The organism is Streptomyces sp. NPDC025651 (assembly GCF_055558735.1).
This window is the reverse complement of sequence record NZ_JBVHLZ010000003.1, coordinates 408,710-463,952: the sequence shown is the minus strand read 5'-3', so window position 1 is coordinate 463,952 and position 55,243 is coordinate 408,710. Positions and strand designations below refer to the sequence as shown.

Genomic DNA, 55,243 nt, shown 5'->3' with positions numbered 1-55,243 from the left:
ATCGTCATCGACCAGTCGGCCATCGGCATCTCCCCCCGCTCGACGCCGGCCACGTACACCGACGTATGGGACCGCATCCGTACACAGTTCGCCCAGCACTTCAAGGTCGACCCCGGGCTCTTCAGCTTCAACTCCGCCGGCGGCTGCCCCGAATGCAAAGGCCGCGGCACCATCACCATGGACCTCGCCTTCATGGACCCGGTCACCACCGTCTGTGAACTGTGCGACGGCACCCGGTACCGCGCCGAGGTCCTCGACTACAAAATCGCGGGCAAGAACGTCGTCGACCTCCTCGCCATGACCGTCGAGGAAGCCCCCGGCCACTTCACCGACCCCGCCGTCCTCAACCGCCTCGCACCCCTGGAGGAGGTGGGCCTGGGCTACCTCACCCTCGGCCGCCCCCTCACCGAGCTCTCCGGCGGCGAACGCCAGCGCATCAAGCTCGCCAACCGCCTGCACGAGAAGAGCCGCGTCTACGTCTTCGACGAACCCTCCACCGGCCTGCACATGGCCGACCTCGACCACCTGCTCGCCCTCCTGGACCGCCTCGTCGACGACGGCAACACCGTGATCGTCGTGGAGCACGACCTCGACGTCATCAAGCACACCGACTGGATCATCGACATCGGCCCCGACGCGGGCAAACACGGCGGCGAGATCGTCTTCACCGGAACCCCGACAGAGATGGCCCGCTCCGGGCGCTCCCACACCGCGGAACACCTGCGGGCCTCGCTGCCGAAGAACAGCAAAGCACTGCGCGACTGACGCCGCCTCAGGACGCCGACGACCGCTGGAGCCTTGGCCCTCCAACGTCCCAGCTCCCCAGGCCGCTCAGCAGCGCGTCCCGTGCCGTCGCCTCTTCCGGGATTTCCGGGATCGGTTCCAGGGTCTCGGTGCTGGGATGGGCGAGCAGTACGGAGATGTCGACCTGCCGCAGCTTCGGCGGCCCGGCCACCGCAGACTGGCACAGGAGAATGCGCCGTCCTTCGATCTCCGCGACGGTGAACTGCTCACCGTCGAAGGCGATCGGCAGCCCCGGCCGCAGTGTCGTCGTCCACTGGCTCATCCGCGCCTCCGCAGAATGCATTCTCCTGACAGCGGCCCGGCTGTGAGATCCGTGGTCAGCCGCCCCGCCCACAACAGCGCCGTCAGTGCAGGACGGGCTTCTTCTGGCTCGCGGTCTCCGGCCAGTCCCCGTTCAGTGAGCCCCAACTCCTCACCGTCGATGACCTCCTGCCAGGCCGTTCGACGTCGGCGACCGGCACGACACCGGGGTGGCGATAGGCGGCCAGGAACCGGACGTTCTCCAGCAGCTCCGGATCGGCTCCCGACCAGATCTCGTATTCCCAACCGTGGCGCTCGATCAGCTGCCCCGGCCAGGCCAGTGCCTGCGCAACCTCGGGGTCCACCAGGCGCGAGGCCGGCTTGACGTTGACGACGCGCACCGTCCCCGAGTCCGTCACCAGGAGGAAGTCCGGAACGTGGCTGCGAGCCTTGCCGTCGACCCGCGCCACCATGCGTAAGGGCTGGGCGTAGATGCCGCGTACCGACGGATCGAAGTCGGCGAGCAGCAGGCGGGCCAACTCCAGACGGCTCTCGTGGACGACCTGGCCGCCCGTCGTCGCCGAGGCGTAGTCGCCCGAGTAGTGCGCCATGCCGTGCACCGAGCGGACCCTGCGCCACGGGGCCGACTCTTCGAAGTCCTTCAAACGCAGGAGGTCGAAGAGGGCTTCGCGAGTCAACCCGTCGGTGTACCGAATCGACGCCGTAGGGATGTTGTGCTTGCTCCGGCTCTTTCTCGGGTGCTGTACGGCCGTACTGGAGCGGCGCGAAGAGGACGCATCACCCAAAACGGGAGATCGTCAACAGTCAACACTGACCGCTACCACTGCTCATGATCACGCGGAAATGCTCGATCGGTGCTCATGATCACGCGGAATTGCTCACGAAACCGCGGAACCTAGAGTTGTGCATGTGCTGCAATGCGGCGCGCAGTGCACGGCCGTGACGGAAGGCGAAATCGCGGGACGGGCCGCGCAGTTCGCGGTAGGCGGCTCCGCCTGCCGTCATCTGGGAGGAATGCTGCCGGTAGAAGTAGGTGACGTGCGGCAGTAGTTCGCCCGCCGCGAGGTTGGTCACGCCGTTGACCATCAAGAAGTCCTCACCGGCAGGCAGCCCACCATGCCCGCCAGCAGCCAGGACAAGGCCGGTGCGGGCCAGGAGCATGGTCTGGCCGAGCGGGATCTGTGCGTCGGGGCTGGTCCAGTACCCCGTCACGTCGCCGGGCTGGTGCACACCGGGCGGGGTGGGGGAGTGCCAGATCGTGGTGGTGCCGTCGGGGTGCAGGTCCGCGCTCCAGCCCGCGACCCAGCCCAGTCCGGTCTCAGTGATCCGCTGGTGGCGGACGGCGAGGCTGTCGTCGCTGAGCAGATCGTTGTCGCTGTAGCAGACGAAGGGTGTACGGACGGTGCGCAGGCCCAGATTGCGTGCGGCGGCGGCGCCGACCGGCCGCGACAGGTCGACCACGCGGACCCGGGGATCGGCGGCGACGGGCTCCGGCAGGAGGGCTCGGTCGGCGCCGTCCAGGACGAGGGCGGCCTCCCATGGCACGGTTTGCCGGGTCAGGCTGGCGTGCATTTCGGTCAGATAGCCCAGGCGTTCGGACCGCAGCTGGGTGGCGATGACGACGGTGATCTCGGGGCGGGCATGCGGGAACAGGCGGTTCTCCAGTGGCAAGGGGGCGAGGTCAGCTGTGGGCGGCAGGCGTGGTGGCCGCGGGGGGGGGCGTCGGGGAGGCGGAAGTCTGTGTGGTGCGCGGTGGCAGGGTGGCCGGCACCGGCTGTCCGGGACGCCACAGGTAGGGGTGGTCGCTGAAGCGGGCCCGCGGGTCGGTCGCCCAGGCGATGATCGGCCCGCGGTCGGCCACGGATCGGGCGATGACTTCGACCCCTGCGGGATGCGGAACGTAACCCCAGTCAAGGGAGCTGGAGTTGGACTCGGTTACGGCTATGCGCTGGGGCGGGGAGCCGTCGGTGGTGACGGGGCCGTCCATCTCGCGGCTGGGCCACTGCTCACCACCGGTCAGCTGGGTGAGCAGCGACGGGGGCGAGCCGTCGAGGAGGTCGGTGCCCAGCTCCTCCCCAGGCGATGGCCACTTGGTCGACGAGATGAGCACTCATGGCCTTGAGATCGCGGGCGAAGCGGTACCGGTAGGCGGCCAGGAGCAGCGGGAGACGGGTGCTGGGGTAGCTGTCGAAGTGGACGTATATGCCGGAGTAGCCGGTCTCGGTGGGGCGAGCGATGAAGGAACTGGTCGACAAGAAGCCTCAGGGGGATGCGGGCCACCGGTCCGAGGCCGGACCGGTGGCCGGGGCGGGCGGCTGCGCTACACGCGGGGCAGGGCCGCGGAGTAATCGACGCCGCCAGCACCATGAACGAGGCATCCGCATGAGAATCTCCGCAGGCCAGCGAACCGAGAACGAGAACCGCATCCGGGCCGCCATGGACCGCCTCCTCCGAGGCGAGTGCCGCCCGGCGGCAAGTGCGACATCAAGACCCTCGCCCACGAAGCCGCCGTCGACCGCACCGCCTTCTACGGCACCCGCCCCTACGCACACCTCCGCGTCGAGTTCGAGCGACGCCTGCAGACTCTTCAGCAGACCGGCGACATTCCCGACCCTCGCGAGGCTCAGATCGCCCGACTCAAGACGGCGAACGCGAAGCTCAAAGAGCGTCTGGCCAGCTCGGAACAAATGATCGACGAGCTCACGGGCTTCCGCACCCAGGCCCTCGCACAGCTTGCCGCACAACACGAGGAGATCCTCCGGCTCCGAGAGGCCGCCTCCGGGACCACTCGGGTCAGCCCACCTTCTCGCGCCACGAACCACCGTGATCGGGAGCTGCGGTTGAGGCGGACTCGGGCCTCTGCCCGAGTCCGTGACCGGTCAAGTGGCAAGGATCCATACAGAAAGAACGACCCCGCTTACAGCGACCGCCGAGTGCAGCGCAACCCACAGGGCATACATCCGGGTCTTCGCCAGCAGCGGGAAGCGAAGGCGCTGGGCACGCCTCGCCGCCCGCACCCCGTCCTCAATTTCCAGCTCCGGGTGAAGCGCATCGATCTTCTGACGCAGCCACCTGGCTTGCCGCATATGAAATGCACATCGTTCATGGGACTTCAGACTCGCCAGGGCTCCATAGATCCCGAGTGCCACCATCGGCACGGTCACCGCGAGCATGGGTGGGCGGAGACCCTTTTGCGCGAGGAATCCCAGTCCAGCCGAGACGATGACGATGACGATGTTCGTCAACGTCGCTCTCTGATTCTCGACCTGGCGGTCAGATTCCCGATGTTCCTGCCAGAACGCCAGAAGCACATCGATCTTGTCAGCCATCGCTCCCCCGTCCGTCGGTGCTGCATGCCCCAGTTCCAACCGAGATCATCCAGCCCGGCTGGGCTGCATCGTCTCCACATGGCCCTGACACCAATCCGAGATGGCGTGACCTCCGCCACATCGTGCGGGGAGGAATGCAACACATACGACGAACTCGGTCGCGCAGGCAACCGTGTCGACACGCCTGCTGAATCGCTACATGGAGTCACCCGCACACGGCTTCTGCGGACACAAGGCATTCGTACGTCACGCACAACATCGAGGACGGCGCCGACCCGCAGTTCATTCAGCAGCAGTTCGGTCATCGCTTCGCCTCAACCACGGCGATTTATAAGGGAGTCAGCGGTGACTTCATGAACACGATGATGCGCAGGGTCCTGGACCAGGCGCTGGAAGCGAACCGGTGAGGGGATGGCTGTGAAGGCGAAACTGGACTACCGCTGGCACCTGCGCGAAGTGATGGCCACCCGGGGCATGTTCTCCACCGCCGATCTGCGGCCGTTGCTGGCTGAGCGAGGGATTGAGCTGTCTCCGTCGCAGACCTACCGCCTGGTGGTGGAGCGGCCTGAGCGGTCGAGTCCGAGGACCTTGATGGCGCTGCTGGACATCCTCGGCTGCTCGATGGAGGAACTCATCGAGCCGGTCGCTACCCCGTCCCGGCGGCGCAAGGCCGCGGGCGAAGCCGGCGCGGCCGAGGCTGGTGTCGGCGGGTTCCGGCCCAGGCGGGCCCGCATCGTGCGGGAGTAGAGGGCCAGCGGATGAAGGTCGACGCCGCTATGCCGGTAGGCGTCGGCTTCGCCCAAGCGCACGGCGTATACCTCGACGAGGACGACGTCCACAGCGTGTCGGAGGAGATGGGCTACGACTTCGACATCGTGGTCGAGGAGAGCGAGCCGCCGGCCACGGACGAGTCCGGCAGGGAGCTGCAGGCCCCGGGTGACAAGCGTGCTCCGCAGGGCGGCTTGACGGAGCTTTCGGTCACCGGGGACTCCGCTGCCACCGGCGCGGGGAGCGCCGCCGCCGGCCCGGCCACCGGGCAGCCCGACGCAGACGACGGTTCCACCGGACAGGACGACTCGGATACCACCTTGACCGAGACCGGCAGCGACGCCGACTCGGGCGCCACGTTGGCCGCGACCGGCAGCACCGCCGGCTCCGGCTGGATGCTCGGGGCTGGCGGTGCCTCGATCGCCCTGGGCGCGGCGCTGGCCGCCGCCCACAGCCGTCGCTGTCACACCGCTTGAGCGACGGCCGACGTGGGCGGGCCACCGGGAGGAAACGGCTCGCGGCCGGAGCCTCCCGGCGGCGGACCTTGGACGGCCCTGGCCCTCGGATGGCCGACGCACCGTGCCTGAGGGCGGCATTGGTTGCTGGTACGGGGGGTTGGGGGGCCCAGCACGGGACCGGCTCGTACTACCGCCGAGCAGGACACGGAAGGCCGGATCGTGGAGCAGGAATCTTGGATGAAGGATTGAGTGAATGTTCGACCGGTGGGGTGTGTGGGATGTGCTTCCGGACAGCGGGCGGCGGCGATGGTTGCTGGAACCGTTCGAGGGGGTGGGTCCGCTGCGTTTCGGGATGCGGCCAGAGGAGGTCACCGCAGCGCTGGGTGCCCTCGTACGGAACCCCCAGCGCCACACGCGTGCGGCTCTCTCGCGAGATCGGTACAGCACGGTCAAGGAGAGTGCTGGGGGCTGGGGCTGACGTTCTACTACGGCCGGGAGGAGCAGCTGCGCGGGATATCGGTCGACGCCCTGAAGGGCCCTCAGGTCTATGCGGACGGCGTCGCGCTGGTCGGCCGGACGCCCTCGGAGCTCGAGCAGTGGATTGTCGACCGTGCCGGGATCCACGAGCCCTCCTGATCGACCAACTGTCGGCCTACGAGCGCAATGCCGCGGTGCGGCTGGCCATCAACCCCGGCTTCCCCATGGCCCATCGCGCAGGTCAGCTGCTCAGCGCCCGCGATGAGCAGGGCCGACCCGTGCTGTTCCTTACCGAGCCGGACGAGGACGAGGCGGAACAGCTCGGCCCCCTCCCGCCCGACGTCGCCATCGCCCTGACCTGGCACGAGCCGACCGAGGCACCCCCGCGCCGCCGGCGCCGCGCCCGCCCCAACGGCGAACACTGAACCAACCCCGAGCCCATGGAGGCGCCCCTGCACCCGCACCATCCCGCCGATGCCCCCGCCCCTCCTCGCCCGACCCGGTGTACTGGGTCACCCCACGCCACCTCGCCGGCGACGATGACGCCCTCGCCGAGCGGATCGACGACACCCTCACCGGCCTGGGGTGGCGCATGTGGCCGACCTCCCGCGACACCCTGCTGTACGTGAGCCCCGACGAGCTGCGCGGCGCCGAATGGATCCTGGCCAGCAGCCCGTTCACGCTCGGCGGCCTGCGGGCGGCCCTGCAGATCTCCGCCCACCCGGATGCCACCAGTGCCCTCGTACAGTGGAGCGCCTACTTCACCACCGGCGTGCCACCCGAGGTCCTCCACGACTTCCTCGTCGCGCTGGACGCGAGCGCGCTGCCCGCTGTCGGCTTGGCGGAGCCCGAGGCGGTGCTCATGGCATTGGGGGCACAGGGCTGGGTCCGTGACATGGAGCTGGCAGGCATGGGCCGAGCCGACGTTCGGCGCCCCCTACCTGTGGTGCGCGTCCTTCAGCCCGAGTGTCCCCAACGAGCTGGTCGCCATCTTCGCGGCCTCGCTCGCATCCCCAGTGCCGGTGGCACGTCACAGGTTGCCGCACAGCGCGGAGCAGCGCCTCACCATCGTCCACCGAGACTGACCCAGTTCCGGCCGGTGCCCCGCCGTATCGGCCCGTACGGGACGCGCGCCCGCCTAGGACGGCCGACCGATCTAGGGCCTGTCCGACGGGTCGTTCATCGGGCTGTGACTGGGCGTTGCTCGCCCGCGAGAGCGATCGGAGGTCTCTGGTCTGGCGCAATGCCGGTGGGCTACGTTGATCAGAAACAGGTCGTACCCAACCAACGAAGAGGTAACCGTCATGGCCGCTGCACCAGAAGAGCTTGCCGTCGGGCCGGGTGAGGCCCCCTGGTCCCCGGCAGAGGTCGCAGAAGTGCACAACATGCTACTGGCGGAGACCGTGCAGCTGCGGAACGAGATACAAGCCACCGAGGACGCTGCTGAGGACTCGGCCGACGCCCGCGAGAGGCTGCAGAAGACCGAGGAGGCGCTGACGCGACTCGAACAGGGCACTTACGGGCTCTGCCATAACTGCGGCCGGGCCATCGGTAAGGCCCGCATGCAGGCGTTCCCCCACGCGACGGAGTGCGTGGAATGCAAGCGGAAGCAGCAGCAGAAGTAGCCGCGGAGGTACTAGAGCCATCCCGGTTCAGTAGGTGGCGGACGGCGTATGAGCGGCACCGCCGCTGATCGACCTATCAGACACGCCCTAACCGTGTTGCCCGGCAGGCACCTTGGCCTGCCGGGCTTTTGTCATGGGTGCGGTAACCCCTGCCCTGGAAACCTTGTGAAGATGTTGCGAGCGGCCTTCCGACAGCCTGGTTGGGACGGCCTGGCGGCGGGAGCCAGGTTCCAGGATCCGCCCGCGGCGGGAGGGGCGTTCATATCGTCCATGCAGTGCTCAACGGTCCGGGCGGGCCAGGGAGGCGTGCCCCGTCAACCTCAGCGGCGCACTGCCATCCCTGCGCTGGAGAAGCGTCGCGTGGGAGGCATCAACAGCGCCGGAGCGAGCAGGAGCAGCGGTTGTTGCCTGCCGGGGCCGACCGCCAGGGGCTCTGGCCGACGTGGTGCGAGCCTGGCGGTCTTCCTCGCCGGTCGCTGGTTTCGGCCGAGCTCGGGGTGCAGCAGAGACTGCCGGGATCTGCCGGGGCCGTTCCAGGAGTACGTTGTGCGTCAGAGCCCCTGCGGGCGCGGCGCGCCCCGGGCTCGTTCCGGAACTGGTCACAACTGAACGATTCAAGGGGCGTTCGCGCATGGCTCCACGCATGCCGTTCTCCGTTGAGGTAGTTGACGTTCTCGATACGGTCCTGATCCGCGTCTGCGGCGAAGTCGACCTGGCCACCGTCCCGCAGCTAGTGCTGGAACTCGCTTTGCGCGAGGACAGACGCTGCGAACTCGACCTGTCCCAGGTCACGTTCGCCGACTCCACCACGGTGAACACGCTGCTCAGGCACCGGCGCCGGGCGGCGGCTCGGGGCGGCACACTGCGCGTGGTGGGGCTCTCGCCCCTGGTTCGCCTCGTCTTTTACATCACCGGCACCACGGCACTGTTCCTCGGCGAACCCGACCAGCCCGGCGAACCCGACCAGCCCGGCGAACCCGAACGTCCCGGCGGCCCGTGCCCTTGAGCATCGCCGCCTCGGCGCAGGGCCCCAGGCCGCGTGCTCCGGGCAGATGAGTGGACGGTCCTTGCGATGCGCGCGGCCGGATCGGGTACCCGACCAGCAAGCCTCCGGGCGTCACGCCGACCAGGGGTTGGTCCCGCGCCCCTGGACGTCCGTCGAGGCGTGGGCCCTGTCCGACCAGGGGAGCGCAGTCGGCGGGGCCCACACGCAGCGTCCGGATGCCCGAAGTGCAGCATTTCCGAAGGCTGCCCGCCCCGCAGCGTCGCCGACTCCGCACGGGGCGGCCCGCTCCAGCATCCCAGCGCCCCAACTAGGTGGGCCACGCATTCGCCCATGCCGGACTGTAAAGAGGGGCTGCGGTTCGCCCCATCGGGCCTGCCGCTCGGCCCATTCAGTCTCTTCCGCCGTGTCGCATCCCGCGATAGACGTATCCGCCGGTTCGTGGGGTGCGTTGTGTTCCCAGCGCTAGAGGGCGACACGACGGTGCCCCTGCTGTTCTGCAACGGCAGGGGCACCGGCGAACAGGACACGGGCGCTATTGGGACTGCGCCTTGGTCAGAGCCTTGTCCAGGTGGGAGTCGACCAGGGCCGGCGATCCGGAGACGATGACAACTACGGTCCCCGTGCGTATCGCCGTCTGCTTGACGACGGTCTGCTGCCCGGCGACGGAGTAGGTGAGCAGTTGGCTCCATTGCTCTTCGCCGAGGTCGGGCGCGGTGGTCGTCTGGGTAGTCATGTCGATGGCCGTGCTGCCAGCGACGACGACTTGGTACGTGGGGCAGGAGGCCATCGCGTCGAAGATCTGTCCGAAGCCGTCGGAGAGCTTTGGCGCGGTGTCGCTGTAGAGCTCCTCGTTCACTTCGGAGTTGCTGGTCCCGCTGTACGTGAAGGCGGTCTTCGCCTTGCGCACATAGCCGTCGCCCAGGTCCTTCTCGGTCAGGAGCCGCTCGTGCAGCGCGGCCGAGGACAGCGGCGTGGCGACTGCGCTATCACGGCTGCGGGGAGCGGGTGCGACCCTCGGCGAGGCGCCCGACGGGCCGGAGTTGTCGCCGGAGCAGCCCGCGGGGGCGAGTGCGGAGAGCGTGGCCAGGGGCAGAACGGTCGTAGTGCGGCGGCGTATGCGAAACCCCTTGGTGTGCGAAGCAGGTGGACGTTTTGATGGGGCCGACACGGGAGCCTGTGTCGGCGGGTAGGGGTTGTGGGTGCTCAGTGGCCCAGGTGGCGCAGGCCGTCGTCCAAGGTGGCGTGCCACTGGTCGGCCGGACCGGGGTTGCGGTTGTACCAGGCCGGGTCCAGCTGCGGCTCGGTGGTGGTGTGGCCGGCGCGGCAGCGCAGCTGGATCGTGTCGTCGCGCATGCTGAAGACGATCCAGTCCCGGTACGCGCCGCACTGCGGGCACTCACGGATCGCGCCGTCGATGACGAGCGGCTGCTCCCAGCGCATCATCAGCCCCTCGACCTCCTGCCGGGAGGGCACACGAAGGTCGTGCGGCGGGAAGTCGGGGACCACGTCGGCCTCGGGAGAGGCCGGGCTGAAGTCGGGCGTCGGCCGGCTCGCATGCATCCGCAGCATCGCCTGGCCGACGCGCTGGGCCTCACGGAACTCCCGGTCTGTACGTCGTCGAAACATATGTCCCCTCCTCGTCGTTCATCAGTCACACGGGGAGTGGCCCGGCGCGCTGACCTGCTGCAACTCACAAGGCTGGCAATCGGAGGCCGCCAGAGCCGCTGCTCACAGTGGGAGCATCCTGGGCACGGGCACAGTCCCGTCCGGCGTCATCTCATCGCGGCCCCAAGTGAGCTGCCGAGTTGACTGTTCATCAGGTTCAGTGGGCGCTGGACTTTCGCCCTGCCGCTCGCCGTCGAGGGGGCCGGTGCCAGGCCGCGGTGCTCGACGGCTCGGCTGAGGCTGGCGATGGGCAGGGCAAAGCCCGTCCTAGGTCTTCGTTCGACTGGGGTCGACGTGCCAGGAGAACGGAACACCACGAAACCGGGGGACCTCCTGGTCGTGCTGGGCGCCGGAGGCGGTGCCTTCGCCGCCGCGATGACTCTGGCCCTCGGCGTGCTCGCGCTGCTCCTGCGGGAAGGCGCACCACCGGACGGCCAATGAACGAGCGGGCGGACTCAAATCCCCTACTCATGAGACAACTAGAGCGAGGGCACGAACGGTTACAGACGTGTTGCGCTACGTACCGCTGGGCGCCGAAGCATCGTTTCCTCCACATGGACCGTTCTACGTTGCCTCCGACCGGTGCTCAACTCCTGGCCCCGTACTGGCTCGACTCGCCTTTCATGCATCCACCCTCGTGCTCTGGTGACTGCCTCCGTGCGGCAGGCGCACGGGGGCAGCCCTCCGTGCTGCGGCGTGAGGTCATGGTGGGCATCGCAGCGATGACGATCCTGGCGTCCTTGATCGCGACCATCTGCTGACCGAGGGCCTGCCACCTGGCAGCGTCTCACCGAGCGTTGCCCCGGTTCTGTTCGGCCGGTCGGGAAGGCGAAGCGGATCGGTACGTGCTGGTGGACTTCCGGCGTGGCGTCGTGCCGTGCTCGGGCGTGGCGGAGGCGTCGGCGGGCAGGTCGGCCATGCGCCGCAGCCGCCACACGAGTACGTCGCTGAGCGAGTCGGCGGTGTCCAGTTCACGGCGTGCGACGGCCTGGGCGAGCAGGGCGGCGGGCTGGTGGCCGGCGGGCTGTGGCTCCGTGGGGTGTGACGCGGATGGGGCTGTTCCCTGAGGTGGCGCTGCCAGCCGCCGAGGTGGTTCTGGACCCCGAGTCCCAGACGGGGATGTGGTTGGGGGCCGGACGGGTTGGAGGTGCCGGCGATGGACCGGCACAAGCGGACCGAGACGTCCAAGGAGACGACCACGAAGACCAGCCTGGACGGCAACCCTGACCAGGGCAGCGACCAGGAAGGGGACAACGATTGACGTCGCGGGCGCCGTTCCTGGTGGTCTCCCGGGTGGATGACGCGACGGCCGATGTGGTGAACGAGGAGCTGAACCGTCGCCGGGTCCCGGTCGTCCGTCTCGCCCCGGGCGACTTCCCGCAGGACATCGGCGTCGAGGCCCGCCTGGACAGTTCCGGGCTGAGCGGGCAGGTGTGCACGACGACGCGTGTCGCCGAGCTGGATGGGGTGCGGTCGGTGTACTGGCGCAGGCCCCGGCCGTATGCCGCCCCCGAGGGCCTGGAGGAGCAGGACGCCCGCTGGGCCGTCGAGGAGGCACGCTTCGGTCTGGGCGGCCTGTTGGCGTCGTTGCCCGGCGCGCACTACGTGAACCACCCCTGGCGGAACCGGGATGCCGAGTACAAGCCGGCCCAGCTGGCCATGGCCGCCCGCTGCGGGTTCGACGTGCCGGCGACCCTGCTCACCAACGACCCGGCCGCGGCACAAGAGTTCGCCCGCGAGCACGGGCCCGTCGTCTACAAGCCGCTGCGCAGCACCGACTACCAGGATGCCCGGGGGCGGGCGCTGACCGTGTGGGTCGACGAGGTGGATCCGGCCGAGCTCACCGCGGGCATCGCCCAGACCATGCACCTGTTCCAGCACCGGGTGCCGTCGGTGGCCGACCTGCGGGTGACGGTGGTGGGGGAGGAGGTCTTCACGGTGCGGATCGACGGCGCGCCGGGGCCGGACTGGCGCCGCCACTACGACGCCCTCACCTACACGCTCATCGACACCCCGCCCGAGCTGGCCAAGGCGGTCCGCGGCTACCTGGATGCCGTCGGGCGGGTTTCGGCGCGTTCGACTTCGGTCTGGATGCGGCGGGCCGCGCCTGGCGGTACGAGTGCAATCCGAACGGGCAGTTCGCGTGGTTTCCCGAGCCGATCACCACGCGACTGGTCACTGCCGTCGCCGACCAGCTTCAGTACGCGGGAGAACACCGTGACCGATGACAGCGCCTCGCTGCGCCGCGGCCTGGCCGCCGAGATCAGCGCGGGCAACCCGACGCTCGCCGCGCAGTGGGGTGCCGCGCTCGCGGCCGTGCCCCGCCACCTGTTCCTCGATACCGCCCTGTACCGGCCTGCGGGCACCCGCTGGGAGCCGGTGCGCCGCGACGAGATGGACCATCAGGAGTGGCTGCGTCTGGTCTACGCCGACCGGACGTGGGTGACCCAGGTCGACGGCGTGGACGCCATCGACGCGGCGGGCCCCGTCGCGGGCACGCCGACCTCGTCGGCGACCCTGCCCTCGCTCGTGGCACGCACGCTGCAGGTGGCCGACCTGCACGGGGGCGAGAAGGTCCTGGAGGTGGGCACGGGCGCCGGCTGCTCCACGGCCCTGCTGTGCCACCGGCTCGGCGAGAAGCAGGTCGTGAGCATCGAGTACGACACCGGCCTGGCCGCGAGCGCGGCCCGACACCTCGACCATGCCGGGTACGCGCCGGCCCTGGTGGTCGGGGACGGCCTGCAGGGGCATACGGAACAGGCCGACTACGACGCGGTCATCGCCACCTGCGCGGTCCGCTCCATCCCCCGCTCCTGGCTGTGGCAGCTCGCCGACGGCGGCACCATCACCACGACGATCAGCGGGTGGATGCTCGCCTCCGGACTGATCCGCCTCACCCTCGACGACACCGGAGCAGCGCACGGCCGCTTCACCGGCGACACGATCTCCTACATGCTCGCCCGCCCGCACGAGCGCCCGCCGCACCCGGGCTTCCTGCGCCAGGACGGCACCGCCCGCCCCACCCGGGTGGACCCCGCCCTGCTGGAGGAGTGGGCCGCACACTTCGTCGCCCAACTCGCCGCGCCCTCCGCCGAGTTGATGTCCACGAGCGAGGGGGTGGTCCTGCGGGATGTGGCCACCGGCTCCCAGGCGTGGACACGGCCGGACGGCAGCGGCTTCGCGGTGCACCAGCACGGGCCGCTGTGCCTGTGGGATCAGGTGGAGGCGGCGCTGGAGCTCTGGCAGGAGGCCGGGGCGCCGGCGCTGACGGACTTCGGCATGACGGTGTCGGACACCGCCTTGGAGCAGACGGTCTGGATGGGCTCCCCGGACGGTCCGCACTGGCGCCTGCCCGTGTGAGAGGGCCTCAGTCTTGCGGCAGCCGCTAGGCCCGCAGCCGGTCGGCGGCGTCGTACACCGTCAGCCGCAGTGCGGCGATGTCGTGGATCAGGTCGCGCCAGGGCTCGAACTTCGTGTGCACGCGTACGCCGGACAACTCCAGGTACGCCACGGCCAGGCCGCGCCCGAACAGCTCGTTCCTGGTGGGCAGCGGGCGTAGCAGGGCGCATTCCTGCAGCAGGACCGCGGCGCGCCAGAAGGCGTCGGAGGCCTGGTCGTGCCGGGGCGGTTCGACCTTGTGCCGGGCGGCCATGCCGACGAGCACGGAGTAGTCGTCCACGGAGAGGTCGCCGGGCAGGATCTCGGCCTGGCGTTCCAGGATCCACCGGTGGTCGATGAAGTACTCGCCAGGCACCGGTTCAGGCCGCCTGCGGGGTGCCGCGGCCGGTCGTGGCCGGGCCGCGGAACTCGGCGTCGAAGGCGTCGGCCCCCTCGCCGGTCACGCGGCGGAACGCCGCGGCCCCGACGTTCAGGGCGCGCTCGCGCTTCTTCTCACGGGTCACCTGGGCCAGGTACTGCGGGACGGTCAGGCCCGCGTCGTGCGCCAGGTCATCGAGGTCGCTGCTGGTGCTGTCGTCCAGCTCGATGTCGGCCATGCCCCGAGTGTGACGCGCGACGCGGGCTCGGCACCACCCGCTCGGAAAGAACGCCCTGACCAGGGGATCGCCCGTGCTGAACCGTGGCCCTGGAGGCGGACTTCCTCGTTGAAGGGGGCATGACCGCGTACGAGTCTCCCTTCAACGGCATGGCCGAGGACCACGACGTCCCGGATTCGCTCTGCCTGTCACGGGCGCACTGCGCGGACCCGGCCGGGGACACCCTGGCCCAGTGCTACGAGGCGGTGTGCGGCCTCGTCGCGCTCAACGTGCCGCAGATGGCGTTCTTCAACACCCGGCTGCTGGCGGAGCTGAGCCTGAAGGCGCTGCACAAGGGCACGCCGCCGCACGGCCACGACCTGACCAAGCTGCTCAACTCGCTGGCCCGGCAGCATGATGCGCTGCTCGATCCAGGGGAGACAGAAGAGCTCGTCGTGGCGTTCATCCGGGATCTGCAGGCCCACGACCCGGCCGGATTTTCCACGAATAGGAAGTAAGGCGACCCTCACCACGCCGCACCGGCGTGCCGCGCGGCGCGGGGGAGGCCGGAGGCGCTGTGCGGCCCCCTGGCGGCCTCCGGCACCCGCCCGGACCTCGGTCGCGGAACTCTTCGGGCCTCTCCCACTGGGGCTTCCGGCCATTTTCGGTGGTGCGCAATGCGGGTGGGCCGGGCGCAGGGCGGACAGAGCGTGCAGTGGGGTCGCGGCGATTCGGACAGGTCGCACACACATGCGAAATGTTGATCTTGTGGGGGCTGGTGCGGGCTGCCGAGAATGGCGGGCGGCTTCTGGGAATGCAAGGAGCCGGGACCTGCGGGGCGGAGGGGAGGCTATGCGGGTCGGTACCAGAACACCCCGCCCCGCGAACATCGGGAGCTCTCCTGCCACCGGTTCGTGGGCAGAGCGGATGGGAGAGCTATGAGATCCGGCGTTGGCGGTTCCACCCCTCATGCGACCCTGCTCAAAGCGGCCTTCGCCGGGCTGGGCCTGGCCTCCTTCATCGTCGCGCTCACCGTGCCCTCCGCCCGCTGGGCCTCCTTGGCCGGAGCCGTGCTCCTCGCGGCCTCCGTCTTCGTGGGTCGCTGGCCTCGCCCTGCCTCCCGTCGCCGTGGTGGTTCGCCGCCAGGTCAGAACGGCCCTCCGCCGCGAGCGGGAGGGCGCTGAGGGAGCGGTCCCGCAGCGCGGAAATGTGCTCGGGGAGGAGAGCGCGACGCCCGCACGAGCGGTTCGTACGGGGTGCCGATCGCTTTCCGCGTCGTACTGGCACACGCCACTGCGTCGCATGTCCGCCGGGAGCGGCCCGCACCGGGCCGCTCCCGGCGTCCGCCCCTCAGCGGGCCAGGCCGTCGAGTCCGTAGCCCCCTTGCCCCCTCGTCATCCCCATCGCCCCTTCGTCGCTATCAAGGAACCTCCATGGCTGAAGCCACCATCGACCTGCCCTTGACCTTCCAAGTGCCCGAAGTCTTCCGGGACATCGACTTCGCCCTCTCGGCGGAGGAGAACACCAACAAGCTCCTGGACCAGCTGACGTCGATCGACCCGCGCCCGAGCGACGAGGAGATCGCCCACGCCGTCCTGGCACAGCAGTCGATGTACGAGATGCTGGCCGCCGCCGGTGCCGTCTACGCCGGGATCCTGCTCGCCAGGCCCGGCGAGGACACCCCGGACGCCCGGCTCACCTCACTGATGTTCACGGTCACCGCGCGGCCCAGCGAACTGTCCAACGACCAGACCGTGCACCGGCTCGCCCGCACCATGGGCGCCATCTACCCGGAAGCCGAGGTCGGCGTCGTCCGGATACACACCGGGCCCGTCGTGCTCCTCACCGAGGAGACCGAGGTGCCCAGGCCGGTCAACCTCCTGGAGAACGACGACCGCCCCACCGTCGTGCGCCAGATGCACGTCTTCGTCCCCGTCCCAGGACGGCTGGCCATGGCCGACTTCTCCATCGCCACCGAGAACACCGCCGAGTGGGACGACTACGTCGCCATCCTCGGCCAGATCTGCAAGACGATCCAGTTCGCCGACTGACCCGGCCCGGAAGGGAATCGACACCATGATGGAGAGCCCGTACTCCAGCGCCAAGGGCGGCGGCAAGAACCCGATGCCCCACCTCGGCTACGACCCCGGCACCCACGACCTGGTCGTGGCGGAGGTGCACGACACCCTGCACCGCTTCCTCACCGACGAGGCGCGTGCGGTCAGCTTCTGGGGCTGGGACCCCAAGTCCCTCAAGGACGAGGACCGTTACCGCGCCGACCAGTTACTGCGCTCCTTCCGCTACCAGGAGGACCGCATCCTGGCCGCCCTGCGCAGGCTGGACAAGGAGGCCCAGGCGATCGACGCGGCCGACCGGGCGAGCACGCCGGCGCCGGAGGACTCAGCGGGGGCGCACTACCGGGAAGGGCCCTGGTTCGCGCCCGGCGGCCGCCTGAAGACGCTCGCCCTGACCCTCAACACCCGTGCCGCGACGCGCATGGTGAACCAGGTGATCGGCTGGCTGCCCGCGCCGCTCCCGGACGCCGCCCTCTTCGACGACGCCACCCGTGAGGCGCTCGTCACCAAGGCGCTGACGGAGTGGGAGGGCGGCCCGCGCGACGGGGCCCCACCGGCCTCGCCGGACGCTCTCGGGGAGTGGCGGCCCAAGGGGCGGCCGGGAGGCTCGCGCCTCCAGTCGGGCTTCAACATCGTCGAGAACGTGGTGCACGACTACATCGGCGAGCACAAGGACAAACTGGACGACACGGCCCGGCGGGCCTTCGACAGCTTCATGCGGCACCGCGAGAGCAACTACGTCGTCACCCACGACGGCACCTCGGACCGCGGGGTGATCCCCTGGGCCCTGATCGACTTCCTGGACCCGGAGGTCGCCCGCAACATCGGCAAGGGGAAGGACGCGCTCCCGGGCAGCGACCTGTACGCCTGGGCCCCCATCTGGCGGTTCACCGACAACGCGTACGGCCCCGACGTCGTCCCCGACCCCGAACTGCGCGAGCTGGTCGACCTGTTGCTGGCGGTGCAGGCCGAGTACCAGCTCCAGTGCTTCCTCATCAACCGGGAGCTGACCCGGATCATCGAGACCAGCGGGCGGGAGTACGAGTACCTCCAGGCGCTCGCCGCGGCCAAGGCCGCGGAAGAGGAGGCGAAGCGCACCATCTGGGGCGTCCTCGGCGACGTCTTCGGCATCGTCTCCGCCGTGGCGGGCGTGCTCGCCATGATCCCCGTACTCGCCCCGCTCGCCGGGCCGATCGCGGCGGTCACCGCCGTCGCCTCGCTCGGCTTCCACGTGGCCGACGCGGCCGTCAGGGGCGACTGGGACGCGGAGACCATCGCGGAACTGGGCGCCGACCTGATGGGGGCGCTGCCGGGCATCGGCGCGCTCGGCAAGGCCGCGAAGGCGGGGAAGCTCTCGATGCGGACCGTCGGCAAGGTGGGAGTGGCCGCCCGCAAGAGCGGCCGGGCCTTCCTCGCGGCGACCGCGGGGGCCAATGCCACCAAGGCCGGGCGGATCTCCACGTATGTCGGCACCCGTGGCGCCGAGGTGATCGGCGCCACCGCCAAGCAGGGCAAGGTCGCCGCGAAGGTGATCCAAGGCTCGATCGACCTCGCCACCCAGGTCCCGACCGTCATCGAACTGGCCGGCGGGGACCCCGGAGTGGGTGAACAGGCCGCGACCGCCGTCGAGTTCAGTAACGGCATGACCAGGCAGGTGGGCGACTGGGTCGAGATGGGTTCGGTCTTCGCCAGGAAGGGCGGCCAAGCCTCCCTCGCCCAGTTCGCCAGGACCTGGGCCTGACCCGCCCGCACCTGGTGCACCTTCAGGCGGTCCGCCCCAACTCCTATGGGTGTAGCTCTTCCTGAGTGAGATCGCCGATCAGGCCGAGAGGCTGTCGTTGTGATGGTCGGGTTGGGGGTGGAGCAACACGACGCCATCGCCGCCCCCAGCCCCGAACCTGGACACGGCGATCCGGTAGATGATCCGCGGCAGCAACGGCCCACCACGCCGATCTCACTCAGGGACGATGTCCCGGTACACATCCGGCAGCACCGTCACGACCAGCAGAACCACGGCCTCACTGCTTGCCCCCCGACCGTCACTTCAAAAGACCCGCACCCGTCATCAAGTCCCTACCCGTCGGTGAGGTCCACGACGTGGGAGCAGTGTGGATCGGAGTCATCAGCGGTCCTGTACTGCTCCTCGTCGAGCAGCGACGGCAGGGAGGCAAGCAAGGCGGTGGTGGCATGTGACGGGCGTACGTCGACGGCGATGACCCCGGGGGCCATGTCGGTGTTGAGGTAGAGACGCAGGCGTTCCCGGTTCAGAAAGCAGAATCCGAGCAGCAGGGGGTTCGGCTTCTCCTCCGTATACGGCTGAGTAAAACTTCGCAGAACCCTGAGGGCGCGGTCATCGGCGGTGGGGCCCGGTGCGTTCAGCGCTGAGGGGTCCACGCGGATGAGGGGCATGCCCATTACTTGGCTGATGCGGTCACTTGAGTAGATGCGTGTGCCTGTGACCAGGGTGCGCAGAATCCCGGTGATGTCCTCTGCCGTAGCCGGTTCTTTGCCCCAGTGCAGCGGGATCTCGTAGGCGATCAACTCGTCCGGCGTGTAATCGCTCGCCTCACCCACAACGACGCGAATGGCCTCAGATCGCGCAGGTGCGGGCAGGATGCCCCGGATGCAGTGTGTGCCGGTGAAGGGCGCATGGACGTGGTGGAGCAGCAGGCGGGTGATGTCCGCCTGCTGCTCCGCGATCTCGTCGTTCATGGATGTCATTGATTCACCCAGTTGGGGCACTTGTTGTGGTTCTGGTGAGCTCGAGGGCCGGTGGTCGCCACGATCGCCGTGCACGAAAAGCCTTCGACGCAGGGGCTGTACGCATGCGTTGGCCGTGGGACGTCTTCCCGTCCGCCCGGCGATCAGGCCCGGCTGTACGCGCGCCTGGCCAGCGGGCCCAAGCTCCGGCACCCGGTCGACGTCTACGGCCGCATCACCGCTGTTGAACACGACCGCCAGGACCGGCCGGTCATTCGGCACACGGACGGACACGGCTTCACCGTACGAATCCGCTCCGCCCACGACAGCCTCCTGCAGCCGCTCACGGCCGGCGCCTTCGTCCTGGCCGTCGGCTCCTGGAAGATCTGGACACCGAACCGGGGCCGGCCCGAGCTGCAGATGTTCGCCGAAGAACACTGGCAGCTCGCCCACTGGACCGACGACGCCGCCACCGGCCTAAGCGGCCCGCCCGCCTGCCTTCCGCCGCTCTCCCTGGCCCAGCGCACCCTCCGCCAGGCCCGTCAGGACCGCGCGGCGGCAGCCACACGCAAGACCGCTCCCGGGCGGTCTGCCGATTCCTCTTCCTCCCCCAGGCTGCGGCCCAGCACGCCTCCCGCATTCGCCCGCCCTGGTGCACCCCGGCGCAACGTATCCGGAGCCACGGGTGCTGCGGCGCGCCTTCTACTCGTGGGCGTTCAACAAGAACGCGTGGGCCCAAGGGCCGACCGAGGAGTGGCGGAAGGCGCTTGACTGGCTGAAGCGAAACTCCTTGCCCGTCGGTGCTCTGGCGGAATCCGATGTGCTGCGACGGGCGCTGAACGCCCTGCGTCGCAAGCTGGACGGCAAAGCGGCTGCGGCCAAGACGGCGCGGCGCAAGCGGGCTGCGTTCAACGAAGTGCTCAACACCGCTGTAGAGAAAGGTTACTTCGCGGAGCCCCCCCTCAACGGGCTCCGGTGGAACGCTCCGGCGGTCAACGAGGAGGTGGACCCGGCTGCCGTCCCCAATCCGGCCCAAGTCGCCCGGCTGCTCGCGGCGGTTGCTCAGCAGCGCGGTCGCGGCCCTCACCTGGAGGCGTTCTTCGGCTGCATGTACTACGCGGCCATGCGGCCCGCGGAAGTCATTCACCTCCGGCTCGAACAGTGCCATCTCCCCGAGACCGGATGGGGGATGCTCAACCTGTCGGGCGGCGTCATCACCGCGGGCAAGGAGTGGACGGACGACGGCGCGGTGCACGAGGTGCACTCGCTCAAGCGCCGCGCCGCTACCGCGACCCGGCCCGTGCCCATCCCGCCGCAGTTCGTGCGGATCCTGCGCGCGCACATCAAACGGTTCGGCGTGGCGCCGGATGGTCGGCTCTTCCGGAACCAGGCCGGCAACTATGTGGACGCAGCTGCGTACGGCATCACATGGGCGCGGGCGCGGAAGCGTGTCCTGACCCGCACGGAACTCGCCTCCGGACTGGCCAAGCGGCCCTACGATCTCCGGCACGCCGGCATCTCGTTCTGGTTGTACTCCGGTGTGGACCCGGCCGAATGCGCTCGCCGCGCGGGCCAGAGCATCGAGGTCCTCTTCCGGCACTGCGCCAAGTTCCTGGATGGCGTTCGGGAGCAGGCCAACCGGTTGATTGAGCAGTCCATGCAGGAGTGGGACCGCGTCAGCCAGGGCTCGGCGCCTGCGGGGTGAGTCGGGACTTGGACCGGAAATAGACCGGAAGAGCTGGTCAGGAGTGGGATATCGGTGGGAGAAACTGAGAGTTATGGCGTAGATCTGGCCGTGTTCTGAGCGGGCCGAGCGGAAGGCGCCTGACCGGCAAAAGCCCAGTTCAGGCGCCTTTTTTCGTGCTCCTAGAAGAAGCCCAGCTTCTTCGGCGAGTACGACACCAGGAGGTTCTTCGTCTGCTGGTAGTGCTCCAGCATCATCTTGTGGGTCTCGCGGCCGATCCCGGACTGCTTGTAGCCGCCGAACGCCGCGTGCGCCGGGTAGGCGTGGTAGCAGTTCGTCCAGACGCGGCCCGCCTGGATCGAACGGCCCGCGCGGTACGCCGTGTTGATGTCCCGCGTCCACACGCCCGCGCCCAGCCCGTACAGGCTGTCGTTGGCGATCTTGATGGCGTCGTCGAAGTCGTTGAACGACGCGACCGAGACGACCGGACCGAAGATCTCCTCCTGGAAGATCCGCATGCGGTTGTCGCCCTCGAAGATCGTCGGCTGGACGTAGTAGCCACCCGCCAACTCCCCGTCGTACTCGATGCGCTGACCGCCCGTGAGGACCTTGGCACCCTCCTGCTGGCCGATGTCCAGATAGGAGAGGATCTTCTCCAGCTGGTCGTTGGAGGCCTGCGCGCCGATCATGGTGTCGGTGTCGAGGGGGTGCCCGGCCTTGATCTGTTCGGTGCGGGCGACGGCCGCCTCGAGAAACTCGCTGTAGTGCCCGCGCTGCACCAGCGCCCGTGACGGACAGGTGCAGACCTCGCCCTGGTTGAGGGCGAACATCGTGAAGCCTTCGAGGGCCTTGTCCCGGAAGTCGTCGTCGGCCGCCCACACGTCGTCGAAGAAGATGTTCGGCGACTTGCCGCCCAGCTCCAACGTCACCGGCTTGATGTTCTCGGAGGCGTACTGCATGATCAGCCGCCCCGTGGTGGTCTCGCCGGTGAAGGCGACCTTGGCGACGCGTGGACTCGATGCGAGCGGCTTGCCCGCCTCGACGCCGAAGCCGTTGACGATGTTGACGACCCCGGGCGGCAGCAGGTCGGCGACCAGACTCACCCAGTAGTGGATGGAGGCCGGGGTCTGCTCGGCGGGCTTGAGGACGACTGCGTTCCCTGCGGCGAGCGCCGGCGCCAGCTTCCATGTGGCCATGAGGATCGGGAAGTTCCACGGAATGATCTGCGCGACGACGCCGAGCGGCTCGTGGAAGTGGTACGCGATGGTGTCCTCGTCGACCTCGCTCAGCGACCCCTCCTGCGCGCGGATGACGCCCGCGAAGTACCGGAAGTGGTCGATGGCGAGCGGGATGTCGGCGGCCAGCGTCTCGCGGACCGGCTTGCCGTTCTCCCAGCTCTCGGCGACCGCGAGCTGTTCGAGATTGGCCTCCATCCGGTCGGCGATCTTCCGCAGCACGTCCGCGCGCTCCGTGACGGAGGTACGCGCCCACGCGGGCGCGGCCGCGTGGGCCGCGTCGAGCGCGCGCTCGACGTCCTCGGCGGTGCCCCGGGCGATCTCGGTGAAGGGGCGGCCGTTGACCGGGCTCGGGTTCTCGAAGTACTGGCCACGGGCGGGCGCCACATACTCGCCGCCGATGAAGTGGTCGTATCGCGACTGGTAGGAGACGATCGCGCCCTCGGTGCCTGGCGCTGCGTAACGGGTCATCTTTGACTGGCCTCCCGTGGACGGCTGCCCGCCGCTGGACAGCTCTCGCAGGGAGGCTAGAAGCGCGGACGTTGCATCAACGTTGCGGCCACGGGACACGAGCCTGCTTACGCGTGCCCGGGCCACGAGTCTGTCTCCGCGTACCCGCGCCACTCGCTTGCCCTTGCCGTATTCCTGCCCGCATGTGCCCCTGCCCGTGCCCGAACCCCTTCCTGTTCCTGGGTGCGCCCGTGCCCCTGCCCGGTCGAAGCCAGCTCGGCATCGAGCCGGCGCAGGCGGGACAGCACGGGGGCCGTCGGGCGCAGCGCGGCCAGCGCCCGCCACACCACCAGGTCGTCCTCGCCCCACGGAGCATGCGCCCAATCCGCCAGCAGATCGGGGTCGTTGCGGTCGACGAGTGCCGCCCGCAGCTGGTCGGCCAGCCTGCGGCGGAGCCGGACCAGCGCGGGCGCCTGGGACTGCGGAAGCAGTGGCCCGGCATACGCGGCGGCCGCCGCTGTCACGGCCCCGGCCCCCAGCCGACGCTCGACCGTGTCGACGTCGCACTCGACGGGCGCCGCCAGACGGTACGGCCGCGACCGCAGCAGCTCCGCCCCGAGCACGCGCCGCAGCCGCGCCATCTCCGCCCGCAGGGTCACCTGCGGAACCGACTCGTCCTCGTACAGCGCGTACAACAACTCGTCCCCGGTCAGCCCCTCCGGATGGCGGGCCAGCAGCACGACGATCTCGCTGTGCCGACGGCTGAGCCGCACTTTGTGCCCACCCACGAGCAGCAACGCCTCGTCACGCCCCAACGCCGACAGTTCGAGCGACTCCCCGGCGCCCATCGGCGGGGCGAGCAACGCCAGTTGGGACTCCGCCGCCCGCGCGACGGCCTGCACGAAGGCGAGGCTGTGCGGGTGCGCGAGCCCGTCCCCACCGGTGATGTCGACCGCGCCGATCAGCCGCCCCGTCCGCGGATCGTGCACGGGAGCTGCCGCACACGTCCACGGCTGGACGCGCCGCATGAAGTGTTCGGTCGCGAAGACCTGCACCGGCCGGTCCACGGCGACCGCTGTCCCCGGGGCGTTCGTCCCCATGGCGGACTCCGCCCACCGGGCGCCCGGCACGAAGTTCATCCGCCCCGCCCGCTGCCGCGTCACCGCGTGGCCCTCGACCCACAGCAACCTGCTCTGCGCGTCGCACACCGCGAGAAGATGCTCTCCGTCCGTCGCGAAGGTGCCCATCAGCTCGCGGAACAGCGGCATCACGCGAGCCAGTGGATGCTCCGCCCGGTAGGTGCCGAGGTCGCCGTCCGTCAGCTCCACCGCCGCTCCGGTGCCCTCAGGACTGACCCGCGCCCTGGCCGACCTGCGCCATGATTCGGCCACCACCGAGCGCACGGGACGGGCCACCGTCCCGCTGGCGGTGAACCTCTCGTGGGCCTGTCGCAGCTGTCTCACCCGCTCGGCGGGGTCGGCACCCGGCTCCAGGGCCACCCATGGATCGGTCAACTCGGCCTCCCGGAACGGCGATGCGGTGGTGCCATCGTCGCCCCGGGAACCGAAGCCGACAAGGACGCGAAACGGCCCGGGACGTCATGCCGCGGGCACGACGCCACCGAGTGCGGCCTCAGGCGAAGTTGACGATTCGTATGTAGCGCGACCAGTCCCAGTACCGACCGGGGTCCGTGTGGTCCGAGCCGGGAACTTCGTGGTGACCGATGATGTGCTCACGGTCCTTGGGGATGCCGTACTTCGCACAGATGGCTGCGGTGAGCGCGGCCGACTGCTCGTACATCGCGTCGGTGAAGTACTCCGGTTTGTCGACCCACCCTTCGTGCTCGATGCCGATGCTGCGTGTGTTGTAGGTCCAGTTGCCCGCGTGCCAGCCGATGTTCCGCTCGCGCACGCACTGGGCGATGTGGCCGTCCTTGGAGCGCACCACGTAGTGGGCGGAGACCTTCTTCGCAGGGTTCTGGAAGATGGCGAGGGTGTCCGCGTAGGTCTCCTGGGTGACGTGGATGATCACGTAGTCGACGGGATACGTGCTGGGGCGGTTGGAGGCCGTGTAGTTGGAGGTGCTGGCCGGGACCCACTCGGCCAGGGGGTAGTCGACCGCCTGGGCCCGGGCGGTCGCGTGGGTGGCGGGCAGGAGAGCGGTGGGCAGCGCGGCGGCGACCGCGCCCTGCAGCAGCCGACGCCTGCTGGGGAAGCGCCTTGCTCGATCCATGACTGACCTGCCTCTCGGTGGGGGGATCGTCCGGACTGGCGCTGTACTTGAAGGGTTCACCTCGGAAGGTCGCTGCGTACCGGGTTCTGTCAGTGGGGGAGCGAGGCGGCTGTCTCGCGCAGCCGTGCGTGCAGTCCGCGGTGCGTCTCGCGCGCGGGCAGCCACTCCTTTCGGATCTTGGCCACGCACGTGTAGTTGGTGTCGCAGACATTGGCGAGCGGCGATTCGACGGTCTGCGTCGCGAACTGGTAGGCGTCCAGCTCGCTGAAGCCGTAATCGCGCACCAACCACTGCACCAGGTCGAGTTGGGATATTCGGAAGGCGTCCTCCAGCGGTCGCGCCGACCCGGTCGAGATGATGTGCGTGTCGGACTCCAGGCGCGGCCACGGGGTGGCCACCCCCTTGAGCAGTTCGACGATCACCACGGTGTTCATGGCGCACTCGACGGCAACCCCGCACGTCTCGCCCTCGCCCTGGCGCGCGTGCCCGTCGCCCAGACTCAGCAGGGCGCCTTCCACGTTCACCCCCAGATAGCAGGTCACGCCGGCCCGCATCTCGGGCGTGTCCATGTTGCCTCCGTGGGCGTCGGGCACGAGTGCCGAGCGCACCTCCAGATTCGCGGGCGCGACACCGACGGTGCCGTGCATGGGGTCCATGGGCAGTTCGACCGTGAAGTCGCTGTCCCGCGCGCTGAACTGTGCGGTGCGACGGGCCCGGTCGAGCTGCCAGATCCACACGGCTTCGGGCAACGGCGCCTGGAGCGAGGCGGTGGAGTGCGTCGACGTCAAGGCGCCGAACAGGGGGACCGTGGTGGAGGCGGCCCAGTCGCGGGCCGGTTCGATCGACACGAAGTGCACGGCGACGGTGTCACCCGGCTCGGCACCCTCCACGTAGAAGGGGCCTGTCTGCGGGTTCAGGAAGGGAAATTCGCAGACCTCGGAGACGAGGTCCTTCTCCGAGCGCACGTTCCCGGCGAAGCAGTCCTCTGTGAACAGATCCAGCACGGTGCCCGGCGCGATGCGTGCCACGGGCGCCGCTCCGCCGAACGTCCAGGCGTACTCGCCCGCTTCGGGGCGCACGGTCAGGATCCGGGGGTCGCTCATTGCCGTACCGCTCCACTCTGGCCGAACGGGCCCTCGCTCCGGCCGTCGGGGCCGATACGATCACATTGCACACTTCGGTTGCTCGTGTTGCTCGTGTTGCTCGTATTGCTCGTGTCGCGCAGGTCGGAAAGCTGCAATGGGTGGGAAGAGGAGCTCGCGGAGCCCGATGGCCTGCGGCGCAGCCCGGAGACGCGCGGCACAGGCCTGGAGTGATTTCCCCCCGACACTGAATCCCCCGACACTGAATCCCCCGATCCACTGAACCCCCGATTCGCGGAGCCGCCATCGCCACCCGGGCAGCGACGGCTCGCGTGAATTACGGTACGGCGCCTGCTGGTTGAGGTGGAAGGGCGCGGCTCGCATCTGTGCACAGCGGCGTGACTGTGGATAACTCGGCCGCTCGATCGGGGGATGGGGTGGCCCCGGAGGAGCCCGTGAGCGCGGATGCTTCGCCCTACCCCGCCCGCACCGCTCCGCCGACTCCCACCGGATCGTCCAGCACCGCCCGCGCCACCGAGTGCGCCGCGCCCAGCAGCGGCCCGTCCGGGCCAAGGCCGGAAACCGACACCTCGCAGGACCGGCCCGCCGTGCGCTCCGTCAACTCCCTTTCCAGGGAGGGAAACAGCCACGGGGCAAGGCGTGACAGCGCCCCACCGAGCACCACGGCCCGCGGGTCCAGCAGATTGACGGCGCCGGTGAGCGCGATGCCCAACGCCGTCCCGGCGCCCCTCAGTGCCTTCCGCACCACCTTGTCGCCCGCGGCGGCGTGCTCGGCGAGAAGCCCCATCCGGTCCTCGCCGGGGTCCAGGCCCGCCGCTCGCAGCACCGCCTCCTCGCCCGCGTACTGCTCCAGGCAGCCACGGCCGCCGCACGGGCAGGCCGGCCCGTCAGGCCGTACGGGCACGTGCCCCAACTCGCCCGCGAAACCGTGCGTTCCGCGCAGCAGCCGTCCGTCGACGACGAGAGCGGCGCCGATGCCGATCTCCGCCGAGACATGGAGGAAGTCCTCGGGCGACTCCTCGCCGAGCCACAGCTCCGCGAGCGCTCCGAAGTTGGCTTCGTTGTCCACGGCCAGCGGCAGCGCGGTGGGCAGAAGCGGGTCGAGGTCGACGTCGTGCCAGCCCAGGTTGGGCGCGCGGACGACGGTGCGCGTATCACGGGCGACCAGGCCGGGCACGGCCACGGCGAGTCCGGCGGGGGACAGGCCCGACCTGCGGGCCTCGTCGCTCACCCGTTCCACCAGGACGCCGAGTTCCGCCAGCACGGGCACGGGCGAGCGGCCACGGTTGCGGGCAGGTCGCACGATGCGCGCCCGCGTCTCGCCGCGCAGATCGACCGCGCACACCGCGAGATGGTCGACGCCCACTTCGGCGCCGATTCCGACGGGGCCCCGCGCGCTGACCGCGAGGGCGGAGCCGGGGCGACCCACGCGCCCGGGCCGCTCCGGGCCCAGTTCGTCAAGGAGTCCGGACCGGATCAACTCGTCGACCAGCGTGGAGACGGCGGCCCGGGTCAGCCCGATGTGGGAGGCCACGGCGGCACGCGACAGCGGACCGCGTGCGGCCACGGTGTGCAGCACCCGGGAGAGGTTGCGGCGGCGCATGCCCTGCTGGGTGTCGGGCAGGCGCGCGCCGGACGCCCCCCGGCGCGCGTCGTGCAGCGGTGCGGTCATGCCTCGGTCAGCCCTCATTCCCCATGGGGCGCCCTGTCCAGGAGCGGCGCCGCGTCGGAGAGTACCCCGGAGATCCGTGACAACGTCGCCTCGTCCCGCTCCACGGGGTCGAGTACGGGCCCCTGAGCGGTGCCCCAGCGCCGCGTGATCGCGCTCGGATCCTCGCCGGTCAGCACGCCGGCCGCCTGCGCGGCGGCTCCGAGCGCGACCAACTCCTGTGCCCGCGGGATCTGAACGGGGCGGCCGGAGAGGCGGCGTACGGTGTGCTGCCAGGCCGCACCGCGTGCTCCGCCGCCGATGAGCAACAGGGGAGACGACCGGTCGGCGTCCGCGTCCAGGACCAGGTCGAGGGCGCCGAGCAGCGAGTGCACGGCCCCGTCGTAGGCGGCCTGCAACAACTGCCCGGGTGTCGTGTCGTGCCGCAGGCCGTGCAGGAGCCCCGAGGCATGGGGCAGGTTCGGGGTGCGCTCGCCGTCCAGGTAGGGCAGGAAGGCGACGGAGCCGCCCGGTTCCACCGCCTCGCGCTCCAGGCCCAGCAGCGCGGCCACCCGGTCCACGGCCAGCGTGCAGTTGAGGGTGCACGCCAGTGGCAGCCACGCGCCACGCGCGTCGGCGAAGCCCGCGACGGTGCCGGTGGGGTCTGCGGGGCGGTGCTCCGAGACCGCGTACACCGTGCCTGATGTGCCCAGGCTCAGTACTGGTGTGCCGGGGTGCAGGCCCAGCCCCAGGGCGGCCGCCGCGTTGTCGCCGGTGCCCGGGGCGACCAGGGTGCCCTTGGAGAAGGGCAGTTCACCGCTGTCGCGGACCGTTCCGACAACCTCTCCGGGGCGTGCCACTCGGGGCAGCAACGCAGGGTCGAGGCCCACCATGCCGAGGATTTCCTCGTCGTACGTCTCCGAGGCCGATGCCCACCAGCCCGTACCGGAGACGTCGCCACGGTCGGTGGTGCCGAGCCCGGTGAGACGCTCCGTGAGGTAGTCGTGGGGAAGGCGCACGGCCGCGGTGGCACGGGCGGCTGCGGGCTCGTGCTCGGCGAGCCAGGCCCACTTCGTCACGGTGAAGGAGGGCCCCGGCACGCTGCCGACGCGATCGGCCCACACCTCGGGGCCGCCGAGCCGGTCGACCAGGCCGCGTGCCTGCGGGGCCGACCGCACGTCGTTCCAGAGCAGGGCCGACCGCACCGGGCGGCCTTCCTTGTCGAGCGTGACAAGGCCGTGCTGTTGGCCGCCGATGGACACCGCCGTCGCTTCGCGCGCGGCCCGACCGCACTGACGGAGAGCCGCGCACAGGGCGTCCCACCACTCCTGGGGGTCGCTCTCCCGGTACTCGCCCATGGTGACGCGGTGGGGAGCCTGGCCGTCGGCCACCACCCGGCCGGTGGCCGAGTCGACGACCAGGGCCTTGGTGGACTGCGTGGAGCTGTCCACGCCGATGACAAGGGGGCCCTGCGCCGTGGGCGCTGATGACATGGCGGTCTCCGTTTCCTGCGGCTCGCCCCCGGGGGGCGAGCCGGAGTTTCCTTCCCGACCTTCCCAGAGGAGCCCTCGGATACTAATTTGTAAAGCGCCATGACGAAATAGGCGAGGGAGCCGCACATGAACTACCAGCCCACTCCTGCGGACAAGTTCAGCTTCGGCCTGTGGACCGTCGGCTGGCAGGGCAGGGACCCGTTCGGGGACGCGACCAGGGCCGCACTCGACCCCGCCGAATCGGTGCGGCACCTCGCCGAACTGGGTGCCTACGGAGTGACGTTCCACGACGACGACCTGATCCCGTTCGGGTCGTCCGACACGGAACGTGAGGGGCACATCAAGCGCTTCCGGCAGGCCTTGGACGCGACCGGCCTCGTCGTACCGATGGCCACCACGAACCTCTTCACCCACCCCGTCTTCAAGGACGGCGCCTTCACCGCCAACGACCGCGACGTACGCCGCTACGCGCTGCGCAAGACGATCCGCAACATCGACCTGGCGGTGGAACTGGGCGCGCGCACCTACGTCGCCTGGGGCGGCAGGGAAGGCGCGGAGTCCGGCGCCGCGAAGGACGTGCGCGACGCGCTCGACCGCATGAAGGAGGCCTTCGACCTGCTCGCCGAGTACGTGACCGCGCAGGGCTACGACCTGCGCTTCGCGATCGAGCCGAAGCCGAACGAGCCGCGCGGTGACATCCTGCTGCCCACCGTCGGCCACGCCCTCGCGTTCATCGACCGCCTGGAGCGCCCCGAACTGTTCGGCGTGAACCCCGAAGTGGGACACGAACAGATGGCGGGTCTCAACTTCCCGCACTCCATCGCCCAGGCGTTGTGGACGGGCAAGCTCTTCCACATCGACCTCAATGGCCAGACCGGCATCAAGTACGACCAGGATCTGCGCTTCGGCGCGGGCGACCTGCGCAGCGCCTTCTGGTTGGTGGACCTCCTGGAGAGGGGTGGTTACGAAGGGCCCAGGCACTTCGACTTCAAGCCGCCTCGTACGGAGGACCGCGAAGGCGTATGGGCTTCGGCCGCGGGCTGCATGCGCAACTACCTGATCCTCCGGGAGCGGGCGGCGGCCTTCCGCTCCGACCCGGAGGCGCACGAGGCACTGCGCGCCGCGCGCTTGGACGAGCTGGCGCTTCCCACCGCGCAGGACGGGCTGTCGGGGCTGCTCGCCGACCGAGGTGCGTACGAGGCGTTCGACGTGGAGGCGGCCGCCGCGCGCGGGATGGCGTTCGAACGGCTCGACCAACTGGCGATGGATCACCTGCTGGGCGCCCGGGGCTGAGCCCCGGCTGAGCCCCACGCGCCATCAACTTCCGCACAGGGGTCGCCTCGTGACCGATTCGAGGCGACTCTGGACGGTATGGCCATGCCGCCCGTGCCACCGCAGCCCCCGCCCCCGCCGCCTCCGGGCGGTGGCGGTTTCGGCCCGCCCTCAGGGGGTGGGTACGGGCCACCTCCCGCAAATGGTGGGTGGCCGCCCGCGCCGTCTCCTGGCGGGCCCTCGGGGAGGCGCAGCGGGCTGTTGATCCTGCTCGCGGTGATCGTGGCCGTGGGCGCCATCGCCGCGGTGGTCCTGCTGGTCACCGGAGACGACGGGGCGGGCAAGAAGGGGCCGTCGGAGTCCAGTACGGCCACCGAGTCCGAGCCCACGCCGTCACTGAGCATCCCGTCGCAGATCCCCAGCGAGTTGCCCACGGACCTTCCCACCGACCTCCCCACGGGGCTGCCGAGCGAACTCCCCTCCCTGCCCACTGGCTTCCCGAGCGGCCTCGGCTCGTTGCTGCCCTCGGCGGCGGGATAGCGGCTCGGGGGAGCACGAGCTCACCAAGCCACTGTCCTGACGGAGTGCTGTCTCCGGAGACAGCCCTTTCGCGCCGAAGCGGAGCCTTCGGACTGAACTCAGTACTTCCGAGGCAGCCGTACGTACGTGACTGTGGTCTCCACGCCGCTGTCGACCAGCCGTCCGTCCTTGTCGAAGGCCTCCGCCCCGTCTGTCATCCCGAAGTCGTTGTCGTTGATGACGGCAAGGGTGCGGCTGTCGACCCTGGCGAGACCTTCGATCTTTCCGGGGACTCCGTCGACGGCGCCCAGGTCGACGACCAGACGCTTGTCGAGGACGGGCACTCCGGAGGAGGCGGGATCGTCGAGCTCCTCCAGGGAAGGCCGCGTGGTGTCCGTGTCCCACTTGCCGCCCAGGATGTTCGCCTTGCGCGTGAGCGTGACCGTCTGGAGGCGCGCGGCCTTGTCGGTGCGCTCCTGGACCAGGAGCCGGTCCCGTCCGACGGCGACCACGGAGGAGATCTTCAGCTCGGAGGTGTCGTCCTCGCCGGGGTCGACGACGTTCACGGGGTCGAATCGGTAGGCGTACTCGCCGGTGACGGCCTGCTTCTTCGGGGAGAAACGCAACAGCCGTGTCGTGCGCGAGCGGTCCCCCGCGTCCTCGTCGGGGAGGGACAGCGGGCTCTGCAGGGCCATCACCAGGTCGCCGCCGGGGAGTTGGGCGAGGCCTTCGAAGCCGCGGTTCGTCCTGCGGTGCAGCAGTATGCCCGGCAGCGCTTCGGCCACCGGATAGTCGGCGCCACGCAGCTTCAGCCCTCGGGGAACGTAACGCTTGAGCACCTTCCCGCGCGCGGAGACGTGGATCAGCGAGGGGCCGTACTCGTCGACGAGCCAGAAGCTGCCGTCGGCAGCCCGCACGATGCCCTCCGTGTCCAGCCCGTTCGGGTCGTAGGAGACAGGGGTCTTCGCGTCGTACGTGTACGGAGCCTCGTCACGGCCCTCCTGGTTGGGCAGCCCGGTGACGGGCTGCCCGGAAGAGGTGGTGAGCGGCAGTGCGGACACCACTGTCACCTTCTTCCCGGAGACGCGGATCTTCACGATCGCCGGGTCGAATCCGGGCACCGGGAAAGTGCGGCGCTTCTTGCCGGCCACCTTGATCTGACCGTTGGGCCCCCGGTCGGTCACGGTCCAGAACTCGCCCTTGCGGCCCGCCGGATAGAGGTCACTTCCGATGCCGCCGAGATCCACGCCGCGGTCGTCGTCCACCGTGCCCGGGAGCAGCGCGTTGCTGAACGTGCCGAGAGGTATGTCCCCGAGCGTCGCCGTGCCGGTGACACGTGCCTCCTCGTGGCTCCCGCCCGTCTGGTGACCCGTCGCGGTGCCGGCCACCACGAGTGCGGAGACCACGGCGAGCGGCACGCCTACGGCTACGGAACGGCGGACACGGCCCTTGCGGGCGGCGTGCGGGGACATCGGGGCCTCCTGAGGCACGGGTTCGGTGACAGCGGCCAGACTTCGCCGCCGCCGCGAACACCAGGAAGCTGCCGGGTGAACAGCGGGAGACGCGCCGACGGCGCCTCCCGCGAGGGGCAGGAGGCGCCGTCGTCAACCACCGGTCCGTTCAGTAGCCGTGGGACGGAACGCCCTGGTCATCCCCCTTCGGATAGGTCACGCCGGCAGAGCTGACGGGCCCGGTGCCCCCGCTGTTGAGCCTGGGGCGGCTCTTGCGGTCAGACCTCCCTGAACCGACGTGATCCACGCTCGCCGATGTCATGGCCGCGCTCAATCGCTGGACAGGGGGAGTGCGTGCGCCGGTGTTCCCGGCGCACGGGCGCCCCGCGGGAGAGCGCCGGTGGGCGCCGTGTGACTTTCGGCCATGTGCCATGGGCAGCGCCCGCGCACCCGGCTCGTGGCTCGCATGCCACGGCCCTGGGGGCGCCGCGCCCGCCCATGAGTGTCAGTCGTCCCCGCCGGCCGCGGCCAGAGCCGTCGCCGGGTCGTGCGCCGCCGGGCCCGCGGGGGTCCAACGACCGCGCTCCTTGCGGTAGGGCCACCAGCGGCCGTCACGCCCGTGACGCAGCTGAGCATCCGCGCCGACGACGGTCCAGCGATTGCGGATTGCCCGCAGCTGCGGCCGTTCGCCCTCGTCCCATGCCGCGTCCAGCGCGGCACGCGCGCGTGCCAGCGCCTCCTCCTTCGGCGTCCACTCCTCCTCGAGCACGTCGAGCGCCGCCCGGCCCCCGAACTGCCAGGCCCGTACCGCGAGTGCGAGACCGTCCCGGCCGCGGTCCGACACCTCCGCGAGACGCGCCTCCACCGCTCTGCCGGGGCCCGCGGCAGCCAGACGTACGGCATCCTCGCCCACGGTCAACTCGCCCTCCACAGGAAGGCGTTCGTGCCCAGGAGCGAGCGCCTCGGCCAGCAGTCGGTGCGCCTCGACGGCCGCCTGCGCGGCGAGGAACTCGACCGCCGCCACATCGAGCCCTGGTGCGGGCTCTGCCTCCGTGTCCAGCGCCGGCGGCAGACCCGGCGCCGCGGGCAGCGCAGGCAGGTCCGGCAGTGGCGGGAGGATGGCGCCGTCCGTGTACGCCTCCGCCGCGCCCACGCCCTCCTGAGCGGCATCCCGGCCCTCCTCGGGGGTCTCCGCCGCGTCGGTCCGCGCGATGCTGCGTACCTGCAGCTCGTCCAGGAGCTCCCGCTCCCCGCGTCCCCGCATCAGCAGGAGCACGAAGGGATCCTGGTCGAGCAGTCGCGCCATCTGGTAGCAGAGCGCGGCCGTGTGGCCGCAGTGGTCCCAGGCGTCGCAGTCGCACTCCGGCTCCAGGTCTCCGATGCCCGGCAGGAGTTCGATGCCCGCCGCCGCGGAGTCCTCCACCAGGTGGGGCGGCATCTCACGGTCGAGGAGAGCCGCGATGTGACCGGCCCGCTCGATGGCCATCTCCAGGAAGCGGTCCCACTCCTCAGGGCTCATCTCCTGCAGCAGCACGTCGGAACGGTGCGACGCGCCGTCGGGGTCCTGTACGACGGCGGTGATCCTGCCGGGCCGTACGGAGACCGCGCCCACGGCACCCGCGCGCGCGAGCCTGCGCCCCGTCTTGAGCTGCTGCGTGTCCAGCGCCGTGTCCTCCAGCGCCTTGAGCCAGGCCTGGCCCCACCAGGTCTGTGCGAAGCCCCGGCCGTGCGCGGGCGGCAGCGCCGCGAACGTGCGCTCGCCCGACGGCACTCCCGCGCGCGGGTCCTCGTCGGCAGCACCGTATGTCTCGTCATGGATGTCGCTCATCGCGTGCCCCCTCGCAGTTCGACCAGATCGGACAGTTCGGCGTCGGTCAGCTCGGTGAGAGCGGCCTCGCCGGATCCGAGGACGGAATCCGCCAACTCCCGCTTGCGCAGCAGCATGTCGGCGATGCGGTCCTCGATCGTTCCCTCCGCGATGAGCCGGTGCACCTGCACCGGCTGCGTCTGCCCGATGCGGTACGCGCGGTCGGTGGCCTGTGCCTCGACGGCGGGGTTCCACCAGCGGTCGTAGTGCACGACGTGCTCGGCACGCGTCAGGTTCAACCCTGTGCCGGCCGCCTTGAGGGACAGGAGGAAGACCGGGACGTCACCGTCCTGGAAGCGCTGCACCATCGCCTCTCGCTGCGCGACGGGCGTGCCGCCGTGCAGGAACTGAGAGGGAACACCACGGGCCGCCAGATGTTGCTCGATGAGCCGCGCCATCTGGACGTACTGCGTGAAGACGAGCACGCTCGCGTCCTCGGCGAGGATCGTGTCGAGCAACTCGTCCAACAGCTCCAGCTTTCCGGAGCGGCCGGGGATGCGGGGTTTGTCCTCCTTGAGGTACTGCGCCGGGTGGTTGCAGATCTGCTTGAGCCCGGTCAGGAGCTTGACGACCAGGCCTCGGCGTTCGAAGCCGTCGGCGCCGGAGATCTCCGCGAGGGTCTCCCGCACCACTGCTTCGTAGAGGCCCGTTTGTTCCGGGCTGAGCGAGACGGCGCGATCGGTTTCCGTCTTCGGCGGCAGTTCGGGCGCGATGCCTGGATCCGACTTGCGGCGCCGCAGCAGGAACGGACGCACGAGCTGCCCGAGCCGCTCGGCGGCGGCCGGGTCCGTGCCGCCTTCCACGGCCTGGGCGTAGCGGGTACGGAAGGTGCTGAGCCTGCCGAGCAGACCGGGCGTCGTCCAGTCGAGGATGGCCCACAGCTCGGAGAGGTTGTTCTCCACGGGAGTGCCGGTGAGCGCCACGCGTGCGCGTGCCCCGATGGTGCGCAGTTGCTTGGCCGTCGCCGAGTACGGGTTCTTGACGTGCTGCGCCTCGTCGGCGACGACCATTCCCCAGGAGACCTGCCCGAGCTTGCCTGCGTCGAGCCGCATCGTCCCGTAGGTGGTGAGCACGAACTCGCCGTCCGCAAGGTCCTCCAGGCTGCGCTGTGAGCCGTGGAAGCGCCGTACGCGCGTGCCGGGGGCGAACTTCTCGACCTCGCGCTGCCAGTTGCCCATCAGCGACGTCGGGCAGACCACCAGCGTGGGCCCCGCGGACTCCTCGTCCGTCTGGCGGTGCAGATGCAGGGAGATCAGCGTGATCGTCTTGCCGAGACCCATGTCGTCGGCGAGGCAGCCGCCCAGACCGAGCGACGTCATCCGGGCCAGCCAGTTCAGGCCGCGCACCTGGTAGTCGCGCAACTCGGCCGCGAGCGCCTCCGGTTGCCCGACGGGCTCCATGCCCTCCGGGTCGGCGAGCCGCTCGCGCAGGGTGGCGAGCCACCCCGTCGGCTGTACGTCGACCCGGTGGCCCTCGACCTCGGCGGTACCGGTCAGGGCGGCACTGAGGGCGTCGATCGGGGTGACCTTGCGATCGTGTCGGTCGCGGGCGCGCCGCGCCTCTTCGGGGTCGACGAGCACCCACTGGTCGCGCAGACGGACAACGGGACGGTTCGCCTCGGCGAGCCGGTCCAGTTCTGCACGGGTGAGCTGCTGATCACCCAGCGCGAAGCGCCAGTTGAAGGCGAGCAGCGCGTCGGCGGAGAGGAAGGACGGCATGTCCGCGGAGAGCTTCTCGGGCCCCCGCCCCTCGCCGTCCCGTTCGCCGTCCGGGGGGCCGATGACCGCACGCGCGGTGAGGCTTCGTGCCAGCTCCTTGGGCAAGTGCACGTCGACCCCCGCGACCGCCAGCATCCGGGCGCCCTCGCCCAGGAGTTCGGTCACGTCCTCGTCGGCGAGCTCGATCGCGTCGGGCACGGAGGCGGAGAGGAGCGGTGTGAGGGACGGCCACGCGCGCGTGGCGCGACGCAGCGCGAGGAGGGCGTCCATCCGGGCGCGCGGCCCGAAGACCTGCCCCGAAGCCCCGGATCCGGTCCACACCTCCGCGGCGTCCGCGACGAGCGTGGGATCGCTGACACTGTGCAGCTGCAGGACGGCGCGGAAGGGCAGTCGGGTGCCGTCCTCGGTGACCGTGGCGAGGCCGGGGATCTCCACACGGAGGGAGATCCGTACGCCCGCGTCGTGCCCGGCGGCCACATCCAGGGCCCAGGCGCGCTGTTCGGGTACGTGTTGGGGCGCGGGTGCGGCGAAGACGGGCCCTCCCGCGGCCGACTCCGCGGCGGGGGAGCGCGGCAGCGTGTCGGCCACGGCGTCGAGGAACTGGCGCAGCAGATGCTCGGGCTCCGGCAGTCGCAGTGGTTCGCTGTGGTCCAAGGGCAGTGCGTGGGCTTCGGGAGGCATCGCCGCCGACAGCTCGCGCAGCCGCCGCAGATCGTCGGCGCCCAGTGGTCCGGCACGCCATGCGTCGTGGTCGCCGAGGGTGAGTCCCGGCAACAGGAGACCGCGGGCGGCCAGTTGCAGGGCGAGCACTCCGGCCGTCCCCCAGAAGGCGGCCGTCGGATGCGTCCCCGATGCGGCACGCGCGCGCGTGAGGATCGGCAGCGCGGCGCGGACAGGGAACAGTGTTGCGGGCACCCGGGCGAGCTCGACCCCGTCGTCGCCCGGAACGGCGACGGCGAGTTCTTCACGGACACCCGCGGAGCCGGAAGGAGGCTCGGTGCCGTCGGGGCGCCAGAAGGCGACCTGGCTCCCGCGCGCGGGGTCGGCAGGCATGAAGAGGACGGAACAGCGGGACAGTTCGGAGATCTCGGAGGGGGACACGACAGGGAGCCTGTGCACAGCGATGGCGCATTCCTCAAATTTGACTACTGAGACCGGAGCGGCCGAGAGTACATCACGTCGTGGGATTCACGGGAATGATCGCGCGGTGATCCCGGTCACCTCGTGTCGTGGGGTGTAGTCAGCACCACCATCCGGCGGTGCTGCCCCCCGGCCGCACACGGGTGGTGGCGCCATGGTCGCCCAAGGTCACCGATCCGTAGGTTCTGTGAGGTCAACCCGTTGTCATGAAGACCGGAGACCCACCATGTCCCAGGCCGCCGCGGCAGTCGCGGAACGCCCCCCAGCCGGCGCCGGAAGGCAAGCCGCCGGCAGTGATTTCGCGCCCCTCCTGCGCACCGTCAGGGAGCAGGGACTCCTGGACCGTCGCATCGGCTGGTACACGCGCACCATCGTGACCAACACCCTCGCGCTGGTGGCTGTCGGCGTCGGGATGTTCGCCCTCGGGGCCTCGTGGTGGGTGCTGTCGCTCGCTCCCGTGCTGTCGATCCTCTGCGCCCGAACGGCATTCATCGGCCATGACGCGGGCCATTCACAGATAACCAACAACCGGTCCGCCGGCCGCGCCATCGGCCTGGTGCACGCCAATCTCCTGCTCGGGATGAGCGCGGCCTGGTGGAACGACAAGCACAACCGGCACCACGCCAACCCCAACCACATCGAGAAGGACCCCGACGTCGCCGCGGACGTCCTCGTGTGGACCAGCAAGCAGGCCAAGGTCCGCGTGGGCTTCCGGCGCTGGCTCACCCGCAACCAGGCCTGGCTCTTCTTCCCCCTGACGCTCCTCCAGGGCATCGCCATGAAGGTCTACGGCTTCCAGGACCTGCGACGACAGCCCCCGCGCGAGCGCCTGGTGGAGGGGCTCCTGCTGGTCGCGCACCTCGTCGGCTACGTGACCCTGCTGCTCGCCGCCATGCCCCTCGGTCACGCGATCGCCTTCGCCGCCCTGCACCAGGCGCTGTTCGGCCTCCACCTCGGACTGGCCTTCGCGCCCAACCACAAGGGCATGGAAATGCCCGACTCGGACGGTGAGCGCTGGGGCCATCTGCGCCGCCAGGTGGTCACGTCCCGCAACATCCGCGGCGGGATGGTGACCGACTGGTTCCTCGGCGGGCTCAACTACCAGATCGAGCACCATCTGTTCCCGAGCATGCCCCGGCCCCACCTGCGGCTGGCCCAGTCCGCCGTGCGCGCCCACTGCACCTCCGTGGGCATGCCTTACACCGAGGCCGGATTCGTGGACTCCTACCGTCAGGTGCTGCGCCACATGTACGAAGTGGGTGAGCCCCTGCGAGTCGAGTAGCGGGAGGATGGAAGGAGACCGCGGGAGGATCGAAGGAGACCAGTAGGGGACGCGGCTCAGGGATCTCTCAGGGTCGCGACCAGGAACCGTGGGAGGTCCCACCCCGTTTTTCAAGGCAGAGAGCGGCAGAGGCCGCGAAGGAGGCGACGCACATGTCGAAGAACGCGAAGATCGCCGCAGGAGGTGTGGCGGCCGGCATCATCCTGCTGATCTGGCTGCCGTGGTGGGCCGCACTCCTGATCGTGCTCGGAGTCCCCGCGGCGGCCTATCTGGCGCTCGACTCCGGTCAGCGGCGCAGGCTGCGCCGTCGCGCCACCCGCAAGGAGCTCGGCCGCTGAGGCCCCTGTGCGGCGCCTCAGAGGGTCCGTCCGCTCGCGGCCTGCCGGCGTGGTTCCGCGAGCGGACCGGAAAACCGTTTGCGCCACCGGAAGTTCCGCTGTGACCATGCGGCCATGACTTTCCGAAAGGAGGCCCAGCGATCCCACGGTGATCGCTGACGGCCGGACACGAGGCGTCAAGGACGCCGTTCCCGCAGCCCCGCACCACGCCCGCGCCGCTGACGCCGGCCTGGCTCGGAGCACACTTCGACCCCTTGCCCTTCCCGGCACGGATGAGCGCCCTCGCCCGCTACGCCCGTGCGCTGACCCCGACCGCCTACGCCTCGCTCCACCGCACCCTCGACGCCGGTGACGCGCACGAGCGGCACACGGCCCTCTTCCTCGCCGTCACCCGGCGCGATCTGTCCACCGTCGCCGTGGCCCTGGCGGACCCGCTGCTCCGCCGCCGTGCCCTCTCGGCCGCCATCAGGCTCCCGGTCCCCGAACAGGCCCTGGCACAGCTCGCCTTGAGCGAGCTCGCCGCGTCACGGCACGAGACCTACCGGGTGCTGCGCCTGAGCGGTCGCAGCGCACTTGCCGCCAGGCTGCTGCCCGAGGTCCACGAGCGGTTCGGCTCCCGGGACGCCTCCCTGCTCCTGCCCGCCTGCCCAGCGCCGACGGTCACCGACTGGGTGGCGCGACTCGACCCGCCCCAGGGCGTCCTCCACACCTTGGCCCGCACGGCACCGCTGGCCGTCGCCCATCTCCTGGTCTCCCGCCGCCGGGACCAGGGAGCCAACGCCGGACACTTCTTCACGCGGCGCCATCGAGCGGTCGCGAGCGTCGCCGCCGAGCGGGACCCGGACGCCGGGCTTCTGCTCCTGGAGCACGCCCGTGACCTGATCACCGCCCGCGCGGCCCGCTCCCTGCTGCGCCGCCCCGCCCGCGTGCTGGAGATCCTGCGCGCCACACCGCCGGACCCGGACGGTTCCGTCACCGAGCTCTGCCTGCCGGCGGGCCCTCTGCCGCCTTCCCTGCGGCGGGCCGTACAAGAACTCCCATGGGCCGATCAGGTGGACCTGGCCCGGCGCTGCCCGGCCACAGCGCCCCGACTGCGCGAACCCGTACGCCAAGACGTCGCGCCGGACGGCCTGTTGGCTCTGCTCCCGCCGGCGGAACGGCGACGCCTCGTGGAGGAACGCGCCGAACAGCGGCGCTCCGTGCGACACATCCCGGTGACGACCTTCACGGCTCTGGAACCGGCCGACCGGGCCGCGCTGCTCCTGCCCCGAGTGGAGCGACGACCGAGTCGTGAAGGGACGACGAGCCGCCTCGCGGTGGCACTCCCGCTCGCCGTGGGTGAACCCCTGTTGCGTGAGATCGCGGGACGACACCGCGTCCACCACCGGGTCCTTGCCTGGTCCGCGCTGCTGGCCTGCGCGGAACTGGAAGGCGACCCCGTCGAGTTCGCGCGGATCGCCGTCGACTGCGAGCGGGCCTGGCACGACCAGGAGGAAGTGCGCCACCGCACGCTGCGACAGCTCGCCGGAGCGCCACACCCTCTCCTCGCCGCGCTGCCCGACCGAGTGCTGCGCGACGCCGCGCTGACCACGGCGCAGTCCAGGGACTCCACAGCGGGCACCCTGGGCGTGGCGGCACGGCTGTTGCGACGGGCGGCGGAAGGAGCCGCCGCACACGCCGCACCTGATCGGGCGGCGTACGCGACAGGGCTGCTCTGCCAGGTCGTCGCGGATCCCCGCTATCGGGGCCCCGCGAGCCCGCTGCGCCTGGACGAACGGGCGGCACAGGCTGTCTGGACGTCGATGGCCGGCCAGGCGAGAACGCGCCCCGACCTCTGCGTCCACCTCGCGGAACTGCTCGCGCCACACCTCGCCGCACTGCCGGAACTGGACGGCCTGGTGCGCCGCACCGCTCTGGAGCACGACGACCCCGACATCGCGGCTCGCGCCGCCTCCGCCTGGGTGGCGCCTGAGGGTCTGCGGGAGTCCCGCTGTGCCGAACTGATCGGCGAGGACGTCTCGTTCGCCGCGGTACCCGCTGTCCTGCGTACCGTGGCGGGGCGTCGCACCGACCTCCTGGACGCAGTCCTGACCGGCGCCCTCGAAGGGCTGACGGGCCGCGTACGGCCCCGGGCCACCGCCTGGGTGCCCGAGCTCCCTGACGGCGTCACGGGCCGCTGGCTGCCGGCACAGCGCCGACGGTGGAACGAGCACCACGCGCGCGTGGCCCGTGACGACAACGCCCCGATGCGCACCCGGGCCGACGCGGCGGCCCGCCTCCATGACCCGGTCCTGATCACGGAACTCGCCGACCAAGCGCCACAACCCGTCGCCGCGGCCGCGCTCGGGGCCTTGGGTCAGGCCGTCACCGGCGCCGCAGACGACACGGCGCCCGGGGGCGAACCTGACCGGTGCGAGCACTTTCTTGCCACCCTCCTGCGCCATGCCGGAACAGGTGGTGTCCGAGGCCGTGCCGCCATGGCCTCCATCCGCCGTCTCCTGGAAGCCATGCCGGAGCACCGGGCCGTCAGTCTGCTCGCACCGGTGGTCCGTGCGACCGACTCGCCGGTCGGCTCGCGCAAGGAAGCGGCCCGCGCGCTGGGCGCGCTACCGGGAACCGAAGCCCTGAACGCACTGGTGGACGCCTGGGACGCGCCTCGGCAACACAGCGACGTCCTCGCCGTGTTGGTCCCCTTCTTGCTCGCCGCGATCGACTGCTCCGACATCGCCGACCGCCTTGCCCGGCGGGTTGATGAACCGGCCATCAGAGAAGCCGTGATCCATGCCCGTGGGGGGCCGGTGCGCGCCTCCTCGGCACCCGCATACCGGACCTTCCTCACACGGCTGGTGCGCGAAGGCGACGAAAGCACCGTCACTGCCGCGTGCCGCGCTCTGCCCGCCTGGTGCACTCCCGATGCGGGCGACGCGATGCGCGCCGTGGCCGCGGTCGCCGTCGATCCACGGCGCACTCGCGCCGAATGGGACGCGGCGGCCCAGCAGTTGATGCGGTTCCCGCCCGGCTCCGTGGCGACGCACGTCCTGGAGGAGGCCTTCCAACGGCTGCGTGAGTCGGCCTGTGCGCAGGATTCACGCGCGCGTGCCGATGCGTTGCGGCGCTTGGCCGGGCTCGGCGATGCCCTGCGCGTCCGACGCGGCACGAAGGGAACGCTCCACACCGCCGACGTGCTCGCGCTGACCCTGCGGAGTGTGGGGCTGTACCAACAGGCGGCCCGGTTGACATGGCACACGGCGCTCACGGCCGTACGAGCGGGCGAACACGACGCGCAGCGGTGGCTGAGGCTCGTCTGTCTCGTCGAGGAACGCCCCGGGCGACTGGTCATGGAAGGGGAGCCCTCCACACCCAGCATGGACGCGCGCACGCCGCGCGTGCGTGAAGCGTTGCTCGCAGCGGTCCGACTGCTCCGCGAACGCGGCACCCCGACGTCGGGAGAGATGGCGCTGGCACTGGTGACGATCGGCGGCAGGGGGAGTTCCTGGGACGAGGCCTGGCGCAGCGAGCTGGCGGGGCTGCGCGACCACGAGGACCACGACACGGCCATGGCCGCGCTCCTCGTCGACCCCGGACCTGGCCTCTGACGCGCCTGACGGCCCTTCCGAGCGAACCACGGAGCGGGGTCAGGCGGGGCGTACCGCCATCTTGTCGAGGGACTCCAGGAGCGCGGGAAGTTCGGGCCCGCGACCGACCGGCAGCACCTCTCCGGGTTCCTCGTCCAGGAGCACGAACGCGATGTCGTCGGTCCTGGCGACCATGGACCAGCCGGGACCGTCGGCACGCAGGGTGCGGGCGTCCCCCGAGGCGAAGGAGGACCGCACCCGGCCCAGGGGCGGCGGCGTGTCCACGTAGGCACGGGCCTCGGCGAGAACGCGCCGGACACCGGTCAGCGGAGCGTCCTCGGACTTCTCCGGAGGCTCCTTCGCCGAGGCGTCCGTCGCGAAGTCGGCGTCGTCGATCTGTTCCCGCCAGGACGCCCACTGGAGCGCTATCTCATCGGCGCCCAGCCGCCGTTGCGCCGGGCCCCAGGTGTCGGACTGCGGTGGCGCGAGCGGCGGTCGGTCCGCGTTCTCGGGGTCCGGCTCGGGGTCGTGCGGAGCCGGTATGCCGGGAGCCGCGACGGCGACCGCGAGCGGCCAGCCGGGCAGCGCGGCGACCACCGTGTGTTCGTCGGGGGACAGGTCGTACTCCATGCCGCAGTCCCAGGAGGCGATCGCCACGGCCACCAGGGACACGTCGTCGACGACGACCGTCCAGCGTGCGCCCTCGCCGTCCTGGCCGAGCACCAGGCCGTAACCGGCGGCGAGCGGCGCGAGACCGAGTGCCGCGCACGCCTCCGGATAGTCGTCGCCCAGCACGCTGGGGAACTTCGCGGGTGTCAGCAGCACCGCCGTGAGCACGTACAGCGCGTCGTCATCGGCGGCGACAGCGTCGTCCGTCCCGGCCATGCCAGCCTCCCCATCGCTTGTCCGTCGGCGCACCCTAACCACTCGCCCCAGAGATCGTCGAGGGTGGATGACCAGGAAATTCGCCGACGGGCCGCCCGGTTCGACCGCTGCGGTGGCTGCGGCTCAGGCGGCGGGCAACCCCAAGAGCGAACGGGCCACGTCCCGCGGGGACTCGTCGCGTTCCCGCGCGAGGGCGATCACAGCCCGGCACGCGAGCTCACTGACGCCGAACGACAGCGCCTCCGGAGAGACCCACTCGGTGGCCTCGTCCATCTCCTCCCGATCGTCCTCGGCGCACGCCGCGACGTAGACGGCGGCCGCTTCGAAGAGGTTGTGCGTGCGCTTCCGCGGGGCGGGATCGTGCGCACGCTCGTCCTCGTCGCGCGACGACTTCTTGGTGCGCCAGAGCTTGCGGAGTCCGTCGAACATGTCGGCTGCCTTCCCCCGGGGTGCGGTTGTCACCGCTGATCGCTCATCTGCTCTTCACCAACGTAGAGTTAGTGTTCCGGTGACAGAAGGGGGTCCACGCGGTGAAGCGTTTCGAGCGGCTCAAGCAGATCAGGCGCCTCGACCCGGAGCGGGACTTCCTCGAGATCTACCGGCTCACCGCGACATTCGAGTTCCCGTGGGACTACACGCGCGCACTCGAACTCGCCCTCTACCGCACCTATGCGGTCCCCAGCATCGGCCGACTCCTCGCACAGACAGCCGAACTGACGGACCGTACGCAGAAGAGGTACGACGACACGGCTCTTCTGCTCGACACCGTCGTGGAGCACGGCTTCGGCAGCGACGAGGGACGCACGGCCATCCGCCGCATCAACCAGATGCACCGCAGCTACGACATCAGCAACGACGACATGCGCTACGTACTGTGCACGTTCGTGGTGATGCCGAAGCGGTGGATCGACGCCTACGGCTGGCGCAGGCTCTCGCGTCACGAGACCACGGCCGCCGCCGTGTACTACCGAACCCTCGGGCAGCACATGGGCATCAAGGAGATCCCTGGCTCTTACGAAGAGTTCGAGAAATGCCTCGACGACTACGAAGCGGCCAACTTCGGCTGGGACCAAGGGGCGCGCGAGGTGTCGGACGCGACACTCGACCTGATGGCCTCGTGGTACCCGCGCCCCCTGGCGCCCTTGCTGCGCAACGCGACGCTCGCGCTGCTCGACGACCCCTTGCTGAGGGCCTTCCGGTACGAGCAGCCGAGCGCGGCCACCCGGTCGCTGGTCAGGGGAGCGGTGCGGCTGCGGGGGCGCGCCGTACGCCTCATGCCGCCGCGCAGGGCGCCGCACTATGCGCGGCAGAACTGGGAGATCAAGGGCTACCCCGACGGATACGAGGTCGCCGAGCTCGGTTCGTTCCCCGTGCCCGGAGTCCGGGGGTGCCCCGTGCCGCACAAGGGCGGGTCGGCGAGCGCTCCCGTCGAGTGACGTCAAGGTGGTGCGCAGCGAGGCCAGTTCGACGCGGCTCGTCGCACGGGCGATCGGGGCACAACGTCATGAGCGGGGCACAACGTCATGTTCGACAACGCGGACGCGTTCGTCGCCGCGTCGCCGGGCAGCCCTGACCGCCCGACAGCCGTCCCTGCCTCTCTGAGCCTCTCCAAGCCAAGCCCGGGACCGCTCAGTCCTGGCGCTCCGCCAGGGCCAGGAACCGGGCGTCCTCGTCGACGTACGACGTCATGCGCCAGCCGGACCCGGCGAGGAGCGGCCCGAGGTTGGCCTCCGCCCGCAGATCGCCCGGAGTGATCTGGCGCCCCTGCCGGGCCGCGAGGGCCGCCCTGCCGATGGGGTGGAAGAGGGCGAGGAGGCCTCCCTGTCGCGTGACCCGCCTCAACTCCCGCAAGTTCTCGGCAGGGTCGGGCAGGTGTGAGATCAGGCCGGCACCGAAGACGGCGTCGAGCGACTGGGAGCGCAGCGGCAGGCCCGTGACGTCGGCGAGCAGGAGCTGACCGTCACGGTCCCTGCCCGCACGTGTCGCGGCCTCCAGCATGGCCGGTGTCAGATCGGCGCCCACCACCACGCCCGAGGGCCCTACGGCCTCTCTGAGGGCCGGCAGCGCCCGCCCCGTCCCGCAGCCCGCGTCGAGCACACGGGCGCCGGGGCGGAGCCCGAGCTCGGCGACGGCGGCCCGATAGGCCGGACCGTCATCGGGGAAGCGGGTGTCCCAGTCGGCTGCGCGGGCCGTGAAGAATTCCTGGACCTGTGTGGGGTCGTCGCTCATACGCCCCATGATCCCGCATGGAGTCGCACGCGCGTTGGGTGCACTCGTTCGAGCGGGACGCGATCGTTCAGGGCCCTGTCTCTGTCACATTCCATCAGCTTTCGAAATGCGCCCCCGTTGTGCGCCCCGGGCCGGACTAGCGTCCCTGGGCCATGGGACACCTGGACCACGCCACCTTCGGCTGGCTGACCCCCGTGCTGTCGTACGCGATGGCCTGCATCGGCGCCGCCCTCGGGCTGCGCTGCACCGTCCGCGCGCTGGGCGCCTCGGGCCGTTCGCGTCGCAACTGGCTCATCACCGCCGCCTCCGCCCTCGGCACCGGCATCTGGACGATGCACTTCGTCGCCATGCTCGGCTTCGGAGTCACCGGCACCGAGATCCATTACAACGTCCCGCTGACCATCCTCAGCCTCCTGGTCGCGATGGCCGTCGTGGGCGCCGGCGTCTTCGCCGTGGGGTACGGCCGGGACCGCGGGCGCGCCCTCGTGGTCGGCGGTCTCACCACAGGCCTGGGTGTCGCGAGCATGCACTACCTGGGCATGGCCGCTCTGCGCCTGCACGGCGACGTGCGGTACGACCCCGTGCTGGTCGGCCTCTCCGTAGTCATCGCCGTCGTCGCGGCGACCGCCGCCCTGTGGGCCGGTTTGAACATCAAGTCGCCGCTGGCGGTCGCCGTGGCATCGCTGGTGATGGGCGGGGCGGTGAGCAGCATGCACTACACCGGCATGCTCGCGGTGAGCGTGCGCGTCGCCCCCTCCGAAGCCGCACTGCCCGGAGCCACGACGATGCAGTTCATCTTCCCCCTGGCCGTAGGGCTCGGCTCCTATCTCTTCCTGACCTCGGCTTTCGTCGCACTGTCCCCGACCGCGGGCGAGCGCGAGGCCTCCATGTCGGCCCAGCGGCCGGTCGGCAGCGCCGCCCCGTAGAGGCAGCCCACGGGCCGGTGACCACCGAGTCGCACCCCGAAGCCATCCGAGCGAGGAGGAGGCCATGCGTACACCCCGTAGCACGCCTGATCCGGCCGCGAGCGCCCCGCCGTCACACACGGCGCCCCCTGCACGCGGGCGTCGCGCCCACGCCGGCCCGCCCGCCGATGAACGCCCCGACGGAGAGGACCAGTTCAGCGAAACCCCGCCGGAACGGGCGCCCACGCGCGCGGGACGGTGGCACCTGCGGCCGCGCACCGTGCGCGCCAAGATCGTGTGCCTGCTGATGGTGCCCGTGGTGTCGCTGCTCGCCCTCTGGGGATACGCCACCGTCACCACCGCGCAAGACGTGGCGCGCCTGCGTCAGTTGCGGTCCGTGCAGACCGAAGTGCACGCTCCGGTCGAAGCGGCCATCACCTCGCTCCAGGCCGAACGCGCCGCCGCCGTGCGCTACGCGACCGAACCCGGCGCCGACCGCGGCGCCGCACTGGAGAGGCAGGCCGCCAAGACCGACCGCGCCGTGGCCGAACTGCGCCTGGGCGAGCACCGGACCGTCGCCGACGGAGCCGGCCTGCCCGACGGCGTGGCGGACCGACTCGAAGCGTTCGTCACCGGTGCGCAGGCGCTGCGCTCCCTGCGGAGCGATGTACTGGACCGCAGCGCGGGCTGGGACGCGACGTACGGCCAGTACACACAGACGATTTCGCAGGCCTTCGGAGTGGGCGGTGCGCTCACCGGCATGCAGGACTCCGCGCCGGGTTCCGACGCGCGCGTGCTGCTCGAATTCTCCCGGGCGGGCGAAATGCTGGCCCGCGAAGATGCCGTCCTCGGGAGCGCCCGGCTCGACGGATCCTTGGAGGGGGAGAGGCTGCGGCTGTTCACCGGCGCCGTCGACACCCGCCGGACCTTGACCGAAACAGCCGTCGCGGACCTGCGCGGGCCCCAACGGGCAGCCTGGCATGAGCTGGAGAGGGGGAGCGCGTACGACCACGTCCGTGCCGCCGAGGACAAGGTGCTCGTGTCGGAGCCCGGCACGAAGGCGCTCGCCGCGGCCCCGGCGACGACCTGGGACAACGCCTACGCCACTGTGCGGGACGAGCTCCACGCCATCGAGGACGGCGCGGACCGCGCCGCCGCCGACCGTGCCGACCCGTTCACCCACGGCGTGCTCACCCCGGCCGGCGCCGCCGTCCTCCTCGGGCTCGCCGCCGTCGCCGCCTCGCTCGTCATCTCCGTACGCATCGGGCGAGGCCTGGTCGTCGAGCTGATCAGCCTGCGCAACGGCGCCCTGGAGATCGCCCGGCGCAAACTCCCGCACGCCATGAGGCGGTTGCGCGCGGGGGAGGAGATCGACGTCCAGGCCGAGGCTCCCACCGGGCCGCCCGCGGAGGACGAGACCGGGCAGGTCTCCGAAGCGCTCGGAACCGTCCACAGGGCGGCCCTGCGCGCGGCCATCGAACGCGCGGAGCTCGCCAGCGGCATCTCCGGCGTGTTCGTCAACCTGGCCCGCAGGAGTCAGGTACTGGTCCACCGTCAACTCGGCCTTCTGGACACCATGGAGCGAAGGGCCGACGACCCCAACGAACTCAGTGACCTCTTCCGGCTCGACCACCTGACGACCCGGATGAGGCGTCATGCGGAGAGCCTGATCATCCTCTCCGGGGCCGCACCGGGCCGAGCCTGGCGCATGCCCGTCTCCCTGACGAACGTGGTCCGCGCGGCGGTCTCCGAAATCGAGGACTACGCACGCGTGGAGGTACGGCAACTCCCTGCCGCCTCGGTTCTGGGCACGGCCGTCGCCGACCTCACCCACCTGCTGGCCGAACTCGTCGAGAACGCCGCCCAGTTCTCGCCGCCGCACACAAAGGTGCGGGTCAGCGGCGAACCGGTCGGCAACGGCTACGCCCTGGAGATCGAGGACCGCGGCCTCGGCATGGGGCCGGAGGTCCTCGCCGAAGCCAACCGGCGTATCGAACAGTCCGAAGCCCTCGACCTGTTCGACAGCGACCAACTCGGCCTCTTCGTAGTCAGCAGGCTCGCCGCACGGCACAGCATCAAGGTGCACCTCCGCACATCCCCCTACGGCGGGACCACCGCCGTTGTGCTGCTCCCCACCGCACTCCTGCACAGCGGCACGGCGCAGAGCGCGGAGGCCCACTCAGCGGAGGCCCACTCAGTGGAGCGCGGAACCGTCATGGACAGAGAGCACGCGCGCGTGCAGGGACCACCGCAACAACACCTGAACGGCAACTCCGTGTCGGCCACGGAGTCCCGACCAGCCCTGGCCGCCGCCACGGAGGCGCCGTCACCGCCCGGCGTCACCACGCTGCGGCCGCACCGGGCCCGCGACACCCACGACGCCCCGGACCGCGCTCCCACCAGGGGTTCCGGCTCGCTGGACACCGCGTGCGCCGACGCCCAGGACGTGGCGGACGAACTCCCGCGCCGCGTACGCCAGGCGAGCCTCGCGCCCCAACTGCGCGAACGCCACCCCGCGGACGGCGCGGGCGTGATCCGCACCGGGGGAGACGACGAGCGCAGCCCCGAGCAGGTGCGCGACCGCATGGCCGCCTACCGCGACGGCTGGGCACGGGGCGGCGGCCCGCTCCCCGGCGTCATCGGATCGGTTCCCGGCAGCCCAGGGCCCGCACCTGGCAGTGACAGCAGCGAAGGAGATCTCACATGATCCAGGATCAGCGCATCCCCGCCGGGCGGACCGGCGAACTGGACTGGCTGCTGGACGACTTGGTGCTGCGCGTCGGCGAGGTACGGCACGCGGTGGTCCTGTCCAACGACGGGCTGCCGGTCGGCGCGTCGACCGCCCTGACCCGTGAGGACGCCGAGCACCTCGCCGCCGTCGCCTCGGGCTTCCACAGCCTCGCCAAGGGGGCGGGCCGGCACTTCGGGGCCGGAGGCGTGCGTCAGACCATGGTCGAGATGGACGACGCGTTCTTGTTCGTGGCGGCCGCGGGCGACGGGTCCTGCCTCACCGTCCTCAGTTCCGTGACGGCCGACATCGGTCTTGTGGCGTACGAGATGGCGCGGCTGGTCAAGCGGGTGGGCGAGCACCTGCGCACCCCGGCACGCTTCGCCGAGCGACCACCGGCCGCCGGGTGAGCGAGGGCGGTCGGCGGTCATGACCGAGGAGACGAGCGGTTGCCCGGCCCCACCGGGCAGCCAGTGGTACGACAACGAAGCCGGACCCCTGGTCCGGCCCTACGCGATGACGGGCGGGCGCACCAGGCCGGCACCGAGCGGCGTCCGCTTCGACCTGATCGCGCTGGTCACGCTCGACGACGGCGCCCCGGGGCCGGGGGAGGCCACGGCCCTCGGCCCCGAACACCGGACGCTGATCGAACTCTGCCGTGCCGAGACGCAGTCGGTGGCAGAGCTCGCCGCCGACGTCGATCTGCCCGTGGGTGTGGTCAGAGTACTCCTCGGCGATCTGCTGGAAACGGGCTGCGTCAAGGTCAGCCGACCGGTGCCGCCCGCACAGCTTCCCGACGAGAAGATCCTCCGAGAGGTGATCGATGGGCTCCGAGCACTCTGACGCCACGGGCGGCGAGACCGCCGCCATGGCGCTGAAGATTCTGGTCGCGGGCGGCTTCGGGGTGGGCAAGACCACCCTGGTCGGCGCGGTCAGCGAGATCCGCCCGCTGCGCACCGAAGAACTGCTCAGCGAGGCGGGCGAGTCGGTGGACGACACCGAGGGCGTCGACCGGAAGACCACGACGACCGTAGCCATGGACTTCGGCCGCATCACCATCCGGTCGGGCCTGTCGCTGTACCTGTTCGGCACACCGGGCCAGGACCGGTTCTGGTTCCTGTGGGACGAGCTCTCCCAGGGCGCCCTCGGCGCCGTCGTCCTCGCGGACACCCGACGACTCGAGGACTGCTTCCCCGCCGTGGACTACTTCGAGCACCGACGCATCCCGTTCGTCGTGGCGGTCAACTGCTTCGCGAACGCGCGTACGTACGGCGCGCACGACGTGTCACGAGCCCTGGACCTCGATCGCGGGACCCCCGTGGTCCTGTGCGACGCACGGGACCGCGATTCAGGGAAGGAGGTACTGATACGGCTGGTCGAGTACGCCGGGCGGATGCACACCGCCCGGCTGCTCGACTCGGTGGGCTGACCGCTCTGTCAGAGCACCTGGGCCGTCTCAGTCGGAGACCCCGGCCAACGCGAGCACCTTGTCGATCCTCACGCGGACCAGGAGTTCCCCCGGGACGCCGTTGCGCTCGCCGAACTCATCGGCCCGGTCCTCGCCCATGTAGCGTGCGCCGATACGGGCCGCCCAGTGCCGGACCTGCTCGAGGTCCTCGCTCAGTTCCGCCCGGCCCTGCAGGACGACGAAGGCGAACGGCGGCTGATCGTCGTCGACGCACAGGGCCACGCGCCCGTCGCGGGCGAGGTTGCGCCCCTTCACGGTCTCCTTGCCGGTGTTGAACACCAGGTCGTCACCGTCGATCAGGAACCAGATCGGCGCGATGTGCGGGCTGCCGTCCGCCCTGACGGTCGAGAGTTTGCCGGTGCGGGTGCCGTGCGAGACGAAGGCCCGCCATTGGGCATCGGTCATCTTCTGTGCCATGTCCTCATCATGCTTGCCGGGGCGCCGGTCGTGGGGAAGGCTGGCAGGTCAGATCCTCCAGCCAGGGGGAGCGGATTCGGGGAGACGGGAATCATGGGGCAGAGCACGGGGCTCGGCTGGCTGCTGGACGACCTGACTCAGCGGATGGAGCACGTACGACACGCGCTGGTGCTGTCCAACGACGGCCTGGTAACCGGCGCGAGTTCCGATCTGAAGCGCGAGGACGCGGAGCACCTGGCCGCGGTCTCGTCGGGACTGCACAGCCTCGCCAAGGGATCGGGGCGACACTTCCACGCGGGCAACGTGCGCCAGACGATGATCGAGTTCGACGACGCGGTCCTCTTCGTCACGGCGGCGGGCGACGGCAGTTGCCTCTGCGTCCTGAGTGCGGCGGAGGCCGACATAGGTCAGGTCGCGTATGAGATGACGCTGCTCGTGAACCGCGTCGGCGAGCACCTGGGCGTGGGCGCCCGGCACCCGGAACGCACCCCTGTCGTGGATCTCTGACCTGCACTGACGTTGCCACGTCAAGAGTTATCCACAGGCCCGGCGAGGATCGCCGGGATCGGGCTACGGTTTTTCCCGAGAGCAATCAGATCTCACGGGGGAGAACCACCATGACCGGTGACACGATCACGCAATCCACCGTCGCAGCGACCGTTCAGCCGACGGTCACGCCGAGTCGCGCCGCGAAGGAACTCGACCTGAAACGCGGCGAGTTCGACCTGGCCGTGATGCTCGGGCGCATCCGCACCGTCGGAGAGGCGGCGGGCGGCCAACGCCGCGTCGCCCGCACGGAGGTCGATCGCGTGCGCGGAAGCGCAGGCTTCCCGGAGGCGCTTCGCGAGAGCGTCAGAGCGGTGGGCACCACGGAGGGCGCGGGGCTCATGGAGATCACCACGGCCCGCTTCACCCGCCTCGCCCGCGCAGGCGTCCTGACGCCCGTAAAATTCTATTTGAACCGATATCGGGCCGTCGTCTGGCTCTATCTGGCCGAAGAACTGCGGCAGTTCGCCGAGGCCGAAGCCAACGTCGAACTGCTCACGGGCCGCATGCCGGGGCCGATGCGTGAGCGGCTCGACGAAGGCCAGGACCTGCGGGCGCGGACCTGGCGGGGCCGGTACGCGGGATGCCTGCTGAGGCAGGCCGAGGACCCCTGGGAGCGTGCCGCCGCCGTGGCCTCCTTGCTCGACCCCGTGCAGATCGCGGAGATCGTCAGGGATCCATACGAACGTGCCTACCTCAACCGCCTCAAGCCGGTACCCCGCACCCACGGCGCACCGGACTCGCCCGTGGCCAGGATCGTCGAGAGGATCACGACCGCGGACGACCCGGACGAAATCCGCTGGCTGCGCTCCAGCCTGCTGATCGGCCTCGTCCAGGCCCGCGCGCAGCGCCCGGCGCCTCGCCCGGCACCCCGGCCCGCGCCCCGGACCGTGCCCGAACCGGCCCTCCGCGCCGCGGAGTCGGAGCCGTCGAGCGATGGCGCGCCCGAGCCTTCGGCGGAGGAATCGCGAGGCCTGATGAAGTGGCTGCGCCGCAGGCGGACGTAGTGGGGCGCGAGACGCGGGAGAAGCGGGGGAGGCGCCACTACATCGTCGCGTCCAGGTCCTTGGCGTACTCCTCGATGGCGGGACGGTAGCCGGCGATCTCCGGATCCTTGGTCGTGTCGACGAGCAGCGTCAGGAGGATCTCCATCGCGTCGTGCGTCCGGCCGGTGTTGTACAGCGCCATGGCCAGGAACGTCTTGAGTGCGCCGTCGTCGGGGAACTCGGCCGCCCCCTCGCCGAGGGTGGCGGCGGCCTCCTCGTAGCGCCCCAGGATCCGATAGGTGCTGCCCAGGCCCAGAAGGGCGCCGCGGCGGTCGTCGTCCGACAGTCCCGCGCCGTCGAGTGCGCGCTCGTAGTACGGCACCGCTTCGGCTTCCAGGCCGAGCGTGTCGTGGACCCACGCCGTCTGGTAGGCCACCTCCACGTCGTGCGGGTGCTCTGCGGCAAGGAGGACGAGTAGCTCCCTGGCCTCCTCGCCTCGGCCTGCCTCTCGGAGCCGTACCGCCTCAGAGAGCCGTCGATCCCTGTCCTCACCCGGATGTGCGCTCAATTCCCCATCCCCTTCGTTGTGTTGCCCTCATCGGGCTTGCCCCCCTTTGCCCGCGCCGAAATCCTTCTCGAACGGAGACAAAGATGCCTGTCGTGTCCCGCTGGTCCCCGTTGCGGCCCTCAGCCGGCCAGTTCCTGTTCGAGCCATGTGCGGCCCCGCGCGCGAGCGGTGAGTCGTACGCCGCCCAGGCGCGGTGCGAGGTGCTCGGCCTCGGCCTGGACCGCGCGCTGCGCGTCCGCGCCGACGTCCTCGAGGAACCTGCAGACGATCTCTCCGCCGCAGTCCTGGGCCCAGCCTCCGACGACGCGGCCGTTCCACCACACGGACGGGCCGATGTTGCCGTTCCTGTCGAAGAGGCGCGGGCCGTGCTCTCCCAGGAACCAGCCGCGGTTCTGCCAGCCCATCGGTGTGGAGTCGAGTGCCGGCAACAGAGCGGCCCACGGCTCGGGGCGGGCGGTCTCCTCCAGGTCGTCGGGGAGCAGCAGCCCGGTCGTTCCGTCCAAATCGACTTCGACGGGGTGCAGTTGGGTCAGGGCCCGTGTCGTCTGCGTCTTGGTCCAGCCGGCCCACCACCGCAGATCGTCCGCCGTGGCCGGGCCGAACGTCCGCAGCCACTGCCGGGCGAGTTCCACCTCGGCCTCCTGGGTGTCCCAGTCGGCGAGGCCACCGGGAAACCAGTCGGCCAGCGGCGCCCAGCGGTACTGGTGAGAGGTCCACGTGCCCCGCGGACGCCCCCGCACCACGTGTCCCTCGGCGGCGAGCAGCAGAAGAAGGCGACTGGCCAGCTTCTGGCGGCCCTCGTAACTCTTGCCGCGCGACATGACCAGCTCGGTGCTCAGGCGAGGGTCGTCGCTCGCGATGTCCGCCGCGGTCGCCTCGCCCCGCTCCTTGAGGGCCCGCAGCGCCACTTCCTCGGCCTGCGCCAGCCACGCCGCCACTCCGGTCGCGTCGTCGGCGACCCCTGCTTCCGCGAGCATCTTCAGGAGGAGGCGGCGCTCCCGTGCGGCGACCGCCCGCGAGCAGGCCGCCTGCAGCACGGGAGCCACGTCCAGGGGCGAGACGAAGACGGTGCGGCGCATCCCCATGAACCGGATCAGCGACCGGTCCTCGTACAGGGCGCGCTCCACGTCCGCCACCCGGCCGTCGTGCATGCGGGCCCAGGCGCCGACGTACACCGACGACGGGTCGGTGCCGTGCAGGGCCAGCAGCGACCGGGCCACCTCGACGGGGTCGTCGGACCGGGTGTCCGTCGTCAGACGGTGGCGCAGGGCCAGGCGCGCCCGCCGTTCCGCCACGTCGATCCGTCGCACTGTGCCTCCCGTATGGATCTTCTGGTGCTCACGCGTCTGCTGTCGCTCAGGCACCTGTTGTCGCTCAGGCGCCTGTCGGACCGTCCATGTGGCGTTCCCCGTACGGCCGGAACAGCCCCTCCTGCACCACCGACACCAGAAGTCGGCCCTCGGTGTCGTAGATGCGACCACGGGCGAGGCCGCGGCCCCCCACGGCGATGGGGGACTCCTGGTCGTAGAGGAACCACTCGTCCGCGCGGAAGGGGCGGTGGAACCACATGGCGTGGTCGAGAGACGCCATGTCGAAGCCGCGGGGGCCCCAGAGCGGCTCGACCGGGATGCGGACGGCGTCGAGGAGCGTCATGTCACTGGCGTAGGTCAGCGCGCAGGTGTGCACGAGCGGATCGTCGCCCAGCGGGCCGACGGCGCGCATCCACACCGCGCTGCGCGGCTCGGCGTCCTTGACCTCCTCGGCGGTCCAGCGCAGCCGGTCCACATAGCGGATGTCGAAGGGCTGGCGCCGGGCCATGCGCTCCAACTGCTCGGGGAGCGCGCCGAGGTGCTCCTTGATCTCTTCGGCGACCGTCGGCAGCGACTCCGGGTCGGGAGCCGCGATGCGCGGCGGCAGCTGATGTTCGAACGCGCCCTGCTCGGGCTGATGGAAGGAGGCGGTGAGGTTGAAGATGGTGCGGCCCTGCTGGACGGCGGTGACGCGGCGCGTGGTGAAGGAGCGCCCGTCCCTGACCCGTTCGACCTGGTACACGATGGGCACCCCGGGCCGGCCCGGGCGCAGGAAGTACGCGTGCAGCGAGTGCACCGGGCGGTCGCCCTCGGTGGTGCGCCCCGCCGCAACCAGCGCTTGCCCGGCGACCTGCCCGCCGAACACCCGCTGCAGGGACTCCTGCGGGCTGCGGCCCCGGAAGATGTTGACCTCGATCTGCTCCAGGTCCAGCAGATCGACCAGCCGGTCGGCGGGATTGTTCATGACAGTTCCTCGACTCCTGTCCGGGACACGCGGATCCTCGGGACGCTCAGAGCTGGCCGACGTCCGTGACCCGGACGACGGCGCGGCC

The 55,243-nt window shown here is 70.6% G+C and carries 55 protein-coding genes and 1 pseudogene (2 of these 56 cut by a window edge); 29 read left to right on the top strand and 27 right to left on the bottom strand.

The features are described from left to right. On the top strand, nt 1-765 hold the final stretch of the coding sequence (locus ACZ4D5_RS14350; protein WP_467772653.1) for an ATP-binding cassette domain-containing protein. Its footprint begins 1,536 nt before the window's first position; the window shows 765 of its 2,301 coding nt (coding positions 1,537-2,301); its start codon lies off the left edge, out of view; its stop codon occupies nt 763-765. Between the two features lie 7 nt (nt 766-772). Here the strand turns inward: ACZ4D5_RS14350 and ACZ4D5_RS14345 are convergent, their stop codons facing one another. The 5 genes from ACZ4D5_RS14345 to ACZ4D5_RS14325 form a co-directional block, all read right to left on the bottom strand. After that, nucleotides 773-1,066 carry a hypothetical protein gene (locus ACZ4D5_RS14345; protein ID WP_467772652.1) on the bottom strand — a complete coding sequence of 98 codons (294 nt, stop codon included), beginning with the start codon at nt 1,064-1,066 and terminating at the stop codon, nt 773-775. An 82-nt stretch (nt 1,067-1,148) separates the two neighbouring features. Further along, nucleotides 1,149-1,742 carry a TnsA-like heteromeric transposase endonuclease subunit gene (locus ACZ4D5_RS14340; protein ID WP_467772651.1) on the bottom strand — a complete coding sequence of 198 codons (594 nt, stop codon included), beginning with the start codon at nt 1,740-1,742 and terminating at the stop codon, nt 1,149-1,151. A 187-nt stretch (nt 1,743-1,929) separates the two neighbouring features. Beyond that, nucleotides 1,930-2,736, bottom strand: a complete 807-nt coding sequence (locus ACZ4D5_RS14335) for a glycosyltransferase family 2 protein (protein WP_467772650.1) — start codon at nt 2,734-2,736, stop codon at nt 1,930-1,932. A gap of 10 nt (nt 2,737-2,746) precedes the next feature. Next, complete coding sequence (locus ACZ4D5_RS14330) at nt 2,747-3,175, bottom strand: hypothetical protein (protein WP_467772649.1); 429 nt, start codon at nt 3,173-3,175, stop codon at nt 2,747-2,749. Between the two features lie 769 nt (nt 3,176-3,944). Then, nucleotides 3,945-4,394, bottom strand: coding sequence for a hypothetical protein (locus ACZ4D5_RS14325; protein ID WP_467772648.1), 450 nt, complete (start codon nt 4,392-4,394; stop codon nt 3,945-3,947). A gap of 191 nt (nt 4,395-4,585) precedes the next feature. On the opposite strand from ACZ4D5_RS14325, the gene ACZ4D5_RS14320 reads away from it, so the two are divergent. The 8 genes and pseudogenes from ACZ4D5_RS14320 to ACZ4D5_RS14285 all read left to right on the top strand — a co-directional run bounded on the left by ACZ4D5_RS14320 (nt 4,586) and on the right by ACZ4D5_RS14285 (nt 8,728). Further along, nucleotides 4,586-4,801 carry a tyrosine-type recombinase/integrase gene (locus tag ACZ4D5_RS14320; RefSeq protein ID WP_467773028.1) on the top strand — a complete coding sequence of 72 codons (216 nt, stop codon included), beginning with the start codon at nt 4,586-4,588 and terminating at the stop codon, nt 4,799-4,801. A 10-nt stretch (nt 4,802-4,811) separates the two neighbouring features. Further along, nucleotides 4,812-5,141, top strand: a complete 330-nt coding sequence (locus tag ACZ4D5_RS14315) for a helix-turn-helix domain-containing protein (RefSeq protein ID WP_467772647.1) — start codon at nt 4,812-4,814, stop codon at nt 5,139-5,141. Nucleotides 5,142-5,152: 11 nt separating this feature from the next. Continuing rightward, on the top strand, nt 5,153-5,638 hold the full coding sequence (locus tag ACZ4D5_RS14310; RefSeq protein WP_467772646.1) for a hypothetical protein: 486 nt from the start codon (nt 5,153-5,155) through the stop codon (nt 5,636-5,638). Nucleotides 5,639-6,216: 578 nt separating this feature from the next. Then, entirely contained in the window at nt 6,217-6,522 is a 306-nt protein-coding gene (locus ACZ4D5_RS14305) for a hypothetical protein (protein WP_467772645.1), read from the top strand. Between the two features lie 167 nt (nt 6,523-6,689). After that, nucleotides 6,690-6,860, top strand: a pseudogene (locus ACZ4D5_RS14300) (SPDY domain-containing protein); the annotation flags it as partial. Next, nucleotides 6,823-7,182, top strand: a complete 360-nt coding sequence (locus tag ACZ4D5_RS14295; RefSeq protein WP_467773027.1) for an SPDY domain-containing protein — start codon at nt 6,823-6,825, stop codon at nt 7,180-7,182. The pseudogene ACZ4D5_RS14300 and the gene ACZ4D5_RS14295, both read left to right, overlap by 38 nt. A 300-nt stretch (nt 7,183-7,482) precedes the next feature. Beyond that, nucleotides 7,483-7,722: a TraR/DksA family transcriptional regulator gene (locus ACZ4D5_RS14290; protein ID WP_467772644.1), complete on the top strand. Its 240-nt coding sequence runs from the start codon at nt 7,483-7,485 to the stop codon at nt 7,720-7,722. A 631-nt stretch (nt 7,723-8,353) separates the two neighbouring features. Continuing rightward, nucleotides 8,354-8,728 (top strand): STAS domain-containing protein, encoded by a 375-nt coding sequence (locus ACZ4D5_RS14285; RefSeq protein ID WP_467772643.1) that lies wholly within the window; start codon nt 8,354-8,356, stop codon nt 8,726-8,728. A gap of 532 nt (nt 8,729-9,260) precedes the next feature. Here the strand turns inward: ACZ4D5_RS14285 and ACZ4D5_RS14280 are convergent. Both ACZ4D5_RS14280 and ACZ4D5_RS14275 read right to left on the bottom strand, forming a co-directional pair. Then, nucleotides 9,261-9,896 (bottom strand): hypothetical protein, encoded by a 636-nt coding sequence (locus tag ACZ4D5_RS14280; RefSeq protein WP_467772642.1) that lies wholly within the window; start codon nt 9,894-9,896, stop codon nt 9,261-9,263. A 35-nt stretch (nt 9,897-9,931) separates the two neighbouring features. Further along, nucleotides 9,932-10,354: a hypothetical protein gene (locus ACZ4D5_RS14275; RefSeq protein WP_467772641.1), complete on the bottom strand. Its 423-nt coding sequence runs from the start codon at nt 10,352-10,354 to the stop codon at nt 9,932-9,934. A gap of 333 nt (nt 10,355-10,687) precedes the next feature. On the opposite strand from ACZ4D5_RS14275, the gene ACZ4D5_RS14270 reads away from it, so the two are divergent. The 3 genes from ACZ4D5_RS14270 to tgmC all read left to right on the top strand — a co-directional run bounded on the left by ACZ4D5_RS14270 (nt 10,688) and on the right by tgmC (nt 13,753). Beyond that, on the top strand, nt 10,688-10,834 hold the full coding sequence (locus ACZ4D5_RS14270; protein WP_467772640.1) for a hypothetical protein: 147 nt from the start codon (nt 10,688-10,690) through the stop codon (nt 10,832-10,834). Between the two features lie 715 nt (nt 10,835-11,549). After that, nucleotides 11,550-11,654 carry a hypothetical protein gene (locus ACZ4D5_RS14265; RefSeq protein ID WP_467772639.1) on the top strand — a complete coding sequence of 35 codons (105 nt, stop codon included), beginning with the start codon at nt 11,550-11,552 and terminating at the stop codon, nt 11,652-11,654. Next, on the top strand, nt 11,651-13,753 hold the full coding sequence (tgmC, locus tag ACZ4D5_RS14260) for an ATP-grasp peptide maturase system methyltransferase (protein WP_467772638.1): 2,103 nt from the start codon (nt 11,651-11,653) through the stop codon (nt 13,751-13,753). Before ACZ4D5_RS14265 ends, tgmC begins: the two co-directional genes overlap by 4 nt. A 25-nt stretch (nt 13,754-13,778) precedes the next feature. Here tgmC and ACZ4D5_RS14255 read toward each other — a convergent pair whose 3' ends face one another. Further along, nucleotides 13,779-14,147, bottom strand: a complete 369-nt coding sequence (locus ACZ4D5_RS14255) for a toxin Doc (RefSeq protein WP_467772637.1) — start codon at nt 14,145-14,147, stop codon at nt 13,779-13,781. A gap of 4 nt (nt 14,148-14,151) precedes the next feature. Beyond that, complete coding sequence (locus ACZ4D5_RS14250) at nt 14,152-14,388, bottom strand: antitoxin MazE7 (protein ID WP_467772636.1); 237 nt, start codon at nt 14,386-14,388, stop codon at nt 14,152-14,154. 119 nt (nt 14,389-14,507) lie between these two features. Between ACZ4D5_RS14250 and ACZ4D5_RS14245 the strand changes: the two genes are divergently transcribed. The 3 genes from ACZ4D5_RS14245 to ACZ4D5_RS14235 all read left to right on the top strand — a co-directional run bounded on the left by ACZ4D5_RS14245 (nt 14,508) and on the right by ACZ4D5_RS14235 (nt 18,183). Further along, entirely contained in the window at nt 14,508-14,885 is a 378-nt protein-coding gene (locus ACZ4D5_RS14245; RefSeq protein WP_467772635.1) for a hypothetical protein, read from the top strand. Nucleotides 14,886-15,800: 915 nt separating this feature from the next. Beyond that, complete coding sequence (locus ACZ4D5_RS14240; RefSeq protein ID WP_467772634.1) at nt 15,801-16,418, top strand: hypothetical protein; 618 nt, start codon at nt 15,801-15,803, stop codon at nt 16,416-16,418. Between the two features lie 25 nt (nt 16,419-16,443). After that, nucleotides 16,444-18,183 (top strand): hypothetical protein, encoded by a 1,740-nt coding sequence (locus ACZ4D5_RS14235; protein ID WP_467772633.1) that lies wholly within the window; start codon nt 16,444-16,446, stop codon nt 18,181-18,183. 332 nt (nt 18,184-18,515) lie between these two features. Here the strand turns inward: ACZ4D5_RS14235 and ACZ4D5_RS14230 are convergent, their stop codons facing one another. Continuing rightward, the gene (locus ACZ4D5_RS14230) at nt 18,516-19,154 is read right to left on the bottom strand and encodes a hypothetical protein (protein ID WP_467772632.1); all 639 of its coding nucleotides are present in this window, start codon (nt 19,152-19,154) and stop codon (nt 18,516-18,518) included. Nucleotides 19,155-19,827: 673 nt separating this feature from the next. Here ACZ4D5_RS14230 and ACZ4D5_RS14225 point away from each other — a divergent pair. Beyond that, nucleotides 19,828-20,847 (top strand): tyrosine-type recombinase/integrase, encoded by a 1,020-nt coding sequence (locus ACZ4D5_RS14225; protein ID WP_467772631.1) that lies wholly within the window; start codon nt 19,828-19,830, stop codon nt 20,845-20,847. A gap of 161 nt (nt 20,848-21,008) precedes the next feature. Here the strand turns inward: ACZ4D5_RS14225 and exaC are convergent, their stop codons facing one another. From exaC to xylB, 6 genes are all read right to left on the bottom strand, one after another. After that, entirely contained in the window at nt 21,009-22,532 is a 1,524-nt protein-coding gene (exaC, locus tag ACZ4D5_RS14220; protein WP_467772630.1) for an acetaldehyde dehydrogenase ExaC, read from the bottom strand. Between the two features lie 107 nt (nt 22,533-22,639). Further along, nucleotides 22,640-24,025, bottom strand: coding sequence for a winged helix-turn-helix domain-containing protein (locus tag ACZ4D5_RS14215; protein WP_467772629.1), 1,386 nt, complete (start codon nt 24,023-24,025; stop codon nt 22,640-22,642). Between the two features lie 118 nt (nt 24,026-24,143). Then, on the bottom strand, nt 24,144-24,743 hold the full coding sequence (locus ACZ4D5_RS14210) for an N-acetylmuramoyl-L-alanine amidase (protein WP_467772628.1): 600 nt from the start codon (nt 24,741-24,743) through the stop codon (nt 24,144-24,146). An 89-nt stretch (nt 24,744-24,832) separates the two neighbouring features. Continuing rightward, nucleotides 24,833-25,846 (bottom strand): acetamidase/formamidase family protein, encoded by a 1,014-nt coding sequence (locus tag ACZ4D5_RS14205; RefSeq protein WP_467772627.1) that lies wholly within the window; start codon nt 25,844-25,846, stop codon nt 24,833-24,835. A 454-nt stretch (nt 25,847-26,300) separates the two neighbouring features. Next, on the bottom strand, nt 26,301-27,518 hold the full coding sequence (locus tag ACZ4D5_RS14200; RefSeq protein WP_467772626.1) for an ROK family protein: 1,218 nt from the start codon (nt 27,516-27,518) through the stop codon (nt 26,301-26,303). A 14-nt stretch (nt 27,519-27,532) separates the two neighbouring features. Next, nucleotides 27,533-28,987, bottom strand: a complete 1,455-nt coding sequence (xylB, locus tag ACZ4D5_RS14195; protein ID WP_467772625.1) for a xylulokinase — start codon at nt 28,985-28,987, stop codon at nt 27,533-27,535. A 126-nt stretch (nt 28,988-29,113) separates the two neighbouring features. Between xylB and xylA the strand changes: the two genes are divergently transcribed. Next, entirely contained in the window at nt 29,114-30,280 is a 1,167-nt protein-coding gene (gene xylA / locus ACZ4D5_RS14190; protein ID WP_467772624.1) for a xylose isomerase, read from the top strand. A 240-nt stretch (nt 30,281-30,520) separates the two neighbouring features. Next, complete coding sequence (locus ACZ4D5_RS14185; protein ID WP_467772623.1) at nt 30,521-30,799, top strand: hypothetical protein; 279 nt, start codon at nt 30,521-30,523, stop codon at nt 30,797-30,799. Between the two features lie 98 nt (nt 30,800-30,897). Here ACZ4D5_RS14185 and ACZ4D5_RS14180 read toward each other — a convergent pair whose 3' ends face one another. The 3 genes from ACZ4D5_RS14180 to ACZ4D5_RS14170 form a co-directional block, all read right to left on the bottom strand. Then, complete coding sequence (locus ACZ4D5_RS14180) at nt 30,898-32,250, bottom strand: esterase-like activity of phytase family protein (RefSeq protein WP_467772622.1); 1,353 nt, start codon at nt 32,248-32,250, stop codon at nt 30,898-30,900. A 484-nt stretch (nt 32,251-32,734) separates the two neighbouring features. Next, nucleotides 32,735-34,057: an SWIM zinc finger family protein gene (locus ACZ4D5_RS14175; protein WP_467772621.1), complete on the bottom strand. Its 1,323-nt coding sequence runs from the start codon at nt 34,055-34,057 to the stop codon at nt 32,735-32,737. After that, nucleotides 34,054-36,867, bottom strand: coding sequence for a DEAD/DEAH box helicase (locus ACZ4D5_RS14170; RefSeq protein ID WP_467773026.1), 2,814 nt, complete (start codon nt 36,865-36,867; stop codon nt 34,054-34,056). The genes ACZ4D5_RS14175 and ACZ4D5_RS14170 overlap by 4 nt, the downstream gene beginning before the upstream one ends. A 313-nt stretch (nt 36,868-37,180) precedes the next feature. Here ACZ4D5_RS14170 and ACZ4D5_RS14165 point away from each other — a divergent pair, with 313 nt between their 5' ends. The 3 genes from ACZ4D5_RS14165 (at nt 37,181) to ACZ4D5_RS14155 (ending at nt 42,170) form a co-directional block, all read left to right on the top strand. Beyond that, nucleotides 37,181-38,236, top strand: coding sequence for a fatty acid desaturase family protein (locus ACZ4D5_RS14165; protein WP_467772620.1), 1,056 nt, complete (start codon nt 37,181-37,183; stop codon nt 38,234-38,236). 152 nt (nt 38,237-38,388) lie between these two features. Beyond that, complete coding sequence (locus ACZ4D5_RS14160) at nt 38,389-38,574, top strand: hypothetical protein (protein ID WP_467772619.1); 186 nt, start codon at nt 38,389-38,391, stop codon at nt 38,572-38,574. Between the two features lie 254 nt (nt 38,575-38,828). Further along, complete coding sequence (locus tag ACZ4D5_RS14155) at nt 38,829-42,170, top strand: hypothetical protein (protein ID WP_467772618.1); 3,342 nt, start codon at nt 38,829-38,831, stop codon at nt 42,168-42,170. A gap of 39 nt (nt 42,171-42,209) precedes the next feature. Here ACZ4D5_RS14155 and ACZ4D5_RS14150 read toward each other — a convergent pair whose 3' ends face one another. Together ACZ4D5_RS14150 and ACZ4D5_RS14145 are read right to left on the bottom strand one after the other, a co-directional pair. Beyond that, on the bottom strand, nt 42,210-43,034 hold the full coding sequence (locus tag ACZ4D5_RS14150; protein ID WP_467772617.1) for a hypothetical protein: 825 nt from the start codon (nt 43,032-43,034) through the stop codon (nt 42,210-42,212). A 123-nt stretch (nt 43,035-43,157) separates the two neighbouring features. Next, on the bottom strand, nt 43,158-43,463 hold the full coding sequence (locus ACZ4D5_RS14145) for a hypothetical protein (protein WP_467772616.1): 306 nt from the start codon (nt 43,461-43,463) through the stop codon (nt 43,158-43,160). Nucleotides 43,464-43,564: 101 nt separating this feature from the next. Between ACZ4D5_RS14145 and ACZ4D5_RS14140 the strand changes: the two genes are divergently transcribed. Then, a complete protein-coding gene (locus ACZ4D5_RS14140; RefSeq protein WP_467772615.1) occupies nt 43,565-44,470 on the top strand; it encodes an oxygenase MpaB family protein in 906 nt (301 codons plus the stop codon). A 193-nt stretch (nt 44,471-44,663) separates the two neighbouring features. On the opposite strand, the gene ACZ4D5_RS14135 is transcribed toward ACZ4D5_RS14140, so the two are convergent. After that, nucleotides 44,664-45,263 (bottom strand): class I SAM-dependent methyltransferase, encoded by a 600-nt coding sequence (locus ACZ4D5_RS14135; protein WP_467772614.1) that lies wholly within the window; start codon nt 45,261-45,263, stop codon nt 44,664-44,666. A 152-nt stretch (nt 45,264-45,415) separates the two neighbouring features. Here ACZ4D5_RS14135 and ACZ4D5_RS14130 point away from each other — a divergent pair, with 152 nt between their 5' ends. The 5 genes from ACZ4D5_RS14130 to ACZ4D5_RS14110 all read left to right on the top strand — a co-directional run bounded on the left by ACZ4D5_RS14130 (nt 45,416) and on the right by ACZ4D5_RS14110 (nt 50,325). Continuing rightward, complete coding sequence (locus ACZ4D5_RS14130) at nt 45,416-46,189, top strand: MHYT domain-containing protein (RefSeq protein ID WP_467772613.1); 774 nt, start codon at nt 45,416-45,418, stop codon at nt 46,187-46,189. A 64-nt stretch (nt 46,190-46,253) separates the two neighbouring features. Continuing rightward, nucleotides 46,254-48,875 carry a sensor histidine kinase gene (locus ACZ4D5_RS14125; RefSeq protein ID WP_467772612.1) on the top strand — a complete coding sequence of 874 codons (2,622 nt, stop codon included), beginning with the start codon at nt 46,254-46,256 and terminating at the stop codon, nt 48,873-48,875. Beyond that, nucleotides 48,872-49,306 (top strand): roadblock/LC7 domain-containing protein, encoded by a 435-nt coding sequence (locus ACZ4D5_RS14120; RefSeq protein WP_467772611.1) that lies wholly within the window; start codon nt 48,872-48,874, stop codon nt 49,304-49,306. The genes ACZ4D5_RS14125 and ACZ4D5_RS14120 overlap by 4 nt, the downstream gene beginning before the upstream one ends. Nucleotides 49,307-49,325: 19 nt before the next feature. Continuing rightward, nucleotides 49,326-49,739 carry a DUF742 domain-containing protein gene (locus tag ACZ4D5_RS14115; RefSeq protein ID WP_467772610.1) on the top strand — a complete coding sequence of 138 codons (414 nt, stop codon included), beginning with the start codon at nt 49,326-49,328 and terminating at the stop codon, nt 49,737-49,739. After that, a complete protein-coding gene (locus tag ACZ4D5_RS14110) occupies nt 49,720-50,325 on the top strand; it encodes a GTP-binding protein (protein WP_467772609.1) in 606 nt (201 codons plus the stop codon). Before ACZ4D5_RS14115 ends, ACZ4D5_RS14110 begins: the two co-directional genes overlap by 20 nt. 27 nt (nt 50,326-50,352) lie before the next feature. On the opposite strand, the gene ACZ4D5_RS14105 is transcribed toward ACZ4D5_RS14110, so the two are convergent. Further along, nucleotides 50,353-50,781, bottom strand: a complete 429-nt coding sequence (locus ACZ4D5_RS14105) for a PPOX class F420-dependent oxidoreductase (protein ID WP_467772608.1) — start codon at nt 50,779-50,781, stop codon at nt 50,353-50,355. 93 nt (nt 50,782-50,874) lie between these two features. Between ACZ4D5_RS14105 and ACZ4D5_RS14100 the strand changes: the two genes are divergently transcribed. Beyond that, nucleotides 50,875-51,288 carry a roadblock/LC7 domain-containing protein gene (locus ACZ4D5_RS14100; RefSeq protein WP_467772607.1) on the top strand — a complete coding sequence of 138 codons (414 nt, stop codon included), beginning with the start codon at nt 50,875-50,877 and terminating at the stop codon, nt 51,286-51,288. A gap of 110 nt (nt 51,289-51,398) precedes the next feature. Further along, on the top strand, nt 51,399-52,334 hold the full coding sequence (locus ACZ4D5_RS14095; protein WP_467772606.1) for a DUF6397 family protein: 936 nt from the start codon (nt 51,399-51,401) through the stop codon (nt 52,332-52,334). Between the two features lie 37 nt (nt 52,335-52,371). Here the strand turns inward: ACZ4D5_RS14095 and ACZ4D5_RS14090 are convergent, their stop codons facing one another. The 4 genes from ACZ4D5_RS14090 to ACZ4D5_RS14075 form a co-directional block, all read right to left on the bottom strand. Further along, nucleotides 52,372-52,881: a tetratricopeptide repeat protein gene (locus ACZ4D5_RS14090; RefSeq protein WP_467772605.1), complete on the bottom strand. Its 510-nt coding sequence runs from the start codon at nt 52,879-52,881 to the stop codon at nt 52,372-52,374. Nucleotides 52,882-53,000: 119 nt separating this feature from the next. Next, nucleotides 53,001-54,182, bottom strand: coding sequence for a winged helix DNA-binding domain-containing protein (locus ACZ4D5_RS14085; protein WP_467773025.1), 1,182 nt, complete (start codon nt 54,180-54,182; stop codon nt 53,001-53,003). Between the two features lie 73 nt (nt 54,183-54,255). After that, complete coding sequence (locus ACZ4D5_RS14080; protein ID WP_467772604.1) at nt 54,256-55,155, bottom strand: acyl-CoA thioesterase; 900 nt, start codon at nt 55,153-55,155, stop codon at nt 54,256-54,258. A gap of 46 nt (nt 55,156-55,201) precedes the next feature. Continuing rightward, nucleotides 55,202-55,243 carry the final stretch of a DEAD/DEAH box helicase gene (locus ACZ4D5_RS14075; protein ID WP_467772603.1) on the bottom strand. The gene runs 2,472 nt beyond the window's last position, so 42 of the gene's 2,514 nt are visible here — the last part of the coding sequence; its start codon lies off the right edge, out of view — the gene reads right to left on this strand; its stop codon occupies nt 55,202-55,204.

What these genes read in the sequence shown, in the direction of transcription:
- ACZ4D5_RS14345 (WP_467772652.1), bottom strand. Translation starts at nt 1,066, where the DNA reads ATGAGCCAGTGGACGACGACACTGCGGCCGGGGCTGCCGATCGCCTTC.
- ACZ4D5_RS14325 (WP_467772648.1), bottom strand. Translation starts at nt 4,394, where the DNA reads ATGGCTGACAAGATCGATGTGCTTCTGGCGTTCTGGCAGGAACATCGG.
- ACZ4D5_RS14310 (WP_467772646.1), top strand. Translation starts at nt 5,153, where the DNA reads ATGAAGGTCGACGCCGCTATGCCGGTAGGCGTCGGCTTCGCCCAAGCG.
- ACZ4D5_RS14295 (WP_467773027.1), top strand. Translation starts at nt 6,823, where the DNA reads ATGCCACCAGTGCCCTCGTACAGTGGAGCGCCTACTTCACCACCGGCG.
- ACZ4D5_RS14290 (WP_467772644.1), top strand. Translation starts at nt 7,483, where the DNA reads ATGCTACTGGCGGAGACCGTGCAGCTGCGGAACGAGATACAAGCCACC.
- ACZ4D5_RS14285 (WP_467772643.1), top strand. Translation starts at nt 8,354, where the DNA reads ATGGCTCCACGCATGCCGTTCTCCGTTGAGGTAGTTGACGTTCTCGAT.
- ACZ4D5_RS14275 (WP_467772641.1), bottom strand. Translation starts at nt 10,354, where the DNA reads ATGTTTCGACGACGTACAGACCGGGAGTTCCGTGAGGCCCAGCGCGTC.
- ACZ4D5_RS14265 (WP_467772639.1), top strand. Translation starts at nt 11,550, where the DNA reads ATGGACCGGCACAAGCGGACCGAGACGTCCAAGGAGACGACCACGAAG.
- ACZ4D5_RS14250 (WP_467772636.1), bottom strand. Translation starts at nt 14,388, where the DNA reads ATGGCCGACATCGAGCTGGACGACAGCACCAGCAGCGACCTCGATGAC.
- ACZ4D5_RS14245 (WP_467772635.1), top strand. Translation starts at nt 14,508, where the DNA reads ATGACCGCGTACGAGTCTCCCTTCAACGGCATGGCCGAGGACCACGAC.
- ACZ4D5_RS14240 (WP_467772634.1), top strand. Translation starts at nt 15,801, where the DNA reads ATGGCTGAAGCCACCATCGACCTGCCCTTGACCTTCCAAGTGCCCGAA.
- ACZ4D5_RS14235 (WP_467772633.1), top strand. Translation starts at nt 16,444, where the DNA reads ATGATGGAGAGCCCGTACTCCAGCGCCAAGGGCGGCGGCAAGAACCCG.
- ACZ4D5_RS14230 (WP_467772632.1), bottom strand. Translation starts at nt 19,154, where the DNA reads ATGAACGACGAGATCGCGGAGCAGCAGGCGGACATCACCCGCCTGCTG.
- exaC (WP_467772630.1), bottom strand. Translation starts at nt 22,532, where the DNA reads ATGACCCGTTACGCAGCGCCAGGCACCGAGGGCGCGATCGTCTCCTAC.
- ACZ4D5_RS14210 (WP_467772628.1), bottom strand. Translation starts at nt 24,743, where the DNA reads ATGGATCGAGCAAGGCGCTTCCCCAGCAGGCGTCGGCTGCTGCAGGGC.
- ACZ4D5_RS14205 (WP_467772627.1), bottom strand. Translation starts at nt 25,846, where the DNA reads ATGAGCGACCCCCGGATCCTGACCGTGCGCCCCGAAGCGGGCGAGTAC.
- ACZ4D5_RS14200 (WP_467772626.1), bottom strand. Translation starts at nt 27,518, where the DNA reads ATGACCGCACCGCTGCACGACGCGCGCCGGGGGGCGTCCGGCGCGCGC.
- xylB (WP_467772625.1), bottom strand. Translation starts at nt 28,987, where the DNA reads ATGTCATCAGCGCCCACGGCGCAGGGCCCCCTTGTCATCGGCGTGGAC.
- xylA (WP_467772624.1), top strand. Translation starts at nt 29,114, where the DNA reads ATGAACTACCAGCCCACTCCTGCGGACAAGTTCAGCTTCGGCCTGTGG.
- ACZ4D5_RS14180 (WP_467772622.1), bottom strand. Translation starts at nt 32,250, where the DNA reads ATGTCCCCGCACGCCGCCCGCAAGGGCCGTGTCCGCCGTTCCGTAGCC.
- ACZ4D5_RS14175 (WP_467772621.1), bottom strand. Translation starts at nt 34,057, where the DNA reads ATGAGCGACATCCATGACGAGACATACGGTGCTGCCGACGAGGACCCG.
- ACZ4D5_RS14170 (WP_467773026.1), bottom strand. Translation starts at nt 36,867, where the DNA reads ATGCCTGCCGACCCCGCGCGCGGGAGCCAGGTCGCCTTCTGGCGCCCC.
- ACZ4D5_RS14165 (WP_467772620.1), top strand. Translation starts at nt 37,181, where the DNA reads ATGTCCCAGGCCGCCGCGGCAGTCGCGGAACGCCCCCCAGCCGGCGCC.
- ACZ4D5_RS14160 (WP_467772619.1), top strand. Translation starts at nt 38,389, where the DNA reads ATGTCGAAGAACGCGAAGATCGCCGCAGGAGGTGTGGCGGCCGGCATC.
- ACZ4D5_RS14150 (WP_467772617.1), bottom strand. Translation starts at nt 43,034, where the DNA reads ATGGCCGGGACGGACGACGCTGTCGCCGCCGATGACGACGCGCTGTAC.
- ACZ4D5_RS14145 (WP_467772616.1), bottom strand. Translation starts at nt 43,463, where the DNA reads ATGTTCGACGGACTCCGCAAGCTCTGGCGCACCAAGAAGTCGTCGCGC.
- ACZ4D5_RS14135 (WP_467772614.1), bottom strand. Translation starts at nt 45,263, where the DNA reads ATGAGCGACGACCCCACACAGGTCCAGGAATTCTTCACGGCCCGCGCA.
- ACZ4D5_RS14130 (WP_467772613.1), top strand. Translation starts at nt 45,416, where the DNA reads ATGGGACACCTGGACCACGCCACCTTCGGCTGGCTGACCCCCGTGCTG.
- ACZ4D5_RS14125 (WP_467772612.1), top strand. Translation starts at nt 46,254, where the DNA reads ATGCGTACACCCCGTAGCACGCCTGATCCGGCCGCGAGCGCCCCGCCG.
- ACZ4D5_RS14120 (WP_467772611.1), top strand. Translation starts at nt 48,872, where the DNA reads ATGATCCAGGATCAGCGCATCCCCGCCGGGCGGACCGGCGAACTGGAC.
- ACZ4D5_RS14115 (WP_467772610.1), top strand. Translation starts at nt 49,326, where the DNA reads ATGACCGAGGAGACGAGCGGTTGCCCGGCCCCACCGGGCAGCCAGTGG.
- ACZ4D5_RS14110 (WP_467772609.1), top strand. Translation starts at nt 49,720, where the DNA reads ATGGGCTCCGAGCACTCTGACGCCACGGGCGGCGAGACCGCCGCCATG.
- ACZ4D5_RS14105 (WP_467772608.1), bottom strand. Translation starts at nt 50,781, where the DNA reads ATGGCACAGAAGATGACCGATGCCCAATGGCGGGCCTTCGTCTCGCAC.
- ACZ4D5_RS14100 (WP_467772607.1), top strand. Translation starts at nt 50,875, where the DNA reads ATGGGGCAGAGCACGGGGCTCGGCTGGCTGCTGGACGACCTGACTCAG.
- ACZ4D5_RS14095 (WP_467772606.1), top strand. Translation starts at nt 51,399, where the DNA reads ATGACCGGTGACACGATCACGCAATCCACCGTCGCAGCGACCGTTCAG.
- ACZ4D5_RS14080 (WP_467772604.1), bottom strand. Translation starts at nt 55,155, where the DNA reads ATGAACAATCCCGCCGACCGGCTGGTCGATCTGCTGGACCTGGAGCAG.